The organism is Streptomyces tibetensis (assembly GCF_040647715.1).
Classification (GTDB): domain Bacteria; phylum Actinomycetota; class Actinomycetes; order Streptomycetales; family Streptomycetaceae; genus Streptomyces; species Streptomyces tibetensis_A.
Map to the genome: position 1 here is coordinate 56,842 of NZ_JBEZCR010000012.1, position 56,076 is coordinate 112,917.

General features: G+C 72.0%; 50 protein-coding genes and 3 pseudogenes (2 of these 53 cut by a window edge). 22 read left to right on the forward strand and 31 right to left on the reverse strand.

The genetic code is table 11. The annotated features are described in order from the left end of the window. From AB0B29_RS28990 to AB0B29_RS29000, 3 genes are all read right to left on the reverse strand, one after another. On the reverse strand, positions 1 to 770 hold the beginning of the coding sequence (locus tag AB0B29_RS28990) for an RICIN domain-containing protein (RefSeq protein WP_362244412.1). The gene continues 850 nt to the left of window position 1, outside the view; only the first 770 of its 1,620 coding nucleotides appear in the window; the start codon lies at positions 768 to 770; its stop codon lies off the left edge, out of view. A 330-nt stretch (positions 771 to 1,100) separates the two neighbouring features. Next, the gene (locus AB0B29_RS28995; protein WP_031110699.1) at positions 1,101 to 1,478 is read right to left on the reverse strand and encodes a hypothetical protein; all 378 of its coding nucleotides are present in this window, start codon (positions 1,476 to 1,478) and stop codon (positions 1,101 to 1,103) included. Between the two features lie 3 nt (positions 1,479 to 1,481). Further along, complete coding sequence (locus AB0B29_RS29000) at positions 1,482 to 1,727, reverse strand: hypothetical protein (protein WP_030845137.1); 246 nt, start codon at positions 1,725 to 1,727, stop codon at positions 1,482 to 1,484. Positions 1,728 to 1,902: 175 nt separating this feature from the next. Between AB0B29_RS29000 and AB0B29_RS29005 the strand changes: the two genes are divergently transcribed. Then, positions 1,903 to 2,835: a sigma-70 family RNA polymerase sigma factor gene (locus tag AB0B29_RS29005; protein ID WP_362244413.1), complete on the forward strand. Its 933-nt coding sequence runs from the start codon at positions 1,903 to 1,905 to the stop codon at positions 2,833 to 2,835. A gap of 92 nt (positions 2,836 to 2,927) precedes the next feature. Here the strand turns inward: AB0B29_RS29005 and AB0B29_RS29010 are convergent, their stop codons facing one another. The 3 genes from AB0B29_RS29010 to AB0B29_RS29020 form a co-directional block, all read right to left on the reverse strand. Beyond that, positions 2,928 to 3,719: an alpha/beta fold hydrolase gene (locus AB0B29_RS29010; RefSeq protein WP_362244414.1), complete on the reverse strand. Its 792-nt coding sequence runs from the start codon at positions 3,717 to 3,719 to the stop codon at positions 2,928 to 2,930. A gap of 114 nt (positions 3,720 to 3,833) precedes the next feature. Beyond that, the gene (locus tag AB0B29_RS29015; protein ID WP_362244415.1) at positions 3,834 to 6,077 is read right to left on the reverse strand and encodes a glycoside hydrolase family 9 protein; all 2,244 of its coding nucleotides are present in this window, start codon (positions 6,075 to 6,077) and stop codon (positions 3,834 to 3,836) included. A gap of 151 nt (positions 6,078 to 6,228) precedes the next feature. Beyond that, positions 6,229 to 9,324, reverse strand: a complete 3,096-nt coding sequence (locus AB0B29_RS29020) for a glycoside hydrolase family 2 TIM barrel-domain containing protein (RefSeq protein ID WP_362244416.1) — start codon at positions 9,322 to 9,324, stop codon at positions 6,229 to 6,231. 255 nt (positions 9,325 to 9,579) lie between these two features. On the opposite strand from AB0B29_RS29020, the gene AB0B29_RS29025 reads away from it, so the two are divergent. Beyond that, entirely contained in the window at positions 9,580 to 11,967 is a 2,388-nt protein-coding gene (locus tag AB0B29_RS29025; RefSeq protein ID WP_362244417.1) for a SpoIIE family protein phosphatase, read from the forward strand. A 355-nt stretch (positions 11,968 to 12,322) separates the two neighbouring features. Next, on the forward strand, positions 12,323 to 13,582 hold the full coding sequence (locus AB0B29_RS29030) for an SLC13 family permease (protein WP_362244606.1): 1,260 nt from the start codon (positions 12,323 to 12,325) through the stop codon (positions 13,580 to 13,582). 12 nt (positions 13,583 to 13,594) lie between these two features. Here the strand turns inward: AB0B29_RS29030 and AB0B29_RS29035 are convergent, their stop codons facing one another. After that, positions 13,595 to 15,910: a ricin-type beta-trefoil lectin domain protein gene (locus AB0B29_RS29035; RefSeq protein ID WP_362244418.1), complete on the reverse strand. Its 2,316-nt coding sequence runs from the start codon at positions 15,908 to 15,910 to the stop codon at positions 13,595 to 13,597. Positions 15,911 to 16,282: 372 nt separating this feature from the next. Then, entirely contained in the window at positions 16,283 to 17,248 is a 966-nt protein-coding gene (locus AB0B29_RS29040; protein ID WP_362244419.1) for a helix-turn-helix domain-containing protein, read from the reverse strand. A 63-nt stretch (positions 17,249 to 17,311) separates the two neighbouring features. On the opposite strand from AB0B29_RS29040, the gene AB0B29_RS29045 reads away from it, so the two are divergent. Next, the gene (locus AB0B29_RS29045) at positions 17,312 to 18,154 is read left to right on the forward strand and encodes a phytanoyl-CoA dioxygenase family protein (RefSeq protein ID WP_362244420.1); all 843 of its coding nucleotides are present in this window, start codon (positions 17,312 to 17,314) and stop codon (positions 18,152 to 18,154) included. Between the two features lie 17 nt (positions 18,155 to 18,171). On the opposite strand, the gene AB0B29_RS29050 is transcribed toward AB0B29_RS29045, so the two are convergent. The 4 genes from AB0B29_RS29050 to AB0B29_RS29065 all read right to left on the reverse strand — a co-directional run bounded on the left by AB0B29_RS29050 (position 18,172) and on the right by AB0B29_RS29065 (position 21,377). Beyond that, complete coding sequence (locus tag AB0B29_RS29050) at positions 18,172 to 19,140, reverse strand: aldo/keto reductase (protein WP_362244421.1); 969 nt, start codon at positions 19,138 to 19,140, stop codon at positions 18,172 to 18,174. Between the two features lie 119 nt (positions 19,141 to 19,259). After that, entirely contained in the window at positions 19,260 to 19,796 is a 537-nt protein-coding gene (locus AB0B29_RS29055) for a flavoprotein (RefSeq protein WP_362244422.1), read from the reverse strand. Positions 19,797 to 19,976: 180 nt separating this feature from the next. Then, the gene (locus AB0B29_RS29060) at positions 19,977 to 20,168 is read right to left on the reverse strand and encodes a ferredoxin (protein ID WP_362244423.1); all 192 of its coding nucleotides are present in this window, start codon (positions 20,166 to 20,168) and stop codon (positions 19,977 to 19,979) included. Between the two features lie 12 nt (positions 20,169 to 20,180). Continuing rightward, on the reverse strand, positions 20,181 to 21,377 hold the full coding sequence (locus tag AB0B29_RS29065) for a cytochrome P450 (protein ID WP_362244424.1): 1,197 nt from the start codon (positions 21,375 to 21,377) through the stop codon (positions 20,181 to 20,183). Between the two features lie 348 nt (positions 21,378 to 21,725). Between AB0B29_RS29065 and AB0B29_RS29070 the strand changes: the two genes are divergently transcribed. Together AB0B29_RS29070 and AB0B29_RS29075 are read left to right on the forward strand one after the other, a co-directional pair. Next, a complete protein-coding gene (locus tag AB0B29_RS29070; protein WP_362244425.1) occupies positions 21,726 to 22,358 on the forward strand; it encodes a LysE family transporter in 633 nt (210 codons plus the stop codon). 103 nt (positions 22,359 to 22,461) lie between these two features. Beyond that, positions 22,462 to 22,911: a nitroreductase family deazaflavin-dependent oxidoreductase gene (locus tag AB0B29_RS29075; protein ID WP_362244426.1), complete on the forward strand. Its 450-nt coding sequence runs from the start codon at positions 22,462 to 22,464 to the stop codon at positions 22,909 to 22,911. 188 nt (positions 22,912 to 23,099) lie between these two features. On the opposite strand, the gene AB0B29_RS29080 is transcribed toward AB0B29_RS29075, so the two are convergent. Beyond that, the gene (locus tag AB0B29_RS29080; protein ID WP_436845900.1) at positions 23,100 to 24,161 is read right to left on the reverse strand and encodes a cation diffusion facilitator family transporter; all 1,062 of its coding nucleotides are present in this window, start codon (positions 24,159 to 24,161) and stop codon (positions 23,100 to 23,102) included. Here AB0B29_RS29080 and AB0B29_RS29085 point away from each other — a divergent pair. Both AB0B29_RS29085 and AB0B29_RS29090 read left to right on the forward strand, forming a co-directional pair. Continuing rightward, on the forward strand, positions 24,160 to 25,185 hold the full coding sequence (locus tag AB0B29_RS29085) for a glutathione S-transferase family protein (protein WP_362244428.1): 1,026 nt from the start codon (positions 24,160 to 24,162) through the stop codon (positions 25,183 to 25,185). The genes AB0B29_RS29080 and AB0B29_RS29085 overlap by 2 nt on opposite strands. Before the next feature lie 34 nt (positions 25,186 to 25,219). Then, complete coding sequence (locus AB0B29_RS29090; RefSeq protein ID WP_031108703.1) at positions 25,220 to 25,516, forward strand: DUF4235 domain-containing protein; 297 nt, start codon at positions 25,220 to 25,222, stop codon at positions 25,514 to 25,516. A gap of 84 nt (positions 25,517 to 25,600) precedes the next feature. Here the strand turns inward: AB0B29_RS29090 and AB0B29_RS29095 are convergent, their stop codons facing one another. Continuing rightward, positions 25,601 to 25,993, reverse strand: coding sequence for a VOC family protein (locus AB0B29_RS29095; protein ID WP_344455668.1), 393 nt, complete (start codon positions 25,991 to 25,993; stop codon positions 25,601 to 25,603). A 673-nt stretch (positions 25,994 to 26,666) separates the two neighbouring features. Between AB0B29_RS29095 and AB0B29_RS29100 the strand changes: the two genes are divergently transcribed. Further along, entirely contained in the window at positions 26,667 to 28,349 is a 1,683-nt protein-coding gene (locus tag AB0B29_RS29100; RefSeq protein WP_362244429.1) for a hypothetical protein, read from the forward strand. 167 nt (positions 28,350 to 28,516) lie between these two features. Here AB0B29_RS29100 and AB0B29_RS29105 read toward each other — a convergent pair whose 3' ends face one another. The 6 genes from AB0B29_RS29105 to AB0B29_RS29130 all read right to left on the reverse strand — a co-directional run bounded on the left by AB0B29_RS29105 (position 28,517) and on the right by AB0B29_RS29130 (position 34,107). Beyond that, entirely contained in the window at positions 28,517 to 29,767 is a 1,251-nt protein-coding gene (locus tag AB0B29_RS29105) for a cytochrome P450 (protein ID WP_362244430.1), read from the reverse strand. After that, positions 29,764 to 30,366, reverse strand: coding sequence for a GTP-binding protein (locus AB0B29_RS29110; RefSeq protein ID WP_362244431.1), 603 nt, complete (start codon positions 30,364 to 30,366; stop codon positions 29,764 to 29,766). Before AB0B29_RS29110 ends, AB0B29_RS29105 begins: the two co-directional genes overlap by 4 nt. Next, positions 30,347 to 30,718, reverse strand: coding sequence for a DUF742 domain-containing protein (locus AB0B29_RS29115; RefSeq protein ID WP_104784390.1), 372 nt, complete (start codon positions 30,716 to 30,718; stop codon positions 30,347 to 30,349). The genes AB0B29_RS29110 and AB0B29_RS29115 overlap by 20 nt, the downstream gene beginning before the upstream one ends. Continuing rightward, positions 30,715 to 31,125 (reverse strand): roadblock/LC7 domain-containing protein, encoded by a 411-nt coding sequence (locus AB0B29_RS29120; protein ID WP_003994857.1) that lies wholly within the window; start codon positions 31,123 to 31,125, stop codon positions 30,715 to 30,717. Before AB0B29_RS29120 ends, AB0B29_RS29115 begins: the two co-directional genes overlap by 4 nt. Further along, entirely contained in the window at positions 31,122 to 32,876 is a 1,755-nt protein-coding gene (locus AB0B29_RS29125; RefSeq protein WP_362244432.1) for an ATP-binding protein, read from the reverse strand. The genes AB0B29_RS29120 and AB0B29_RS29125 overlap by 4 nt, the downstream gene beginning before the upstream one ends. A gap of 286 nt (positions 32,877 to 33,162) precedes the next feature. Next, on the reverse strand, positions 33,163 to 34,107 hold the full coding sequence (locus tag AB0B29_RS29130; RefSeq protein ID WP_362244433.1) for a GlxA family transcriptional regulator: 945 nt from the start codon (positions 34,105 to 34,107) through the stop codon (positions 33,163 to 33,165). Between the two features lie 71 nt (positions 34,108 to 34,178). On the opposite strand from AB0B29_RS29130, the gene AB0B29_RS29135 reads away from it, so the two are divergent. Next, positions 34,179 to 35,129, forward strand: a complete 951-nt coding sequence (locus AB0B29_RS29135) for an NADP-dependent oxidoreductase (RefSeq protein WP_362244434.1) — start codon at positions 34,179 to 34,181, stop codon at positions 35,127 to 35,129. Between the two features lie 19 nt (positions 35,130 to 35,148). Here the strand turns inward: AB0B29_RS29135 and AB0B29_RS29140 are convergent, their stop codons facing one another. Further along, on the reverse strand, positions 35,149 to 36,255 hold the full coding sequence (locus AB0B29_RS29140) for an NAD(P)-dependent alcohol dehydrogenase (RefSeq protein WP_362244435.1): 1,107 nt from the start codon (positions 36,253 to 36,255) through the stop codon (positions 35,149 to 35,151). A gap of 22 nt (positions 36,256 to 36,277) precedes the next feature. Continuing rightward, positions 36,278 to 37,732, reverse strand: coding sequence for an aldehyde dehydrogenase family protein (locus tag AB0B29_RS29145; protein WP_362244436.1), 1,455 nt, complete (start codon positions 37,730 to 37,732; stop codon positions 36,278 to 36,280). Between the two features lie 112 nt (positions 37,733 to 37,844). On the opposite strand from AB0B29_RS29145, the gene AB0B29_RS29150 reads away from it, so the two are divergent. From AB0B29_RS29150 to AB0B29_RS29180, 7 genes and pseudogenes are all read left to right on the forward strand, one after another. After that, positions 37,845 to 38,282: a MarR family winged helix-turn-helix transcriptional regulator gene (locus tag AB0B29_RS29150; protein WP_362244437.1), complete on the forward strand. Its 438-nt coding sequence runs from the start codon at positions 37,845 to 37,847 to the stop codon at positions 38,280 to 38,282. Positions 38,283 to 38,531: 249 nt separating this feature from the next. Next, a complete protein-coding gene (locus tag AB0B29_RS29155) occupies positions 38,532 to 38,909 on the forward strand; it encodes an anti-sigma factor antagonist (protein ID WP_362244438.1) in 378 nt (125 codons plus the stop codon). Between the two features lie 105 nt (positions 38,910 to 39,014). Then, complete coding sequence (locus AB0B29_RS29160; RefSeq protein WP_362244439.1) at positions 39,015 to 39,677, forward strand: DUF4230 domain-containing protein; 663 nt, start codon at positions 39,015 to 39,017, stop codon at positions 39,675 to 39,677. Between the two features lie 220 nt (positions 39,678 to 39,897). Beyond that, the gene (locus tag AB0B29_RS29165; protein WP_362244440.1) at positions 39,898 to 40,443 is read left to right on the forward strand and encodes a VanZ family protein; all 546 of its coding nucleotides are present in this window, start codon (positions 39,898 to 39,900) and stop codon (positions 40,441 to 40,443) included. A 164-nt stretch (positions 40,444 to 40,607) separates the two neighbouring features. Further along, positions 40,608 to 40,739 (forward strand): annotated as a pseudogene (locus tag AB0B29_RS29170) (IS256 family transposase); the annotation flags it as partial. A 48-nt stretch (positions 40,740 to 40,787) separates the two neighbouring features. Further along, entirely contained in the window at positions 40,788 to 41,768 is a 981-nt protein-coding gene (locus tag AB0B29_RS29175) for a threonine ammonia-lyase (protein WP_362244607.1), read from the forward strand. A gap of 110 nt (positions 41,769 to 41,878) precedes the next feature. Continuing rightward, entirely contained in the window at positions 41,879 to 42,535 is a 657-nt protein-coding gene (locus tag AB0B29_RS29180; protein ID WP_362244441.1) for a maleylpyruvate isomerase N-terminal domain-containing protein, read from the forward strand. Positions 42,536 to 42,583: 48 nt separating this feature from the next. On the opposite strand, the pseudogene AB0B29_RS29185 reads toward AB0B29_RS29180, so the two are convergent. The 5 genes and pseudogenes from AB0B29_RS29185 to AB0B29_RS29205 all read right to left on the reverse strand — a co-directional run. Beyond that, positions 42,584 to 42,733 (reverse strand): annotated as a pseudogene (locus tag AB0B29_RS29185) (IS630 family transposase); the annotation flags it as partial. A 28-nt stretch (positions 42,734 to 42,761) separates the two neighbouring features. After that, positions 42,762 to 43,049, reverse strand: a pseudogene (locus AB0B29_RS29190) (Tn3 family transposase); the annotation flags it as partial. A 77-nt stretch (positions 43,050 to 43,126) separates the two neighbouring features. Continuing rightward, positions 43,127 to 43,825 carry a DUF4158 domain-containing protein gene (locus AB0B29_RS29195; RefSeq protein ID WP_362244442.1) on the reverse strand — a complete coding sequence of 233 codons (699 nt, stop codon included), beginning with the start codon at positions 43,823 to 43,825 and terminating at the stop codon, positions 43,127 to 43,129. 153 nt (positions 43,826 to 43,978) lie between these two features. Next, on the reverse strand, positions 43,979 to 44,215 hold the full coding sequence (locus tag AB0B29_RS29200; protein ID WP_362244443.1) for a hypothetical protein: 237 nt from the start codon (positions 44,213 to 44,215) through the stop codon (positions 43,979 to 43,981). 66 nt (positions 44,216 to 44,281) lie between these two features. Then, positions 44,282 to 45,091, reverse strand: a complete 810-nt coding sequence (locus tag AB0B29_RS29205; protein WP_362244444.1) for an SDR family oxidoreductase — start codon at positions 45,089 to 45,091, stop codon at positions 44,282 to 44,284. A gap of 167 nt (positions 45,092 to 45,258) precedes the next feature. Here AB0B29_RS29205 and AB0B29_RS29210 point away from each other — a divergent pair, with 167 nt between their 5' ends. The 4 genes from AB0B29_RS29210 to AB0B29_RS29225 all read left to right on the forward strand — a co-directional run bounded on the left by AB0B29_RS29210 (position 45,259) and on the right by AB0B29_RS29225 (position 49,613). After that, entirely contained in the window at positions 45,259 to 46,299 is a 1,041-nt protein-coding gene (locus tag AB0B29_RS29210; protein ID WP_362244445.1) for a PHP domain-containing protein, read from the forward strand. A gap of 39 nt (positions 46,300 to 46,338) precedes the next feature. Beyond that, positions 46,339 to 47,004, forward strand: a complete 666-nt coding sequence (locus AB0B29_RS29215) for an HAD family hydrolase (RefSeq protein ID WP_362244446.1) — start codon at positions 46,339 to 46,341, stop codon at positions 47,002 to 47,004. A gap of 205 nt (positions 47,005 to 47,209) precedes the next feature. Next, positions 47,210 to 48,352 (forward strand): FUSC family protein, encoded by a 1,143-nt coding sequence (locus AB0B29_RS29220; protein WP_362244447.1) that lies wholly within the window; start codon positions 47,210 to 47,212, stop codon positions 48,350 to 48,352. A gap of 232 nt (positions 48,353 to 48,584) precedes the next feature. Beyond that, on the forward strand, positions 48,585 to 49,613 hold the full coding sequence (locus AB0B29_RS29225; protein ID WP_362244448.1) for an SDR family oxidoreductase: 1,029 nt from the start codon (positions 48,585 to 48,587) through the stop codon (positions 49,611 to 49,613). A 278-nt stretch (positions 49,614 to 49,891) separates the two neighbouring features. Here AB0B29_RS29225 and AB0B29_RS29230 read toward each other — a convergent pair whose 3' ends face one another. The 4 genes from AB0B29_RS29230 to AB0B29_RS29245 all read right to left on the reverse strand — a co-directional run bounded on the left by AB0B29_RS29230 (position 49,892) and on the right by AB0B29_RS29245 (position 55,910). Then, positions 49,892 to 50,173, reverse strand: coding sequence for a hypothetical protein (locus AB0B29_RS29230; protein ID WP_362244449.1), 282 nt, complete (start codon positions 50,171 to 50,173; stop codon positions 49,892 to 49,894). A gap of 61 nt (positions 50,174 to 50,234) precedes the next feature. After that, positions 50,235 to 51,524, reverse strand: a complete 1,290-nt coding sequence (locus tag AB0B29_RS29235; RefSeq protein WP_362244450.1) for an ROK family transcriptional regulator — start codon at positions 51,522 to 51,524, stop codon at positions 50,235 to 50,237. 210 nt (positions 51,525 to 51,734) lie between these two features. Then, complete coding sequence (locus tag AB0B29_RS29240; RefSeq protein ID WP_362244451.1) at positions 51,735 to 52,697, reverse strand: phosphotransferase family protein; 963 nt, start codon at positions 52,695 to 52,697, stop codon at positions 51,735 to 51,737. Positions 52,698 to 52,727: 30 nt separating this feature from the next. Next, the gene (locus tag AB0B29_RS29245; RefSeq protein ID WP_362244452.1) at positions 52,728 to 55,910 is read right to left on the reverse strand and encodes a cytochrome P450; all 3,183 of its coding nucleotides are present in this window, start codon (positions 55,908 to 55,910) and stop codon (positions 52,728 to 52,730) included. Between the two features lie 152 nt (positions 55,911 to 56,062). On the opposite strand from AB0B29_RS29245, the gene AB0B29_RS29250 reads away from it, so the two are divergent. After that, a protein-coding gene (locus tag AB0B29_RS29250) for a PAS domain-containing protein (protein WP_362244608.1) crosses the window boundary here: on the forward strand, positions 56,063 to 56,076 show its 5' portion. Its footprint extends 634 nt past the window's final position; the window shows 14 of its 648 coding nt (coding positions 1-14); it begins with the start codon at positions 56,063 to 56,065; its stop codon lies beyond the right edge, outside the window.

Consider the following 56,076-nt stretch of genomic DNA (forward strand, 5'->3'; position numbering starts at 1 on the left):
TGCCCCAGCGTGCCCTCGAAGTGGCTGAGTTGTTCCGCCGCGTTCCGGCAGTAGCGGCACTCGTCCAGATGCTGCTGGACGTCCGGCAGCAGTGCGCCGCCCCGGCGGATCGGCACGTCGAGGAGGCGGTTGTAGAACCGGCAATCCGAGGTCGGCGCGAGTTCGCGGTGTGCGCGTACACAGCCTTCACGGAATGTGTCCCGTGCCTGTTCGAGGGCTGCCGACGCGATGTCGGTGTCCAGGCCCAGCAGTCCGGCCGGGACGCTTAAAGGATCTGCCTCGACCTCGACGTGCCAGAGCAAACAGCGCGAGTCCGCGGGAAGTGCCTGGAATGCCCGCTCCGCGAGGATCCGATTTTCGGGCGTCATGGACGTCGCCGCGCGCAACCCGCGCCCTCCGGCCGGTTTCTGCAAGGCGGGCAGAACGGCCGATATTCGATCGTCGGCGGACCACTCGCGGATCGTGTCGCGCACGGTCACCAGCAGCGCCGGGCGCAGCGCGACGGCGGACTCGCCGAAGGCGAGGCGGTTGAGGGTCCGGTGGAAGGCAGTCCCGGTCACCATCGCGGCGACCTGCGCCGACGAGGCGAGACAGATCACCGCGTAGTCGTGCACCGGCTGGTAGTGCCGCGCCATCAGCAGCGCCACGGAATGGGCGGCGACCTGGCCCTCCGGACTGCCTCTCAGCGGGGCGGCGAGTGATTCATCGGATTCCCCCGGATCCCCGCCGGGCGGGGGATACGGAGGACGAGGGGGGTGGGGGGTGGGCACTGAGATGGTTCCTTCCCACGCATGTGACACACAGAAGTTCTGTCGCCCAAAAAGGAGGCCCGGTTGGTGCGTTCCTCTTTTGGCACAGCGCGGGAGGTGAGAAATCACCGACGGCGAATCGGACGCGGTCCACAAATCACGTGCGACACCCGGCCATTCCCCCCGCACGCGCGTTTCACTCTTGCACAACCCCCACACGGCCAACAAGGCGCCAGGACAACATCCCCACCATTGACAGGAAGTCAGAAACGGGGAACGGATGCGCGCTCCTCGCACCCGTTTTCGACATTTCCCTGCGGCCTGTGTGAATCGGGCATCCGGCCCCGTTCCTCAGATCTGCCAGGAGCGCAGCCGGTCCGCCGCGCCGTAGACGTCGGTGGTGCCGGACAGCAGGTCGCGCGCGAGGTCGACGAGGGCGCCGTAGGGCGGGTCGATGCCGACGCCGCTGACGAACATGTACGCCACGGCGGTCGCGCAGGCGAAGCGGGCGTTGGCCGAGGGCAGCGGCCGGAGCACGGTGATGGTGTGCAGCAGCGCGGCGGCCCGCCAGGCCGGGTCGGAGTTCACCCCGAGGCGCGGCGGGTCGACGCGGTGCCGGGCGACGGCGGCGACCAGTGCGGAGAAGTCGTTGACGGTGGGCTGGTCCGGCAGGACCTCTTCATGGCGCTGAAGCAGCCAGGGCACGTCGATGTGGATCACGGGCGCCATGGGTCAGGCGGCCCGCCCTTCGCCCTTGGCGGGCGGTTCGTCGTCGGGGAAAGCGGCGGCGAACTCGTCGGCGTGGGTGGCGAAGAACCGGCGGAAGGCCTCCGCACCCTCCTGCAGGGCCCGGTGACGGGCTATGTCGGCCGCGGCTGCTTCCCGCACGAGCGCCTTCATGGACGTACCGCGCTCCTTGGCGATCTGCCTGAGGTCCTCAAGTTCGCGGTCGCTGAACTCCACGTTGAGAGCTGGCATGCCATCACGGTACCGCTCGGGTACTGACTCGTAAATACCCGCAGGTCACGGCGACCCTCGCAAGGTACCGGGGAGGGCACCGCCCGAGATGTGGGTCACAACGGGCTCTCGGATGTCACATTCCGGGTCCCTGTCCGGCTCGCAGTGGTGAGCACGTCCAAGGGAGGGCCCGCACATGACCCAGATCTCCGTACCCGGCACCGACGCCCCGCTCGACGCGGCGACCGGGGTGTTCGTCGACCACCGCGAGCTGCTGTTCGGCGTCGTGTACAACGTCCTCGGCAGCGTCGCGGACACCGAGGACGTCCTGCAGGAGACCTGGCTGTCCTGGACGGCCCGCGGCGGGGGTGTCCCCCTGGCCGGCGTCGACAACCCCCGCGCCTATCTCGTCCGGGTGGCCGTCAACCACGCGCTGCGCCGCCGTGCCGTGATCAGCCGCCGGCGGGAGACGTACGTCGGTCCGTGGCTGCCCGAGCCGCTGGTCGCCCCGGAGGACACCGGGAGCGCCGAGACCCCGGCCCTGCGTTCCGAGTCGGTGTCGCTGGCGATGCTGGTGGTCCTGGAGTCGCTGACACCGCTGGAACGGGCCGTGTTCGTCCTGGGCGAGGTGTTCGGCTACCCGCACGCCGAGATCGCGGAGATCATCGACCGCTCCCCCGCCGCCGTACGCCAGTTGGCGCACCGGGCCCGGGAGCACGTGCACGCCCGCCGGCCGCGGTACGAGGCACATCCGCGGGTGCGGCGGGAGGCGACCGAGCGGTTCGTGCGGGCGGCGCTCGGCGGGGACATCGCCGAACTGATGGAGGTGCTGGCGCCGGACGTCACGGCGTGGACCGACGCGGGCGGCAAGCGCCGGCGGGCCGGGCTGCGCCCGGTACACGGCCGGGACAAGGTGGCCCGTCTGCTCACCGCCGGGCGGGGTGGCCCGGACCACCCGGTCTGGCGCCACCGGCGCGTCAACGGCGACGACGCGGCGGTGCTGTTCGACGGTGACGCGCCGTTCGCCGTCCTGGTCCTGGACCTCACCCCCCAGGGCGACCGGGTGCGCGGCATCTACGTCGTGGCCAACCCCGACAAGCTCGCCCACCTGCCGAGGGCGGCCGAGTGAAGCGCCGAGCGGAGGTGTCCGGGTGCCGCCTGCGTCTGCCGGGCCCCGCGGGCGGCCGGCGGCGCGGTCAGGCGGCCGGACCGCGCCGCCGGTCAGGAGTGGGCGCGGCAGAACTCCCGGACGGTCCGGTTGAACGGCTCCGGGGCCTCGAGGTTGCTGAGGTGGCCGATGCCCGGGAGCACGACCAGCGTGGCCCGCGGCACCGCTTCGAGGAACTGGTGGGCCACGGGCTCCACGGGAGAGCGGGTGTCGAGTTCGCCCCACAGCAGGAGCGTCGGTACCGCGATCCGCGGCAGCAGGTCCCGCTGATCGGCCTCGACCATGACGGTGAGCTCGGTCCGTACGCTCTGGGGCCGGGTGTCGGCCGACATCACGGACAGCAGGCGTACGGCTTCGGCGGGCGGCTGCCCGGCGAACAGACCCGGCATGGTCGGTGCGAACGCCTCGGCCGGGACCGCGAGCATCCGCTCCGCCCCCTCGACCCGCGACCGCACCTCCGCCGCCGGCAGCGAGCCCTTCCAGCCCGCATAGGTGTCGACGAGGAGCAGCGTCCGGACGAGTGCGGCGTGCTGCCGATAGAGCTCCAGCACGACGGTCCCGCCCCAGGAGGCACCGAGGACGTGGGCGGGTCCGAGGTCCACGTCCTCGATGACGGCAGCCAGGCAGCGGGCGTAGTCCGCCAGCGTGAAGGCGGGCGGGACGTCGGAGGAGCGGCCCGCGCCCGGCTCGTCCCAGGCGACGACGGTGAACTCGTCGGCCAGGTCCTCGGCCTGGGGGCGGAACAGCCGGGCGTCCGCGGTGGCGCCGTGCGCGAGCACGAGGGGCGGGCCCTGGCCCACCCGGTCGTACGCGACCTCGATGCCGTCGACCCGCACCGCTGGCATGACACCAGGCTACGCGCGCGTGCCGAGGGCGTCCTCCCGGGCGGACTCCCCCGGCACGCGGCACCTGCCCGGCCCCTCCGCCTGGCCCCTGCGCCCGGTCCCTGCTCCTGGCCCCTACCCCTGGTCCGCCACGAAGGAGGCCATGCGGGTCAGGGCGGCGTTCCAGTTGATCGTGTGCTCGTTGGTCGACCAGGACTGGATGTCGTCGATGTAGCAGAACTGGCCGACGCAGCCCTGGAGTTTGCTCTGCGCGTAGGGGTCCTGGATGCCGGAGTTCGGCCCGCCCGCGAGGGTGCCCTTCGGCGGGTTGGGCTGGGCGGGGTCCAGCTGGTGGGCGTACCAGCGGCTGTGCTGGTTCTGCGCGCTGACCTCGCCGTAGCCGGTGACGTAGGAGATGTTCAGGGCGTTGCGGCCAAGGATGTAGTCCATGCTCTGCAGCGCGCCGTCCCGGTACTTGGCTGCGCCGGTGATGTCGTAGGCGGTGGCGAGGACGACGGCGTTGTTGAGGACCTGGTGGTTCGAGCCCCAGTCGTAGGTGTTGCCGTCCGGTGCGTACGGCATGCCGTAGGGATGGGCCTTGAGGGTGGCAAGGTAGCGGTCGGCGCCCTCGACGACGGACCTGCGCACCGCGTCGCGGCCGGGCAGCCGGTTCGGCACCGTCGCGAGGTCGAGCCGCCCCGCCGCGCCGGTGCGGGCCCAGTCGAAGCCGAGCGGCTTGAAGAGGTCGGCCGTGTGGACCGGGGACGTCAGGACGTACTCCTGGTACCGCTTCTCCCCGGTGGTCAGGTACAGCTCGGCCGCCGCCCAGTAGAAGTCGTCCGTGACGTCGCTGTCGGGATAAGCGCCGCCGCCGATGCCGTCGCTCTCCGAGGCGAGGCGGTCGGGGTGGGCGAGCGCCGCCGACCAGGCCTTGCGGGCCGCGGCCAGGGCCTTGCCGGCGAACGTCCGGTCGTAGGGCCGGTAAAGACGGGCGGCCTGTGCGGCCGTGGCGGCCAGGTTGAGGGTGGCGGCGGTGGACGGCGGGTGCAGTTCGCGCTTTTGCGGGTCGTCGCCCGGCATCAGCGGCAGGCCGGTCCACTGCTCGTCGTGCATCTTGTGGTGTGCCATGCCGGCCAGCGGCTTGCCGTCGGGCACCTGCATCCTCAGCAGGAACTCCAGCTCCCAGCGAGCCTCGTCGAGGATGTCCGGGACCTTGTTGCCGCTCTCGGGGATGTCGAGCGTGCCGTCCCGGAGCTTGTCCGCCTGCCCGGTGCGGGCGTGCCGGGCGCGCTCGTAGGTGCTGAGCAGCTCCCAGGTGGAGATGCCGCCGTTGACGACGTACTTGCCGTGGTCGCCGGCGTCGTACCAGCCGCCGCTGACGTCGAGGGTGTAGTCGCAGACACCCGGTTGGCAGGGCACGGCGGTGTCGCCCTTGTTGGGCGCCACGCCCACGTGTCCGGCCGGGCGGCCGTAGCCGGGCCGCAGGTCGTCGCGTATCGCGATGCCGCTGCGCTGGGTGTAGTAGTACTTCGCCGAGTCGAGGCGGAGCCGCTCGTAGGCGCTCGCGTCGATGTCGAAGGGCCGGCTGGTCTCACCGTCGGCCACGAGCGTGAGGCCCGAGCCCTTCGTGCGGTAGGCGCCGAAGTCGATCGAGTGGACGTTCTGCCCGGAGGAGGCGTCGACGCCGCGCGGGAGGGTCGTGCCCCGGGCGACCACCTTTCCGTCGGCGTTCTTGAGCTGCCAGGGCAGCTTCGCCGTGGCGTCGGTGACCAGCGTGGCGTTCTTGGGCCCGGCCGGCAGGTAGCCGACCTGGTTGACGCGGACCCGGGGACCGGTGTCGGGCTCGTACGGATCCGGCGCCACCCCGCCGAGCAGCGACACGTCGTCCATGCAGAAGCGCCAGGGTTCCGCGCTGCCGCCGAGCTGGAAGCCGACCTGGCCCTGTGCGGTGTCGACGGGCGAGGTGAAGGTGTAGGAGTAGGTGTCGCCGGAGACGCTGAGCTGCGGCGACACCTCGTGGTACGTGTCGTACGGCGACACCGACAGGCCCACGATCGCCCGCACCGCGTGCCCGGCGGGTGTGCCGGTCGCGCTGAAGGAGAAGCGGTACGACTCCCCCTTCACGAGGGTGATGTCGTTCTGCCCGACGGCGGCGTCCCAGCGGTTGGTGGTGCCGCCGGGGACGTCGGCACAGAGCCGGCCGTCGAAGACGCCCGCGGTGACGTTGGCGGTCGTCCACCAGGGCGCGGTGTCGGTGTCGAAGGTGCCGTTCCTGACCTGCTCGACCTCGTCGGCCCCGGCGGGCTGCGACGGCAGCGCGGCGAGCGCGGTGGTCAGCAGTGCCGTCAGGGACAGCAGGGCGGTTCTGCGTCGTTTCACGTCTGGGCTCCTCCGGGGGGTGCGGGTGGCGCTCGGCGTGGGAGCGCTCCCAGATGCGGACGCAGAACATGCTTGTGGCAGATGTGACGCCCCGTCAACGGTCCGGACAGCACTGGCTGTCGCCGCCGGTCCGGACCGTTGGCGCCGGGGCTCAGGCGGCCGGGGCGTCCAGCCGGCTGATGCGGATCGCTCCGCTGGGCTCGCCGGGGTGGCGGCTCGTCAGGGTGAGCCGGATCCGGGAGCCGCGGAGGGCCTTGAAGGTGATCACGGTGGGGGTGTCGGTGGCGGCCGCCCAGCCGATCTCGGTGCCCCGCGCCGCCTGCCACGCGCGGCCGTTCCACACCGCCACCTCGATCGTCGCGGGCAGGCTGTGCGCGGCGTCCACGGTGAAGGAGACGTCCACCCGGTCGTAGCCGCGGGTGCGCCCGTGGTCGACCGAGACCCAGTCCTCGGCCCGCGCACCGTCGAAGGCCGGCAACAGGGCCGTGGCCTGCTTGAAGAAGCCGTTGGACCAGCCGGTTGCCGGGTCGCCGTCGAGCATGGCGGCGGGGAGGGTGTCGGGGCGGCCGGAGTAGCTCGCGTCCGCGTGCGGGTGACCGACGGGGGCCGGGTGCTCGGGCCCGAAGGCGGGCGGCGCGGTCTCAGCCCGATCTGCGGCCCGGGTGGCCCGTACGGTCACCGTGCCCGCGCGCAGGCCCTCGGCGCGGGCGGTCACTCTCACCGTTCCGGCCTTCGTGCCGGACCGGACGATGGCGAGGGCCTTGCCGTGGAAAGCGGTCCGGGTGCTCGCCTGGTAGCGCTCGGCGCTCTCCTGCCTGCCGTTGTCGAGTCCGGCGAGGGAGCCTCCCGCCACCGTGAAGGACAGCAGGTGCTCCGCGTCGGGCACGACCACTCCGCGCCGGTCGACGACCTCTGCGGTCACGAAGACCAGGGAGCGGCCGTCGGCGGCGACGGACTCGCGGTCCGCGGTGAGGCGTATCGCGTGCGGGGCTCCCGCGGTGCGCAGCACGTCGGTGGCGACCACCTTGCCGCCCCGCCGTGCGACGGCCTTCAGTTCACCCGGTTCGAAGGGCACCCGCCAGGTCAGGTGGAGTTTCCCGGCACTGCCGTTGGGGCTGGTGTAACTGCCGGGGTAGGGACCGTCGGTGAAGGTCTTGTCGTCGCCGGTCGCCTCGGTCGTCTCCAGGTACGGGCGGCCGTCGACGGTCTTCTTGGTGTCGAACCGCCGTACGCCGAGGGACTTCCCGTTGAGGTACAGCTCGACCGTGTCGACGTTCGCGTACGCCCAGACCTCGACCGTGTCGCCCTTGTCGTGGTTCCAGGTCGTGGGCAGCAGGTGGACCATCGGTTCGCTTGTCCACTGGCTCCGGAAGAGGTGGTACATGTCCTTCGGGAAGCCCGCCGTGTCCACCGCCCCGAAGAAGGACGCCTTGACGGGGAAGACGTCGTAGGGCGTGGGTTCGCCGATGTAGTCGATGCCGGACCAGAGGAACTGCCCGGCGAACCACTTGCGGTCCCGGTCCTTCTTGTGGCCGTACTCGCCGCTCATGGTCCAGGAGGCGAGGTTGTTGTCGTAGGAGGAGGTCGCGCGTCTGCCCGGGGTGTGGTTCTCGCCGGTGTTGAGGTGCTCGGGCTCCTGATACGTGCCGCGGGTGGAGGTCTCCGATGAGGACTCGGACTCGAAGAGGAACAGGTGCGGGTAGGCCGCGTGCAGCTGGTCGACCGACTTCGCGGTGTTGTAGTTCAGGCCGAGGCCGTCCAGCTTGGCCAGCATCAGGTCGGCGGCGGAGCCCTTGGCGGGCAGGCGGCGGTACTTGTCGGAGCCGATGACCAGCGGGCGGGTGTCGTCGGCGGCCCTGATCGCCCCGATGATCCGGTCGGCCATGGCGAGACCGGCGGTGGAGGTGGAGTCGGGGACCTCGTTGCCGATGGACCAGCTCAGCACGGCGGGCGAGTTGCGGGCCGCCAGCACCATCTCGGTGGCGTCCTTCTCGCACCACTCGTCGAAGAAGCGGCCGTAGTCGTACGGGTTCTTGCCGGTGCGCCAGCAGTCGAACGCCTCCACCAGCATGACGATGCCGAGCTCCTCGCAGACCTGGACCACCTCGGGTGCGGGCGGGTTGTGGGAGGTGCGCAGGGCGTTGACACCCATGGAGCGCATGATCTCCAGCTGCCGCCGGACGGCGTCGATGCTCACGGCGGCGCCGAGTGCGCCCAGGTCGTGGTGGAGGTCGACGCCCTTGATCTTGTGGTGGGTGCCGTTGAGGGAGAAGCCCTCGTCCGGGTCGAAGCGGAAGGTGCGGAAGCCGAAGACCGTGCGGTAGGTGTCGGTGGTTCGGCCGCCGACGCGCAGTTCGGTGTGCAGGGTGTAGCGGTGGGGTGTGGCCAAGTCCCACAACTGCGGATTCCTGACCGTCAGTTCGTGGTTCTCGGTGTGCTCACCGGTGACGGCAGCGGTGGTGGAGGTACGGGCGACCGTCCGTCCCCTGCGGTCGACGATCCGGGAGACGACCTCGACGTCCGCGCCCTCGCCGGAGGCGTTGACGACGGAGGTGGCCACCCGTACGACGGCCCGCTCGGCGGAGACCTCCGGTGTGGTGACGCGGGTGCCCCAGCGGGCCACGTGCACCGGCTCGGTGATCACCAGGCGGGCCTCGCGGTAGATGCCGCTGCCCGAGTACCAGCGGCTGCTGGGGAGCCGGTTGCGGACCTCGACGGCGATCACGTTCTCGGTGGTGCCGTCGGTGTGCACCAGGTCGGTGAGGTCGAGGGCGAAGCCGGTGTAGCCGTAGGGATGGCGGCCGGCCTCCGTGCCGTTGCAGTAGACGGTGGAGTCCATGTAGACGCCGTCGAACTCCACCGAGACGCGCTTGCCGGCGAGGGCGGGCGGCAGGGTGAAGGCCAGGCGGTACCAGCCCAGGCCGCCGGGCAGGAAGCCGGTGCCGCTGGTGGTGCCGTGTTCGGTGGTGGGGGTCTGCTCGATGCTCCAGTCGTGCGGGACGGCCGTCTCGCGCCATCCGGAGTCGTCGTAGCCGGGACGGTGGGCGTCGGCGTAGGCGCCGGTCGGGTCGGTGATGCCGCCCGGGTTCACCAGCGCGAAGCGCCAGCCGTCGCGCAGCGCCACCGTCCGGCGGCCGGGCGCGCCGCGGACTTCCCCGGCGGCCCATGCCTCCGGGGCACCGGGCAGCGCTCCGGCCGCGGGCGTGGCAGCGGTGGCGAGCAGGACCGATCTACGCGTGACCGACATGGAACTCTCCCTCACAAGGGCCCAGAAGTACTCACAACTGATCGTGACCAAACAGATTCTGTCGAGGCGTCATACCCGGACGTCAAGGGTGCGGCGGGTTCCTTCTGCCCTGGCGATCACTTCGGCCGGATGTGCGCCTCGCCCCGTGCCGGGAAGGCGGCACGGGGTTACCGATCCACGCCGGGCGCCTACGGACTACGCTGGAACTCAACTGACTTCCCTGTTCACTGTGAGTGTCCGTATGGAGTCGCGACGATGAGTCCGGACGAGCCGTTCGACGATGGCGTGGCCGCCCGCGCCGTCATCGCCGTCGACGGCACGCTCACCGAGTGGAGCGAGGGCGCCCGCCGTCTGCTGGGACATACGGCCGACGAGGTCGTGGGCCGCCCGGCCGCCGCGCTGCTGGCCGACGGCGCGGACCCGCCGTCCGTGCGGGACGGCTCTCGCTGGAGCGGCACACTCACTCTGCGTCATCGCGACGGCCACCCGGTGTCCCTGTGGGTGCTCGCCCACCGCAGGCCGCCCGACGGAGCCGAGGCGACCGACTGGCTGGCGGTGTCCCCGCCGGAGGTCGCCGACCAGGGGCTTCCCGACGACCCGCTGGTGCGCATGGCGCTGACGCAGTCGCCCTGCGCCACGATGATCTTCGACGAGCGGCTGCGGCTGCGCGGCGTCAACGAGGCCATGGCGGACCTTCTGGGACTGCCCGCCGGGCGGTTGCTGGGCCTGAAGCCCACCGACATCGGCAGCCGGCCGCAGAACGCCGAGTTCGAGGAGTATCTGCGCCGGGTACTCGACACCGGTGGGCGGCAGGAGATGCAGACCTACATGAAGGCGACCGGTGAGAGCCGGGGGGCCCACGCCTGGCTGGCCAGGCTGGCCCCGCTCACCGACGGCACCAGCCGGGTGCGCGGTGTGTGCGTGACGGCCCACGACTTCTCCGACCAGTACCGCTCGCGGGAGCGGCTGCTGCTGGTCAACGAGGCGAGCGTGCGCATCGGCACCACCCTCGACGTCACCCGAACGGCCCAGGAGCTGGCGGACGTGTGCGTTCCGGCGCTCGCCGACTTCGTCAGCGTCGACCTGCTCGACCCGCGGGAGCTCGCCGGCGAACCCGCCGGGCCGCCCATCCCGCCCCTGAGTCTGCGCCGGTCCGCCCACCGGTCGGTCAACAAGGGCAGCCCGGAGGCCGTGGCCAAGCCGGGGCAGGTGGACGTCTACCCGGAGAACTCCCCGCAGGCCGCCTCCCTGATGGCCGGGCACACGGTCGTGGCCTCGGGCGCGTCGGGCGACCTCGAGCGGTGGCTGTCCTGGGACCCGGCGCGATTCCAGCGGATACAGGAGTACGGCATCCACTCCACGATGTCCGTCCCGCTCCAGGCCCGGGGCGCGACCCTCGGCGTGGCGGTCTTCACCCGTTTCCGGCGCCCCGAGGCCTTCACCCCCGACGACGTGCTGCTGGCCGAGGAGGTCACGGCCCGGGCCGCCGTCTGCATCGACAACGCACGCCGCTACTCCCGTGAGCGTGAGACGACCCTCACGCTCCAGCGCAGCCTGCTGCCCCGCACCCTGCCGCGCACGGCGGCGGTGGAGGCCGCCTCCCGCTACCTGCCGGCCACCCGCTCCGGCGTGGGCGGCGACTGGTTCGACGTGATTCCGCTGTCGGGGATGCGGGTCGCCATGATCGTGGGCGACGTCGTCGGCCACGGCATCCAGGCGTCGGCCACGATGGGCCGGCTGCGCACCGCCGTCCGTACGCTCGCCGACATCGACCTGGCGCCGGACGAACTGCTCACACACCTCGACGACCTCGTCGTCCGGCTGTCGGAGGAGTCCGGTGGGGGCGACGGCACCGGAGAGGTGGGCGCGACCTGCCTGTACGCGGTGTACGACCCCGTGTCACGGCGCTGCACCCTGGCCCGGGCCGGGCATCCCCTGCCCCTGCTGGTGCCGCCGGGCGGCCCGGCCCACCAGCTTGATCTGCCCTCGGGGCCACCGCTGGGAGTCGGGGGGCTGCCGTTCGAGTCCGCCGAGGTGGAGCTGCGCGAGGGCAGTGTGCTGGCCTTCCACACGGACGGGCTGCTCGTGAGCCGCGAGCGGGACGTCGACACGAGCGGCCGGATGCTCCGTGAGGCCCTGTCGGCTTCCTCCGGCTCCCTGGACGAGACCTGCGACCGCGTGCTGAACACCCTCCTCCCGCCGGGCGGTTCCACCGACGACGTGGCCCTGCTGCTGGCCCGCACCCGCGGCCTGCCGACCGCCCAGGTCGCCACCTGGGACATCCCCGCCGACCCGGCACTGGTGGCCCCCATCCGCAAGCAGGTCGTCGACCAGTTGGAACGCTGGGGGCTGCTCGAAGCCACGTTCACCGTCGAGCTGGTGGTCAGTGAGCTGGTCACCAACGCCATCCGCTACGGCGCCCCGCCCATCCGGCTGCGGCTGATCCATGACGCGGCCACGCTGATCTGCGAGGTGTCCGACACCAACCACACGGCACCGCACCTGCGCAGGGCGAAGACCTGGGACGAGGGCGGCCGCGGTCTGCTCCTGGTCGCCCAGCTCACCCAGCGGTGGGGCAGCAGGCACACCGGCGAGGGCAAGACGATCTGGGCGGAGCTGGCCCTGCTCGGCGACGAGCTCTGAGCACCCGCCCGGCGCCCACGGACGATCCGGAGGGAGCGGCCTGCTCGACGCCGAGCGAAGCGCCCGGTCGCGAGCCGGCGGACGATCCCGACGGGAGCCGGTCTGCTCGACGGCCAAAAGCCTGGTGCACGGTCACAGGTCGCGGACCGTCCCGGCAGGAGCCGGTCTGCCCGACGGCCGGATGTGAGCGCGCGCTCCGCGCCGGCCCAGGCGGGCGGCCCGCGTCGGTCGGTGCCCCCGACGGCGTCCGTGACCAGGTCCGGCCCCTACCCGGTGCGGGGCTCGCGAAGGTTCTCTTACCAGCGCCTGGTTTCATGGGCGGGCACGCCCAGCTCACGCTCCGGAGGACCCCGCCCTGAACGCCCCGCTCGCCGAAGTCCTGTCCGTGACGCTGCTGGCCGCCGTGCTCGTCTGGGCCGTCGCCCGCCCGAAGGGCCTGCCCGAGGCCGTGCTGGCCGTGCCCGCCGCCGGGCTGGCCGTCGCCCTCGGGGTGATCTCACCGGAGCACGCCTGGGAGGAGATCCAGCGGCTCGGGCCCGTGGTCGGCTTCCTCGCCGCCGTGCTGGTGCTCGCCCACTTCTGTGACGTCGAAGGGCTCTTCACCGCCTGCGGGGCGTGGATGGCCCGCTGGGCGGCGGGGCGCCCGACCCGGCTGCTGACCGCGGTATTCGCGCTGGCGTCCGTCATCACGGCCGTCCTCAGTCTGGACGCCACGGTCGTCCTGCTGACTCCGGTGGTGCTCGCCACCGCCACCCGCATGGGCGTGCAGGCGCGGCCGCACCTGTACGCGTGCGCCCATCTGTCGAACACCGCCTCGCTGCTGCTGCCGGTGTCCAATCTCACCAATCTGCTGGCCTTCACCGCGAGCGGGCTGACCTTCACCCGCTTCGCGGCCTTGATGACATTGCCCTGGCTGGTCGCCATCGCCGCCGAGTACCTGGTGTTCCGCCGTTTCTTCGACGACGAACTCGCGGCGCCCGAGCCCACCGCCGACCCCGCCCCGCGTCCCGAACCGCTCCCGCTGTTCGCCCTCGTCACCGTCGGCTGCACGCTCGCCGGGTTCGTCGTCGCCTCCGCCGTGGGGATCGCCCCGGCCTGGGCGGCGACGGCCGGTGCGCTGGTGCTGGCCGGGCGGGCGCTGGTGCGGCGCCGGGCCACGCCGCTCACGGTGGTCAGGTCGGCGCAACCGGCGTTCCTGGCGTTCGTGCTCGCGCTCGGCGTCGTCGTGCGCGCGGTCGTCGACCACGGGCTCGCCGACGCGCTCCGGCACGTCCTGCCCGACGGCTCGGGGCTGCTGACACTGCTGGGCGTGGCCGCGCTGGCTGCCGTCCTGGCGAACCTGATCAACAACCTGCCCGCGGTGCTGGTGCTGCTGCCCCTGACCGCCGGGTCCGGTCCCGGTGTCGTGCTGGCGGTGCTGCTCGGTGTGAACATCGGCCCCAACCTGACCTACGCCGGATCGCTGGCGACCCTGCTGTGGCGGCGGATCGTCCAGCAGGGCGGGCACCGGGTCGGGCTCGGCGAGTTCACACGGCTCGGGTTGCTCGCCGTACCGGCCGCGCTGGTGTCGGCCGTGGCCGCCCTGTGGCTGTCGCTGACCGTCGTCGGCACCTGAGCCCACGCCCGGTCAGCGGCGGCCGTATCCGTGGCCGGGATAGCCGTAGCCGGGGTTGCCGTACCGGCCGTCGGAGTCGCAGTAGTAGCCGTAGCGGTAGCAGGACGAGTCGGTGGCGGCGGGGCTGCTCGGCGTCGGCTCAGGAGCCGAGGAGGCCGGGGGCGGGGTCGGGGTGGGCTCGGGCGTCTTGGACGGTGTGGGAGCCGGGGCCGGTGCGGGCGCCGAGCGGGGTGCCGGAACGGTGGCGTTCCAGTTGACGGCCTGCATCTTGAGGTCGGCCTTGGAGGTGTCGATCACCCACCCCTGGACCTCGTCGTCCGTCCGGGCCTTGAGGACCAGCGATCCGGAGCCGTCGGTCGCCGCCGGGGCCAGGGCGAGGTCCTGGTCCCACCGTGGCACGAGGGCGCCCTGCAGGGTGAAGTCGTAGCGGATGTTCTTCGGGTCCGGCCGGGAGGTGCCCGCGCAGGGGGCAAGCCGGACCGAGTAGCCGAGCTGCGAGTCCAGGCACAGGTCCGGCGCTGCGCCGTTGCGCAGCAGTCCGTCGGTCTCGTACGTCCACTGCTGGGCGGCGTCCGCGGAGCAGGTCGTCAGCTCGGCCTCGCCGCCCTCGACGGCCTTCTTGCCGTCGATGCCGACGCACAGGTCCGAGGCCACGTTGTGCAGCCGGCCGCGCAGGGCTCCCTGCCGTGCGTCGCCCGTGCCGGTCCGGGAGGGGTCGGTGTTCCCGTCGCCGGCGTCCGGGCCGGGTGCCTCCCCGGCGGGTCGGTCCGCGCCGGCCGGGGCGTTGTCACCGGAGTCGCCGGTGGACCACAGGACCAGCGGCAGGACGACGAGGCCGCCGACGGTCAGGATGCCCGCGGTGAGGTTGCGCCGCCGGGCGAGACGGCGGGCCGCCTTGTGAGCGGACCTGGCCGACCTCCGGGCGGCGGTGCGGGAGCCTTCGGGCCGCTGGGCCGGGGTCAGGGTCTTGGTCGGCAGGGTGCGGCCCGCGTCGGCCGCACCCCGTGCCGTGTCCCAGGCCGGGTCGCCGCTCTCGGCCCTGGGAACGGGCGGGGGTACGGCCCCGGGGCCCCCCGGCTCGGTGAACGACTCCCCGACCGCACCGGCGAGCGCGACCGGGTCCGGGAACACCTCACGCCCTTGGCCGTCCGGCCCTGGAGAAACCTCACGCGCTGCATGCGGCGGTGCGGGGAACACCTGACCCGCAGTGCGAGCCGGGGCGACAGGACCCATTCGCACCACGCCGGCCGGATCCGCAAGGCCCTCGCGCGCCCCGAGGGCGGAATCCGTCACGCCCTCGCGCGCCGCACCGACCGGGTCCGGAATGATCTCGTACGCCATACCGGCCGGCTCCGGGAAGACCTCACGCGCCAGGGCCACCGGATCCGGGAACAGCTCGCGCGCCGCGGCGGCCGGGGCCCCGGCCGCGGCCGCACCGGCCACTCCCCCGAGCCGCTCGCGCGCCGCGGTGCGCCCACCCCCGGCGTGATCCCCCGCCTCGCTGATCCGGCTCTCCGCATAATCCCGCCCGCCCCAGCCCAGCACCCCTTCCGACAGGGCGACGCCGAGGGCGTGGTTGAACTGGTCGAGCTGGTCCGCTGCGACACTGCAGTGCCCGCAGCCCTCGATATGCGCGCGTAGATCGGGATCGATGTCGAGGCCCCCACGCCGGTACGTCACGTCGAGCAGGCGCAGATAGCGCCGGCACTCCTCGTCGGGGGCCAGTTCACGGTGGAGCTGGAGGCACTCCTCACGCAGCCGGTCCCGGGCCCGGTCCAGTTCGACGCGCGCGCCCTCCTCGTCCAGGCCGAGCAACGCGGCCGGGGACTCGAGCGGTTCGGCCTCGACCTCGACGTGCCACAGCAGGCAGCGGGCGGACTGGGGCAGCCGCTGGAAGGCCCCGGACAGCAGGCGCCGGTGCCGCGACGGCAGCAGACGGGAAGCGGGCCGTTCCCCCTCGCCGGTGCCGGCCAGCAGCTCCGGGTGGAGCATGTCGCACCGGTGGTCGCCCGCCCACTCGGCCGCGATCCGCCGCACGGTGACGAGCAGATGGGACCGCCACGCCGAGGTCGGGCCGTTCTGCCGGATGGTTTCCCCGAAGAGCCGGGTGAAAGCCGCGGTGGTGAGCATGCCCGCGGAGCGCGGACCGTCGGTGCACAGCCGGGCGTAGGCGAAGGCCGCCTCCCAGTGCCGGTCCAGCAGTTCGCCGACGGGGTGGAGCGCCGGCGTCGCCCCGGTCCACTTCCTGAGCTCCGCGCTCAGTTGCTCGTCCGTCGCGCCGAACCCGCCGGGCGAGGCCGGGAAATTCGACGGGCCTGCGTCTTTCACGGCTGCATTCCTCTCAAGGACATGCGGAATAAAGTCCGTACCAAGGGGTATGCCGACCGGCGGCCGCGCGCATACGAAAGAAAGACGTGTGGGGGCACGCCGACAAGGCACACCTTTGCACAGGTCAGGGGACGGGAACAAGAGATCTTGCGGTTTCGCGCATTGCGTGGACCGGCGGCGCCTTTTGACAAGAAGTCAGCCAGTGGCGTGAAAGGCATTTCCGTGCAGCCTCCCCCTTTCTTTACGGCTGACATTTACCCGCCCCGCCGGTCGCCCGGGAACCATTGAGTCACCCCCTGAGCACCAGCTCACACGGTCGGCGGCGTTTGGGCACCGGCCCTTTCGGGTCTGCGGCGGAACCAATGGCGGTGCTCAGCCGGGCCGACCGCCGTGTGTCGTGCGGTACTCCCCGGGCGGTGCCCCGTAGCGCTCGCGAAAGGCGCGGTTGAAGTGGAACGGGCTGATGAAACCCGAGGCCAGCGCGACGCGTTCCACCGGCAGGTCGGTGCTCTCCAGCAGCCGGGCGGCATGGCGCAGCCGCGCCTCACGCAGGGCACGCATGGGCGAGCGGCCGAGCTGGCTGCTGAACAGGTGGGCGAAGCGGGACGGCGACAGCGCGACGCCCTCGGCGAGCGAGCGGACGGTGTGCGGGGCGCCCGGGTCGGCGTCGATCAGATCCTGTGCGCGACGGATCCGTGCGTCGAGGCCGGGCCGGGGAGCCGTCGGCCGGGCGGCGGCGGTGGTGAGGAGGACGATCTCCTCCAGTGCGCACAGGGCGAGTTCGCGGGCAGCGCTGCCGTGGGCCACGGCGACCTGTCCCGCCGGGGGCGGCCCGCCGGGCGGTGCTTCGGTGCCGGTCCAGCGGGCGTCGGCGTGCATCCGCCGGAACGCCGTCCCGATGCGACCGTGCACCCCGGCCGGAGCGGAGGTGACCACGTACATCCCGTGACCGGTGTCGTACGGCCGCAGCCAGGCGGCCCAGGACGGGCGGGCCTGGCAGTGCGCCCACCAGAAGCGCCAGTGCCGGGCGCCGGGCTCGACGCCGTAGCCGTGCGGGACGCCCGGGGCGAGCACGACCAGTGCGCCCGCGCCGGCCGAGGTGTGCGCACCGCCCTGCCAGAGCCGGCCCCGGCCTCCGGTGGTCCAGGTGAAGAGCCAGCTCGCGGAACCCTGCGGGCGGTTGACACCGTACCCGGGCGGTTGGTCGAAGTGGCCCAGCACGACCAGCCCGGCCGGCGGCGCGGGATCCCCGGCGGTCGCTGTGTTCACGGGCTCCCCGGCGCTGCCGGTGTGTCCCGTCGCAGCAGTCGGGGGCAATCGGTCAGCACGCACGGGCATCCTCCTCGGTGGCCTCACGGCCTAGCGTTTGCGACCGAGGACACCCGACCGAGGAGTACGTTCATGACAGTCACGGGCAAGGGCGCCGTCGGCGCATCCATCGTGGACCCCGAAGCGCTCCGGCGGTACCGGGAGGAGTTCGAGAGCCACGGTTTCACGGTGGTGCGGGGGCTCTTCGGGGCCGACGAGATCGACCGGCTGTGCGGGGAGTTCGCGGCACTGCGGGCGGCCGGTCCGGTGCCCGGGCACTTCGAGCCGCGCGCGGTGGACGGGCCCGAGGTGGACCCCCTGCACGTGTGGCCCCGGGTGATGCACCCGCACGAGATCAACGGCCTCGCACGCGGGGTCCTGCTCGACGCCCGGCTGCGGACGGTTCTGGAGGCGCTGCTCGGGGAGGAGGTGCTGGCCGCGCAGAGCATGTTCTACTTCAAGCCGCCGGGGGCCCGGGGCCAGGCGCTGCACCAGGACAACTTCTACCTCAGGGTGGAGCCGGGCACCTGTGTCGCGGCGTGGGTGGCCTGCGACGTGATCGACCGGGAGAACGGCGGGCTGGAGGTCGTGCCGGGCACACATCGCATGGACCTGTTCTGCCCTGAGCAGGCCGACGCGGACGTGTCCTTCGCCCGGGAGTACGTTCCGCCGCCGGCGGGGCTGGCGCCGGTGCCGGTGGACATGGCGCCGGGCGACGTCCTGTTCTTCAACGGGAGCCTGGTGCACGGATCGCAGCCGAACCGTGCGGCCGAGCGGTTCCGGCGGTCGTTCATCGGGCATTACGTGGGCCGGTCGGCGGAGCGGATCGGGCGGTTCTACCGGACGCTGGCGATGAGCGGGGCGAGGGTGGAGCTGGCGGAGAGCGAGGGGGCGGGCCCCTGCGGAACGGAGTTCGCGCCGCAGGGGCCCCACTGACCTTCGGGACGTCGCGTTCAGTGCCCGGCGATGGGGTGGGGGCCGTACGGGCTCTGGAGTTCCTCCAGCTCCTTGTCGCTCAGCCGGATCTCCACCGCGGCCACCGCGTCCTCCAGATGACCGGGCTTGGACGCGCCGATGATCGGGGCGGTCACCGTGGGCTGGTGGAGCAGCCAGGCGAGGGCGACCTGCGCGCGGGAGACGCCCCGCTCACCTGCGATGCGGGTGACCGCCTCGACGATGGTGCGGTCGCCCTCCTGGTACAGGCTGCTGCCGAAGGGGTCGGTCTCGCTGCGCTGGGTCGTGGTGTCCCAGTCGCGGGTGAGGCGGCCGCGGGCGAGCGGGCTCCAGGGCAGGACGCCCACGCCCTGGTCCGCGCACAGGGGGAGCATCTCGCGCTCCTCCTCGCGGTAGATCAGGTTGTAGTGGTTCTGCATGGAGACGAAGGGGGTCCAGCCGTTCAGACGGGCGGTGTACTGCATCTTGGAGAACTGCCAGGCGTACATCGAACTGGCGCCGATGTAGCGGACCTTGCCCGCCTTGACGACGTCGTGCAGGGCCTCCATCGTCTCCTCGACCGGGGTGTGCGGGTCGAAGCGGTGGATCTGGTAGAGGTCGACGTAGTCGGTGCCGAGGCGGGTGAGGCTCTGGTCCAGCTCGGTCATGATCGCCTTGCGGGACAGTCCGCCGCCGTTCGGCCCGGGCCGCATGCGGCCGTGCACCTTGGTCGCGAGGACGATGTCGTCGCGGTGGGCGAAGTCGCGCAGGGCTCGGCCGACGATCTCCTCGCTGGTGCCGTCGGAGTAGACGTTGGCCGTGTCGAAGAAGTTGACGCCCGCGTCGAGGGCCTGGCGGATCAGTGGGCGCGAGGCCTCCTCGTCTAGGGTCCATTCGTGGGTGCCGCGGTCGGGCAGCCCGTAGGTCATGCACCCCAGACAGATCCGTGAGACGTCCAGGCCCGTCGAACCGAGCTTCACGTACTGCATCGTTGTTGCTCCTGCCTGTGGGAAGGTTCCACGGGGAGCGTACGTCTTCGTGTGCGCTCGAAGGCGAGTCCGGGTTGGCCTGCTGACGGACCGTCCGCGTGCGGTGCGGGACCGGTCCGTCAGCGGTGTTCGACCAGGTCCAGGGCTCGCTTCCACCCGAACTCCGGCCGCCCGCCGTCCTGTCCCCCCTCTCCCGCGTACGGCTCTGCGAACCGCACGCCCATCCCCCGCAGCCGTTCGAGGCTGTCCCCGTAGGCAGGGTGGGCGGCGAGGGCGTCCGCCACGCACGGCAGAACGGCGATCGGCACCCCGAGCCCCACGGCCTCGCACAGGGTGCCCAGGGCGAGGGTGTCGGCGATGCCGGCCGCCCACTTGTTGACGGTGTTGAAGGTGGCGGGGGCGACCACCACGGCATCGGGCGCCGGGAACGGGCGGGGCTCGCCTGGCGTGCGCCAGGCGGAGCGTATGGGGCGGCCCGTTCGGGCCTCGACGGCGGCGGTGTCGAAGAAGCCGTTCATGGCGACGGGCGACGCTATGACGCCCACCTCCCAGTCCCGTTCCTGCGCGGCGGCGATCAGTTCGCCGACGTCCGCGGCGATGCCGGCGGCGCAGACGACGACGTAGAGGAAGGGCTTGCGGGTGGCCTGTTCGGTCATCCCGGAAACCCTAGCGACTCCCCCGGGCCATCGGACGGGAAAGATGTCTTCGCGTTCCGACTCCGGCCGGGACCGAAGAAGCGGCGCTCGTCCTCGATCGGCACGTCGTCGATGCCCCGCGGCCGGGCCGCGGGAGGCGGCCCGGCGACTCCTGGACGCCGGGCGAGATCCGGGGTCAGCTCACGGTCCCGACACGGTGATGGCACCGACCGGGCAGGCGCGGGCCGCTTCCCTCAGCAGCGGGCTGCCGCTGTCCTCGCCGCCGGGCAGCAGGGTGCTGTATCCCTCGTCGTCCTGGGTGAAGACGTCCGGGGCGGTCAGGGCACACTGGCCCGCGCCGATGCAGACGTCCTTGTCGATGTCGATGTGCATGTGGACGGGCCCTTACCAGGTCACGGGGAGTTCCAGCATCCCCTGGATGGTGTCGCCCGGCTTGAAGGGGATCTCCTCGGCCGGGGCGGCCAGGCGCAGGCCTGGCAGCCGGTCGAAGAGGCTGTGCAGGGCGATCTCCAGCTCGGCGCGGGCGAGGTTCTGGCCGAGGCACTGGTGGATGCCGAAGCCGAACGCGACGTGATGACGGGCCGGGCGGCTCCAGTCCAGCCTGTCCGGTTCGGGGTAGACGGTCTCGTCGCGGTTGATGACGGAGGTCGCGAAGACCACGCCCTCGCCCTTGCGGATCGTCGTCCCCGCCACCTCGATGTCCTCGACGGCCAGGCGCAGCATGCCGTCGGCGATCGACAGCATCCGCATCAGCTCCTCGACCGCGGCCGGCAGCAGCCGCGGATCCGCACGCAGTTCGGCGAGCCGCTCGGGGTGCTGGAGCAGGGTGAAGGTGCCGAGCGAGATCATGTTCGCGGTCGTCTCGTGGCCCGCGACCAGCAGGATGAGGGCCATGGCGGTCAGACCCTCGCGGTCGAGGTCGCCCTCGCGCAGCTGCCGGTGCACCAGGTCGTCCAGCAGGCCGGTGCCCGGGTCCCGCTGTTTGCGGTCGATCAGTTCGCCGAAGTACGTCTCCAGCCGGTGGCGGGCGTCGAGTACGTCGGCGGTCTCCGGGCCGCGCAGCAGCCGTCGCGACTGGGCCTCGAAGAAGTCGTGGTCGGTGTAGGGGACGCCGAGCAGGGCGCAGATCACCATGGACGGCACGGGCAGCGCGAAGGCGCTCACCAGATCCGCGGGCGGACCCTGGGCGATCATCGCGTCGAGCCGCTCGTCCACGATCTGCTGGATGCGTGGCCGGAGTTCGACGGCCCGCTTGAGAGTGAAGTCCCCGACGACCATGCGCCGCTGGGCTCGATGCTCGGGGTCGTCGACGCCCAGCAGGGCCGTTCTGCGGTTGCGGATCCCGGCGAAGCGCTTGGTGGGGGCGGGGAAGCCGGGCCGGTCGCGATTGGACGACAGGCGCGGGTCGGCCAGCAGGGCACGGGCGATTGCGTGCCCGCTGACGAGCCAGGCCTCGCGGCCGTCGAAGAGGGTGATCCGGGTCAGGGGGCGTTCCGTGCGCAGCGCGTCGTAGGCGGCGGGCGGGTGGTAGGGGCAGGTCCGGCTCTGGGGGAACGCGACGGGTGCGGTCGTGTCCGTCATGAAGACCTCGCAGACGAGTAGTGCGTCATGCCGATCTTCATTAGATGCCTCAGGCACCTATGGTGCGACGCGAAGTTCGGCCAGATCGCCGACGCCGGCAACATGGCCGGAGAATGCCGTCCTCCCGTTCGACCGACGGGCGGGAGGAGGGTGACCCTGGATCGGCGCCCCTCCCGGAGCCCGGGCGCGGGGCGCCCGATGCGAAAACCGGTTGTCGGCACGGCGGGGCAAGCCGCAGGATCCGGCCATGCCTACGTTCACTGTTCGCCTGCCGCTGTCCGCCGCCGCCTCTGCCGCGCGCCGACAGCAGCAGTCCGGCCGCCGCGGAGGACCGACGCCGCCCCGGTCATGACGGCCGCGCTGGTCGCGGGGCTCCTCGCCGGGTACGGCATCGCCGTACCGGTAGGGGCCGTCGGGACCTACCTCGTCTCCCTCACCGCCCGCACCACCTTGCGCACCGGCGTCTGCGCCGCCCTGGGCGTCGCCACCGCCGACGGGCTCTACGCCCTCGCGGCCACCCTGGGGGGCACGGCCCTGGCCGCCGCGCTGCGGCCCGTGCTCGGGCCGCTGCGATGGGTCTGCGTGCTGGTGCTGCTCGTACTGGCGGCACGGGGCGCGGTGGCCGCGGTACGCGAGTACCGCGGCCACCGGCCCGCCACCCGGTCGGCCCCGGTTCCCCCGAGCCCCGCGCGGGCCTATCTGGGTCTGCTGGGCATCACCCTGCTGAACCCCACCACCGTCGTCTACTTCGCCGCCCTCGTGCTCGGTTCCCGGGCCACGGGCCCGGCCGGCCCCGTGGAGCAGGGCGTGTTCGTGGTGGCCGCCTTCGCCGCCTCCGCGAGCTGGCAGGTGCTGCTCGCCGGGAGCGGGGCACTGCTGGGCCGGGCGCTGACCGGCCGCCGGGGGCGGCTGGCGACGGCGTGGGTGGCGAGCGGGGTGATGACAGCGCTGGCCGTACGGATGGCGCTCGCACCGGGATGAGGTCCGCGTCCGGCCGGATCCCGCGGGTGCGGATGATTCCCCGGGGCACCGGTGTTGATGGCAGGTGGCGATGAGCCACGGACGCGACGATGGGACGGATGCCATGCCTCTCGAAGGCGAGTACGAACCCAGCCCGACACAGTGGGTGCGCAACCAGGTGGAACTGTACGAGAGCTCCGGTGGTACCGAAGGGACGACGCTGCAGGGCTCGAAGATGCCGGTCGTCGTCCTGACCACACGAGGTGCCAGGAGCGGGAAACTGCGCAAGACACCGGTGATGAGGGTCGAGCACGAGGGGCGCTACGCCGCGGTGGCCTCCCTCGGCGGGGCGCCCAAGCACCCCGTCTGGTACTTCAACATCCTCGCCCACCCGCACGTGGAGCTCCAGGACGGGCCGGTGAAGCAGGACATGACCGCACGTGAGGTCACCGGCGAGGAGAAGGCGGCCTGGTGGGAGCGGGCCGTCGCGGCGTACCCGGCGTACGCCGACTACCAGAAGAAGACGGACCGTGAGATACCGGTCTTCGTCCTGGAGCCGACCGAGGGCGGCTGACAGCGGGCCGGCTGCCCTGCGCGGGCAGCCGGCGGACCGTACCTGCAGTCGACGCAGGTGCGGACAGCCGGGCCGTGCGAGCAGGCGGCGGAACGCCTGCCGGCAGCCGACGGACCGTGCGTGACGGCAGTCGGCGAAAAATCTTTCGCCCCGGGTGTGTGAACCGGCCGCGTCGGGGCACGCGAGGTTCAGGCCCCGCCGCGCTCCCCCGTCGCGGCGGGGCTTTCCGCTGCCTCGCGGGCGGGACGGTCGGTCACGTCGAGGAAGATCTCGTCGGCCTCGGGCACCGTGGAGGCGATGGATCGCTTGATGCGCACGGCGACCTCCTCGACGCGCTCGCTGTCCAGGCCGGGCACCAGGTCGATGCGGGCGGCCACCAGGGCCGTGTCCAGTCCGGTCTTCATCGTGAACAACGCCTCCACGCTGTCGATCTCCGGCTGTGCCCGCAGCAGCGCGCAGATCCGCCCGCTGGACTCGGGGTCGGCCGCCTCGCCGATCAGCTGGTCGCGGGCGTCGCTGCCCAGCCGGAAGGCCACGAAGACCAGCAGCACCCCGATCGCGATCGAGGCCGACGCCTCCCACACCGCCTGGCCGGTAACCATGTGCAGCGCCATGCCGACCATGGCCAGGGTGACGCCGAGCACGGCGGTGCCGTCCTCGGCGACGACCGTCCGCAGGGCCGGATCGCGCAGCCCGGCACCCGCACCGCCCTGCCGTCGCACCTGGTAGAGGGCCCTCAGCAGCGAGCCGCCCTCCGCGAGGAGGGCGACGCCGAGCACGATCAGACCGGCCACATAGCCGCTGAGCTTCTCCTCCGTCTCGCTCGTCAGGGCCTCGAAGCCCTGGAAGAACGAGAAGCAGCCGCCCATGACGAAGATCCCGACGGCCGCGAGGAGCGACCAGAAGAACCGCTCCTTGCCGTACCCGAAGGGATGACGCCGGTCGGCGGGGCGGCGGCTGCGGCGCAGGGCCGCGAGCAGGAACACCTCGTTCAGGCTGTCGGCCACCGAGTGGGCCGCTTCGGACAGCAGGGCCGGTGACCCCGCCGCCAGGCCGCCGATGGCCTTGGCCACGGCGATCACCAGATTGGCCGCGAGCGCCACCAGCACCGTGACGCGCGTCTTGTGATCACTTCCTTCATCAGTCACCCACGCCGATTGCCCCGGTCGGGGGTACTCACACCGTGCCGTCCACGGAAAACGGGGAACGCGTTCACCAGGGTCCCCGTAAGGCAAGGAGGTCACCCCCATGAGCCGCGACGACGGCGACGACGGCAACACCGGCTACGGCAGGAGGGCGTTCAAACGGTCCAAGGCACACTTCGCGGACCGGATCACCGCGGACGGCCGGGACGGCTGGCCGGCGGAGGCCGGGCGCTACCGTCTGGTCGTCAGCCGTGCCTGCCCGTGGGCGAGCCGGTCCCTGGTGTCCCGGCGGCTGCTCGGCCTGGAGGACGCCCTGTCCCTGGCCGTCGCCGACCCGATCCAGGACGACCGCAGTTGGCGTTTCACCCTCGACGAGGAGGGCCGCGACCCGGTTCTCGGCATCCGCTACCTGAGTGAGGCCTACGACCGCCGGGAGAGCGACTACCCGGGCGGCGTCAGCGTGCCGGCGATCGTGGACGTGCCCAGTGGGCAGCTGGTGACCAACGACTACCAGCAGCTCACCCTCGACCTGGCGACCGAGTGGACGGCCCTGCACCGGGAGGGCGCGCCCGATCTGTACCCGGACAAGCTGCGCGACGAGATCGACGAGGTGATGGCGGACGTCTACGAGGACGTCAACAACGGCGTCTACCGGGCAGGGTTCGCCACCGGGCAGGAGGAGTACGAGGCCGCCTGCACCGGGGTGTTCCGGCGGCTGGAGCGGCTCGCGGGGCGGCTGGAGCGGCAGCGGTACCTCGTCGGCGACACGATCACCGAGGCGGACATCCGGCTGTTCACCACACTGGTCCGCTTCGACGCGGTCTATCACGGCCACTTCAAGTGCAACCGCTGGAAGCTGACGGAGAACCAGGTGCTGTGGGGTTACGTCCGCGACCTGTACCAGACGCCCGGGTTCGGCGACACCGTCGACTTCGACCACATCAAACGCCACTACTACCAGGTGCACACGGGCATCAATCCGACCCGCATCGTGCCGCTCGGCCCGGACCTGTCCGGCTGGCTGACCCCGCACCACCGCGAGGAGCTGGGCGGCCGGCCGTTCGGTGACGGCACACCCCCCGGGCCGGTCCGCGCCGAGGAGCGGATCCCGGCGGCGCACACCCCCTGACCATCCTCACCCCCTCGGCTACCAAGGAGTTCCCGTGGCAAAGAAGAAGAAGATGTCCCTCGCGTACCAGCCCCTCGGGTTCGTGCTCGGCTGGTCGGGCGGCTGGCTCGCCGGGCTCGCCTTCCGCAAGACGTGGATGGCGATCCGGCACGAGGAGGACGCGCCGGACGCGCTGGACAAGGACCGCGGCTGGGGCGAGGTCCTGCTGGCCGCCGCGATCCAGGGCGCGATCTTCGCGGTGGTACGCAGTGCCGTGGACCGCGCGGGCGCCAAGGCCATCGAGCGCTCGACCGGCACCTGGCCGGTCGGCGAGAAGGGCGGCCGGGACTGACGACGACACGGCCCCGCCCGGCTCCTGCCGGGCGGGGCCGTCCTGTGCGCGCTGCCGCCCTCCGCTGTCCGTCGGGCGCCCGGCTCAGCCCTGCTTGGGTGCCGTCGGCGCGGTGCGCCGCAGGATGAAGGAGTGGCCGGCCGGGTCGGCGTAGCCGCGCTCCTCCAGAGGGCCCGAGGGCTCCTTGGCCTCCAGGGGGCGGCCGCCGAGGCTGATGACGCGGCGTTCCACCGCGTCGAGGTCGTCGACCACGAACTCCAGGTGGGCCTGGAGGGAGTTCTCAGGACGTGGCCAGCTGGGCGGGGTCGCGTTGACGTCCCGGCGCAGGGCGATCCGGAACCCGTCGGCGCTCTTGATCTCCACCCGGTTGGCGGTGGCGTCCGACTCCTCCCCCTCCAGCAGTTCCTTGTAGAACACGGCGAGTTTCTCGGGCTCGGCGCAGTCGAGCACGAGGACCCCCGCTTTCACCAGTGCCATGTCTCCTCCGCAGGATTCCGGCCGCGGGGCGGTCGTGCGCCGCGGACCCGTACTTTGCGGATATCCCGGACCGGAGGATTCAGTCGGTCTTCAACCACTGTCCGTCGCGCATGAGTTCACGGCCGTCGCTCCGGTGTGACGGCCTCTCCCCCGCGCCGCCCGACCGGGGATTCCGGTTGGCCGAGGGAGGTGGGAGTGTACGCAGCTCACGAGGTTTCGGCAGTAACCGAGATCACGGTCCGGTCACGAATGGCTCATTAGCGCCTTGGGCAGCCTCGTACCGCTTCTCGCTTCAACTTTCGAGCCGAGACAGCAAGTTCGAGTGTGCGGGCGGTCCCGGTGACCGTCCGCTCGCAGGGGTGGGGGGACTCCGAGTTCCGTCTCCCGAAAGGAAACGCATGCGTCAGAACGTCCGGTTCGACCTGCCCTTCGGCACCCCTGTCAGCCACCCACACGCCTCGGGCGAAGCAGCGCATCCCGGATCCGGTGGTCGCGCACCGGTCGCGTGAGTCCGGCTGTCCGGCGAGGCCGTCGCGGAACGCACAGAAGATTCCCGGACACGGCCGGTCAACGACCACGGTCCATCGATTCCGTTGCCAGAACCACAGCTCATGGGGAGACCGGTGTGAAATCTCGAGTCGCAGGTGCTGTTCCGAAGGCGTCCGCCGACAGCTTGATTCCAGCGCAGCCAGGCGCCCAGCTCCAGCCCACGGAGGCGGGAACCGCACTGGCCCGCCTGCTGGTGGAACGTGTGGGCGGGAGCACGGAGGAGTACCGCAGATGCCAGGACGCCGCCCAGCAGCGGCTGGACGCATGGGGATCCGCCGAATCCGGCACCGCGCTACGCGTGGAGGGTGCCCTGCATCTGGCGCGGCCCGCGTTCCTCCCGCCCGACGAGCAGGGCTACGCCAGGTTGAGGCGTCTGGACGCCGGCCTGCGCGTGATAGAAGAGGCCTTCCCGCAGGTCGGCACCGATATCGAGGTCTGCAGACTGACCTGCACGATGCTGGAGGGGGCCTGGAGGACCCGGGCACTCGCCCCGCCGCGCGAGCAGGAGCAGACAGCCGCCTGCACCTGCCCGCTGTGCCGCCGCCTGCCGACTCCGCCCGCACGCACGCTGGACGACTACCGCTGGCGGCACAGCGCCGGACGCCCCCTCGCCGTCAAGAACTGGCCGTACCGGCGGGAACTCGACAGTGTCCTCACCGGTGGCTGGTCCTGGACCCGGCAGATGAACGACCTCGAGCGAGACCTCGGTCACCGCCACCGCTTCGAGGACGACATCCTCGTCTTCCACGAATACAAACGCGTGATCGACACCATCGACACGACCCGCCTCACCCAGCACGTCGAAGAGCGCCTGGCCGAGAACTTCAGCACCAACAGCGCACGGGCCCTGGTCTCCGGCCTCTTCGCGGCCCACAAGCGGTCCGTCGACGAGTACTGGCTCCAGCAGCACGAGGCCGGCAACGTCGTACTCCCCCAGACCAACCCCCTCACCCAGAGCACCTACTCGATCCTGCAGATGCTGGACTGCCTGTTCTGGCACGTCGCGCCCGACACCGAACTCTGGCAGGAGGAGAACCTCGCCTCCCTGCTGCTGTGCCGCGCCATCGACGACATGGCCGACGTCCGGGCCGACGCCCTCACCGGCGAGATCAGCAACTTCTGGCTCGCCGACATGCCCACCCACACCAAGGCCCTCTACGCCGCCTGCGCCATAGCCATCGTCAAGTACGGCTGCATGCCCGAGGCGCACGACCCGATGTGGAACACCTGGCTGATGACCACCACCGTCGTCTGGATGGGGCTCACGGGCCGCCACGCCCTGTGGTTCGACGGCATCACCCAGGGCCTTCCCCCAGCCGAGGACTGCCCGCTGTGCGACCTGCAGCCCAACTCGTGCAGCGGCATCCTCACCCACGGCACCACCCTCACCATCGCCCCGCGGCGCACCGCAGCGGGCCTGAGCCCCCGGGCCGCCGAGCTGTCCGCGCGCTGCCGGGTCCAACACCCGCAGGTCTGGAACCTGTTCGACGCCGAGCTGCATGCCTTCGAGGCACTGCACGGCCCCTGGCACGGCAACACCGACAGCGCGTGGGAGATCCTGCGCCGCACCTACATCGCCGCCGTGGAGGCGTCCAGCACCGAACCGTCCCTGGAGCGCGCCCGTCAGATCCAGGAGGACGCCGGGGTGGTGGGTTCCGAGAAGTTCCACACCCTGCACGACCCTCGGACCGGCAGGGAGGACACCGCCCTGCTCGCCTACATGTTCGGCGGCGCCCACCCGCATTTCCTGTGGAACGCCACGGGATACCGTCCCACGGGCGTCGCAGGCGACTGGCTGGACGGCTGACGCCTCGATCCCGAAGGCCGGGGCCGCTGCTCGCACCCGTCAGGTGGTGGTGACGGCCCGGCCTCTGCCCGGCCCCACCGCGGACGCGAAAGCACCGCCGGGGACCTGCACCCACGCACGGCGTCGCCCGGCCGGACACCGGCCGGGCAACGGTCTGCCGGCGTCGTCTAGACGGCGAACTCGACCGGCAGGCTGTCCAGCCGGAACTCCCACGTGGAGGCGGTCGAGCTGAGTTCTTCCGGCGGTACGGTCAGGCGCAGGTCCGGCAGCCGGTGCAGCAGGACGTCCACGCCGATCTCGATGATGGACTGGCCGATGTTCTGCCCCGGGCACTCGTGCGGGCCGGAGCTGAACGCCAGGTGCGACTGGTTGCCCTGCACGGCGACGGCCGAGTCGGGCCTCACCTCCGGGTCGAGGTTGCCGGCGGCCAGGCCCAGGATGAGCAGTTCTCCCTCCTGGAGGTGGTGGCCTCCGAGCTCCAGGTCGGCGGTCGCGAACCGGCCCGGCAGCACGGACAGCGGCGGGGCGTCCCACATGACCTCTTCCACCACCGAGGAGACGTTCAGCTCTCCGCTGACCAGACCGGACAGCCGGCCGGCGTCGGTGAGGACCCGTTGCAGGACCCGGGCCAGCAGATTGCTGGTGGTGGTGTGCGCGGCGATCAGCACCAGGCGCAGATGGCTGACGACCTCGTCGTGGTCGAGGCCGGCCGGGTGCTCCAGCAGGGCCGTGGCGAAGTCGGAGCCCGGCTCGGCCCGCTTGCGCTCGGCGAGTTCCGCGAGGATCTCCATGATCCGGTCGTTGTGCTCGAGGGCGCCCTCACCGCCCTTGAAGACCTGGGCGCACGACTCGATCAGACGCAGTCCGTCCGCCGCGGGAAGGCCCAGCATCCTGGTGAGCACGAGCATCGGCAGTTGCTCGGCGTAGTCGGCCACGAGGTCGGCGCGCCCGGTGTCGGCGAACGCGTCGATCTGCTTGTTGGCGAAGTACGTGACGTGCCGCCGGATGCCCCGGGCGGCCGCCGCCTGCAACCCGTCGGTGACGGCGCCGCGCAGCCTGCGGTGCGGTTCGCCGTCCTGGGACACACAGTCGGGGCGCCAGCCGACCATCGGCATGATCGGCGAGGTCTCCTCGATCCGGCCCTCCCGCCAGTCCCGCCAGATCCGTGCGTCCCGGCTGAACTGGCGGGGGTTGTCGAGCACCCGGCGGTTGTCGCGGTAGCCGAGGACCAGCCAGGCGGGCACGTCGCCCTCGAGCAGGACCGGCGCGACCGAGCCGTGCTCCTTGCGCAGCCGCTCGTAGATGCCCTCCGGGTCGGTCGCGGCGTCCGGTCCGTACAGCCGGGTCAGGTCCGCTCCGTGATGGGCGACGGGGCAACCGCGCACGGCCTGGAGGCTGGATTCGGTCGAGTCGTTCATCGGGGCTCCAGGGTTACGGCGGAGCGTTCCTTCAGATGGTGGATCAGGGCGACGAGGACGTCCCGGCTGGAGGCACGGTCGCGGGCGTCGAAGGCCACGACCGGGGTCCGCTCGGGGATGTCCAGGGCGTCCCGGATCTCCTCGACGGGGTAGTTCCGGGAGTCGGGGAAGACGTTCAGCGCGACGACGAAGGGTACTTCCTGCCGCTCCATCTCCTCGATCGCCCGGAAACTGGACTCCAGCCGGCGCGTGTCCACCAGGACGATCGCCCCGAGCGCGCCCTTGAACAGGCCGTTCCACAGGAACCAGAACCGCTCCTGTCCGGGCGTGCCGAACAGGTACAGCACCAGGCTCTCGTTGATGCCGATCTTGCCGAAGTCCAGGCTGACGGTGGTCTGCGTCTTGTCGGCGACGCCGATGAGATGGTCGACGTCGGCACTGGCCTGGGTGAGGGTCTCCTCGGTGGTGAGCGGCTTGATGTCGCTGACCGACCGGACCATGGTGGTCTTCCCGGTGCCGAACCCGCCGGCGATCATCACCTTCACCGAGCGGGTGTCGCCCGCCGAGCCTCCGGGTTGGTCAAAGCCTTTCAAGTCCACTGAGTACCTCCTCAAGGAGCGCGAGGTCGGGCCCGCGGCCGGCTTCGTGTGCCGGGATGGGGTTACGGGCTTCGACGCGACCTGCGTCCAGCAGGTCCGACAGCAGCACCGCGAGAATGTTGAAGGGGAGCCCGAGGTGAGCGCCGAGTTCGGCGACCGACAGCGGGTCGCGGCAGCGGCGGAGGATCTCCTCGTGCTCGTGCTGCATGCCCGGTAACGGGGCGGCGCGGGCGACGACCAGGGTCGCCACGTCGAGGCTCGACGCCGAACCGCCCGGTCCGCTGCGCCCTCCGGTGAGGACGTAGTAGCGCTCGAGACCGGACGGGTCCGACGGTCTGCGGGGAGCACTCATCCAGAGTGCTCCTCCAGGCGCGGAGTGGTGCCGAGGAGCTCACCCATCCTGCGGGCCAGGTCCCTCATCTGGTGCCCGAGCAGGCCCTGGTCGAGGCCTTCCCTGGCGAGGACACCGAGGTACGTCTCCACACCGGCGCGCACGACGAACAGGTGCCCGCCGTCCACTTCGATCATCGCAAGGCGCAACTGCCCGGCGTACTTGGGGAACTGCTCGGCGACCGGCTGGGCCAGCGCCTGCAGGCCGGCCACCACGGCGGCGAAGCGGTCGACGTCGTCGGGGTCTTCGGCGCCGTAGGAGGTGATGGCCTTGCCGTCGCTGGAGGCCACGAGGGCGAAACGGATCTCCTGGATGCTCTCGACGAGATCGCGGAGCGCCCAGCTCACGTCTGTTCCTTGTTGCGTCATGAGGAGTGGTCGCTCTCTTCGGTGCGGTGCTCGGTGTACTCGCGGCCGGCGAGGGTGTCGCGGTCGTCGGCCGGCTCGGAGGCCTCCGCCGCCTCGCGTCCGGCGGTGGCGAAGGCGGCGAGTCCCGAGAAGGACGCGTCCGGGGGGACGGCGGCGACGGTGACCCGCTCGCTTCGCTCGGCCGGTTGGGGCGCCTCCGTCTCGTTGCGCTTGCTGCGGCGCCTGGGCAGCCCGCCGGGTGTGGTCTGCCCGGTGGCGGCCTCGTCGGCCCGTGGTGCGGGCGCGGGGGCCGTCTCGCGGGCCGGTGCGGCCGTGGCGGTGCGGGCCTCCGGGGCGGGTGCGGCCGTGGGCAGCGGGCTGAAGTACTTGTGCGGGACGACGACCACCACCGAGGTGCCGAGCCAGGGGGAGTCCGCGAAGGTGACGCGGATGCCGTAGCGGCGGGCGAGGGCGCCGACGACGCGCAGGCCGATGTTGGCGTCCTCGGTGATGCCGCCGATGCCGGCGCCGGGCGCGGTGCCCGCCAGGGCGTGCTCGGCCTCGCGCTTCTTCTCCTCGCTGAGGCCCTTGCCGGAGTCCTGGATCTCGATGCCGACGCCGTTGGGCACCTCCTTGCCGGAGATGAGCACCGGCTCGGTGGGCGGCGAATAGCGGGCCGCGTTGTCCAGGAGGTGGGCCAGGATCAGCGTGAGGTGGTCGACGAGGCCTCCGTCGACGCCCAGTTCGGGCAGGTGGCGCACCTGGATCCGGTGGAAGTCCTTGATGCGGCCGATGCCGCCGCGCACCACGCTCAGCAGCCGTTGCGGCTCCTGCCACTGCCGGCCGGGCCGGTCCGAGCCGCCGAGCACGGCGATGCTCGCGGCGAGCGAGTCGGCGGGGCCGAGTTCCTGGTCGAGTTCCATCAGGCCCCGGGCGACGGCAGGCAGCCGGCCGTGCTCACCCTGCATCTCGTGCAGCCGGCCGCGGAGCTTGCTGGTCAGGACGTGGATGCGGTTGCCGATGCTGATCACGGCCTGCTCGGCGGAGGTGGAGCGGTCGAACTCCGCCTCCAGGCCGATCAGGGAGGTGCGCAGCAGCTTGCGCAGCTCGGCCTGGAGTTCCGAACTGACCTTGGCGCACTGGTTGACGGTGGGCAGCAGGTCGTCGATGGCGTCGCCGGCGCGCAGCTTGGCCATCGCGTCGGGCAGCTGCTCGTCGGCGAGCCGGGCGACCGCGGCGAGCTGGTGGGAGAGCTGCTCCTGCCAGACCTCGGCCTGGTCGGCGAGCTGGGCCTCGTACGAGGTGGCCTGCTCGGTCAGCCGTTCCTCATAGGCCCTGGAGCGGTCGGCGAGCTGCGCTTCGTACGTGGCGCTCTGCTCGGCGAGCTGTGACTCGTAGCCGGCGCTCTGGTCGGCCAGGCGCCGCTCGTAGGCCGCGTTCTGCTCGTTGAGCTGGGATTCCAGGGCGGTGCGATCGGCGGAGAACTTGCGTTCCAGGCCCGCCACGTGCTGCTGCCACTGCATGGTGTGCTCGGCCTGCGTGGCGCGGAAGGAGCCTTCCGCCCGGTGCAGTTGGGCCCGGGTGCGCAGCAGCAGCCGTACGCACACGGCACCGGCCGCCGTCGCCGCGATTCCGGCGACGGCCGTGATTATTCGCTCCGAGCTCATGAACGTGGCGGCGACGGTCCCGCCTCCCAGGCCCAGCGGCATCAACCACCAGCTGTACCAGGCGACAGGGGCCCGCGCCGCCGGTGGCGGAGTGGCGAGTTCCATCTGCATCCTTCGAAGCAACACGAACGAACAGGGGGGTGTGTGGACCGCACTCATGAGTACGCACCGCGGGTCGACTGGACGCGATCGCGTCAACTCGCAGCGCCGATCGGAACCTTATCGGGTTTGGACCCGAAAGGATCAATCTCGACCCCCCGGGCGGACGTGAGGGTTCCGTCACGCTCCGACAGAAGACAACAGGTCGACAAATGGCTTTGCAGTCAGCGGACTTGGGCGGATGCCGGGCCACATGTCGGCCGCGCACCACACCGGGCGGCTGCCGTGCTGGTCAGCGGGCGGTCTGGAACGTGCGGCGGTAGGCCTGCGGGGAGACCCCGATCGCCGCGTTCAGGTGCTGACGCAGGGAGGCACCGGTCGCGAAGCCGACCCGGCCCGCGATCTGATCCACTGTCAGGTCGCTGGATTCCAGCAGATGCCGGGCCCGGACCACGCGCTGCTGGATCAGCCAGCGGCCGGGGCTGAGGCCCACCTCGCCCTGGAAGCGGCGGGCGAAGGTGCGCTGGCTCATCCGCGCGTGGCCGGACAGATCGGCCAGGGTCAGCGGTTCGTCGAGGCGCTCCAGGGCCCAGGCACGGGTGGCCGCGGTGCTCGCGGCGCCCTGCTCGGGGACCGGCTGCTCGATGTACTGGGCCTGGCCGCCGTCCCGGAAGGGAGGGACGACACAGCGACGGGCAACGCTGTTGGCCAGCCGGCTGCCGTGGTCCTTGCGGACGAGGTGCAGGCAGATGTCCACGCCGGAGGCGGCCCCGGCGGACGTCAGGAACGGATGGTCGTCCACGAACAGCACGTCCGGGTCGAGGTCGACACGCGGGAACATGCGCCGGAACTGGTCGGCGACCTGCCAGTGGGTGGTCGCCCGGCGCCCGTCGAGGAGGCCTGCGGCGGCGAGGACGAAGGCGCCGGTGCAGATGGAGACGATGCGGGTGCCCGGGCGGATGAGCGCGAGCGCGGCCAGGACGTCGCCGGACACCTCGTCGGCCAGATGGCCGGGGGCGGCAGGCGCGATCACGACCGTGTCCGCCGTGGCCAGGACCTCGGGGCCGTGCTCGACGGTGACACCGAAGTCCGCGTTGGTGCGCACCGCACGGCCGTCGACCGAGCAGGTGAGGACTTCGTAGCGGCCGTCGGCCGCACCGAGGATCCGGCTGGGGATGCCCAGCTCGAAGGGGTACACCCCGTCCAGGGCCAGGACCACCACTCGTTCACGTCGCATGGCACGATCGTATCGAATGTTGGCAATCTTGCCATTGGCGCGGGGTCCGCCGACCGGCACGCTGGTTGACCATGAGCACACAGAACACGATGCGAGCCATCAGCCAGGACGTCCTCGGCGGCCCCGAGGTCCTGAAGGAAGTGGCGATCGAGCGCCCGGTACCGAAGCCCAACGAGGTGCTGGTCCGGGTGCGGGCCGCCGGGGTCAACCCGACCGACTGGAAGCACCGCGCCACCGGTGGATTCCTGGGCGAACCGCCCTTCGTCCTCGGCTGGGACGTCTCCGGGGTGGTGGAGGCGGTCGGCATCGGCGTCGTGGCGTTCGCGCCCGGTGACGAGGTCTTCGGCATGCTGCCCTACCCGTACGGGCACGGCTCGCACGCCGAGTACGTCATCGCCCCGGTCCGCGCCCTCACTCGCAAGCCGGCCGGCGTCGACCACACCCAGGCGGGCGCGCTCCCGCTGGTCTCGCTCACCGCCTGGCAGGCGCTGACCGAACACGCGGACCTCCGGCCCGGGCAGCGGGTGCTGGTCCATGCCGCGGCCGGCGGGGTCGGGCACGTGGCGGTGCAGATCGCCAAGGCGCGCGGCGCCTACGTGATCGGCACGGCGAGCGCGGGCAAGCACGAGTTCCTGCGCGGCATCGGCGTCGACGAGACGATCGACTACCGCGAGACGGACTTCACCGAGGCCGTGAAGGACGCCGACGTCGTCCTGGACACGATCGGCGGCGACAACGCCCTGCGCTCGCTGCGCGTGCTGCGCCCCGGCGGTGTCCTGGTCTCGATCCTCCCGGGCGGCTCGGACGAGCTCTACGAGGAGGCCGAGCGGCTCGGCGTGCGGGCGCTGCGGATGCTGGTGGACGCCGACCGCGGCGGCATGGAGGCGATCGCGGAACTCGTGGAGGCAGGGAAGCTGCGCGCCACGATCGCCGGGACCTTCCCGCTGGCCGGGGCCGCCGAGGCGCACACCCTCGGCGACACCGGTCGTACGACGGGAAAGCTGGTGCTGCTGAACGACTGAGCCGGCGTCGCGGGCGGTGTCAGAACGTCAGGACCGGCTTGATCGTCTTGCCGGACCTCATGTCCTGGACCGCCCGGTCGATGTCCTCGAAGGGGTAGGTGCCGATCAGGCGGTGCAGCGGAAGCCGCCCGTCCTTCACCAGGGCGACCAGGGCGGGGATCATGGTCTGCGTCTCGCTGTCGCCGAGGGTGAGGCCGACGACGCGCTTGCCGCCGAGGAGGCCGTTGACGTCGAGGGCGACCTCGGTTCCGAAGGGCGGGGCGCCGACCACGACCAGGGTGCCGCGGGCGGCGAGCGCGTCGACGCCCTGGCGCAGGACGCCCACATTGCCGGTGGTCTCCACGATGCCGTCCGCGCCCTGGCCCGCGGTGATCTCGGCGAGGGCCGGGGCGAGGTCCGTCCCGCTCGTGTCGACGGTGTGGGTGGCGCCCAGCTCCCGCGCCAGGGTCAGGCGTTCGGCGACCCGGTCGACGGCGACGATCCTGGTGGCCGGGGTGAGCGCCGCCGCCATCACGGCCGACAGGCCGACCGCTCCGGCGCCCAGGACGACGACTGTGGTGCCGGTCTGCGGCTTCAGGACGTTCCACACGGCCCCGACACCGGTCTGGACGCCGCAGCCCAGCGGGGCGATCGACTCCAGCGGCACGTCCGGGTCGACCTTGACCAGGCTGCGCTCGTCGGCCAGCGCCAGCTCCGCGAAGGAGGACTGGCCGAAGAAGTGGCCGCCCAGCGCCTCGCCGCCCCGGCTGATGGTGCTGGTGCCGTCGGCCCGGCTGCCGCCGATCAGGTTCAGCGGCAGCCAGGTCGCGCAGTACGCCGGGTGCCCGCCGCGGCAGTTGCGGCAGTCGCCGCAGGAGGTGAAGGAGAGCAGGACGTGGTCGCCCGGCGCGACGCCGGTGACGGCGGGGCCGACGGCCTCGACTACGCCCGCGCCCTCGTGGCCGAGGACGCCGGGCAGCGGGAAGGGCAGCCCGCCGCTCGCCACCCCGAGATCGGTGTGGCACAGGCCGGTTGCGGCCATGCGGACCAGCGCCTCGTGCGGGCCGGGCGCGTCGAGGACGACGTCACAGAGGGTGAAGGGCGCGCCGCCGGACTCGACGACCGCGGCACGGGTGGTGTGGGACATCGCGATGACTCCTTGACGGTGTCTAGTCGAGCGAGACGACGACGGACTTGACCTTGGTGTAACCGGCGAGGGCCTCGGGCCCGTACTCGCGGCCGTAGCCGGAGTCCTTCACCCCGCCGAAGGGCACCGCCGGGTCGAGCATCGCCCAGTCGTTGACCCAGACGATGCCCGCCTGGAGCCGGCCGGCGACCCGGTGCGCACGGGCGAGGTTGCTGGTCTGGACACCCGAGGCCAGGCCGTAGGGCGTGGAGTTGGCGAGGGCGACGGCCTCGTCCTCGTCGTCGAAGGGCTGCACGGTGAGGACCGGGCCGAAGATCTCCTCCTGGATCACGCGGGAGTCGTTCGCCAGGTCGGCGATGACGGTGGGCTTGTAGTAGTAGCCGCCGTCGAGGTCGAGCCGTTCGCCGCCGCAGACGATGCGGGCGCCCTCCTTGCGGGCCAGGGCGACGTACTCCTCGACCTTCCTCAGGTGCTTCCCGGCCGCCATCGGGCCGACGACCGTGGCCGGGTCGCGTGGGTCGCCGACCGGTACACCGGGCACGGCCTCGGCGAGGATGCCGAGCAGTGCCGGGTACACCGAGCGGGCCACCAACAGGCGCGGGCCGCCCATGCAGAACTGGCCGGTGTTGAAGACGAATCCCTTGATGACGGCGCCGACCGCCTTCTCGAGGTCGGCGTCCTCGAAGACGATGTGGGCCGCGTTCCCGCCGAGTTCCATGGTGACGGGCTTGAGCGCTTCGCCGGCGACGCCGGCCACGTGCCGGCCGATGGCGGTGGAGCCGGTGAAGGCGACCTTGTCGACACCGCGGTGCCGCAACAGCGCCTCGCCCGCCACCGGGCCGCTGCCGGTCACGACGTTGACGACGCCGTCGGGGACACCCGCCTCCTGGAGGAGCCGGGCCATGTACAGGGCGCTGAGGGGGGTCTCGTCGGCGGGCTTGTGGACGACGGTGTTGCCGGCGGCCAGCGCCGGGGCCAGCTTGGAACCGGCCAGGATCAGGGGGAAGTTGAACGGGGTGATCGCGGCGACCACGCCGAGGGGCTCGCGCCTGGTGTAGGCGAGGGCGTTCATGGGGAGGTCGCGCAGGGCGCCGTCCTGGCTCTGGGCGAGGTGGGCGTAGTACTCGTAGTCGTTGGCCGCGTTGGTGACGTCGACCGCGCCGCACAGCGTGATCGGCTTGCCGACGTCCAGACTCTCCAGCGCGGCGAGCTCGTCGGCGTTCTCCCGGATCAGCTGGGCGACGCGCTGCAGCACCCGGCCCCGCTCGCGGCCGCTGAGACCCGGCCAGGCACCGTCGTCGAAGGCCTCACGGGCGGCGCGGACGGCCGCGTCGACATCGGCGGGGCCCGCCTCGGCGACGGTGGTGACGGCCGTGCCCCGGGACGGGTCGATCACCTCGGTGCGCGCCCCGTCGGCGGCTTCGCGCCATCGGCCCCCGATGAACAGTCGACCGGGTGTGCTCTCGAAGGGGGTCATCGCCGCTCCTCAGCCTCGTCGCCACATTGCGCCAAGTTTCAATAAACAGGATTCCTGTCTGTGCGCAGTCTCATGAGAGACAGGAATCCTGTCAATGCTCTAGCCTGTCTCCATGCTGGACGCACAGGCTTCCAAGGCGCCCCCCTCCCTGCTCTACATGGTCAAACAGGTGGAGCTCGTCGTGCGCTCCCATCTGGACGAGCTGGTCCGGCCCTCCGGGATCACCGCGCTTCAGTACACGGCGCTGACCGTGCTGGAGCGGCACGACGGACTGTCCGCGGCCCAGCTGGCGCGCGACTCCTTCGTCACCGCCCAGTCCGTCGCGGACGTGGTCCGCTCCCTGGAAGGCCGCGGACTGGTGCGCCGGGAGCGCAACCCCCGCAACCGCCGGGAGCTGCTGATCCTGCTCACCGACTCCGGCCGCGAGTTGCTCGCCGAGTACTCCGGGCCGGTCAGGGCCCTGGAGGAGCGGATGGTGCGCGACCTCACCACCCGTCAGACCGAGCAGTTCCGCAAGGCACTCACCCAGGCCTGGCACGCCCTGTCATGACCCGCCGGGACTTCGGAACGCGCCCCGGAACCACGCCCGCGCACGCCTCGGAACCACGCCCGCGCACGCCTCGGAACCACGCCCGCGCACGCCCCGGCGCGAACCTCGGCCAACTCGGCAGGAATTCAAAGACATATGTCAATCGAACATGCTCAAATTCACTCGTTGGAGGGTAACTTGCAGGGCGGGGACCGGCATTGAGGCCGTAGCCCCTCCCCACGCACGGAGCAGGCTGGAGGCGATCTCGTCGTGCGGCAGGAACCTGCACCGCTCACCCGGCATCTGCGCGTGCGCCGGGAACCGGGACACACGGTGCTGGAGTTCCGCGGCGAGATCGATCTCGCCGCGGCCTCGGAGATCGCACCGCACCTGGACCGGGAGACGGACCGCCCGGCCGCCCGGATCGTCATCGACCTCAGCGGGATCGACTTCTTCGACTGTTCCGGACTGCGGCTGCTGTACCGAGCCCGCAGCCGGGTGCTCGAGCGGCGGGGCCAGGTGCTCCTCGTCTGCGCGCACCCGCTGACGCTGCGCGTCCTGCGGATCACCGGCCTGTCCCGGCTGCTGCCTCCACAGCCGACGCTGGACGCGGCGCTGGAGCAGCCTGAGGCGACGCCCCGCCCCTGACGGCTATGCGCCCCGCATGCTTCCGCCGGAGTCGCCCCATCCCGAACTCGGCGGTCTGGCAGGGGGTGTGGCGGGCATCCGGTCAGTAGGAAGGAGGGCCGTCGCATGACGACTCCCGTCAAGCGCCTCCCCGGGCGCATGCCCGGCTGGGCGAAGGTGGTGACCGCGCTCGTGCTGCTGCTCGTCGTGTTCTTCGCCGGACTCCGGCTGAGCGTGATCCCGGGCCTGAAGGACCTGTTCGGCACCGAGACCCAGGACCGGTCCGGCCCCGCGCTGCTGAAGTCCATCCAGGACATCAGCCGCTATGACGCCGCGTCCGGCAACTTCCAGGTCGTCGTGGACCTGGAGAAGGACGCCAAGCTCCTGCCCGACGCGATCCGCGGCACCCGCACCCTGTACGTCGGCGCGGGCACCGTCGACGCCTACGTCGACCTGGGCAAGGTCGGCGAGAACGACGTGCGGGTCAACGCCGACCGCACGTCCGCCACACTCCGGCTGCCCCACGCGCAACTGGGCAGGCCCGCCCTCGACCCCGATCGCTCCTACGCGGTCTCCAAGCAACGCGGTCTCTTCGACCGGCTCGGCGACCTCTTCTCGGACAACCCCAACGGAGAGCAGGCCGTGCAGAAGCTCGCGGTGCGGCACATCGGCGACGCGGCGAAGGAGAGCGAGCTGACCGCACGCGCCGAGTCGAACACCACCGGCATGCTCGAAGGCCTGCTGCGCTCGCTGGGGTTCAAGGAGGTGCGCGTCTCGTACGGGAGCTGACCGGCTTCCGGGGCGCCGCAGGGCCCGTGCGCCCTGCGGCGTCGTGCTCATCGGGAGTCACACCGTCCGGGAGTGCCGGGGCGGAACGCGGGGCAACCGAGGGTGGGAACGGTCCCGGGCGACACCGCCCGGGACCGTGGCCCGCCCCCCACGGCATCGTCGGTGTGTCCGGGGGTAACCGCCCTGTCACGCAGGGAAATTGAAGAGTGGAGGACCCCCCATGGCCAGTGCTGCCTCACGTTCCCGGACCACCGGGCACGGGAGCGAGCGACGCCCGCTCCCGTGGCCCGTCCGGCTGCTGGCGATGCTGTGCGCGTTCCTGTTCATGGTCGCCTTCGCGGTGGTGCTGGCCCGGCTGACCCTGCAGCCCTCGCCGGCCTCGGAGGCGCTGACCCACAGCAATCTGCAACCGGGCAGTTCCCTGAAGGCCTATCTCGACCAGCCCGAACTTCGGGACGCGTACAAGCAGATCGGCGGAAACATCCTGCTCGGCATTCCCTTCGGTGTCCTGGTGCCCGTGGTCGCCCCCCGCACCCGCGGCATCCTGCGCGTGCTGCTCCTGACCGCGATCGTGATGCTCCTGGTGGAGTTCGCCCAAGGGGCTCTCGTCACCGGCCGCGCCTTCGACATCGACGACGTCATCCTCAACACCACGGGCGCGCTCATCGGTTACCTGCTGCTGGGGCGCCGCCTCAGCAGGGCCGTCCACGCACGCAAACCCCGCCCGGCCCGGGCGGAGCAGAAGCCGTCAGCGGGCAAGGTCTAGGCCCGGTTCTCGTATAGCTGCGGCCAGGACGCGTGTACCCCTGCGTAACACTCAGGTCTGCGGTCTGCGGTCTGCGGTCTGCGGTCGGTGCGAGGGTCGGCGGACAGCGGTAGCAGTCGATTCCGGAGCAAGCAATCGTCCGCGAGGGCGGGAGGCGGATGCTGGCCGCCGCCCTGGAGATGGTGTTCAAAGTTGTCGAGTCCGCCCAGGCGCGCTGGCGTGCGGTCACCGCACCCCACCTCGTCGCCCTCGTCCGGGCCGACGCCCGCTTCGAGCATGGTCACCTCGTCGAACGCTCCGAGTTGCTCATGGAACCAGCGCTGGTGGCGTTACGCTGCTGTGTCGTGCAGGAGACGCGCCTCGATACTGCTCGGATCCGGGCGGCTCGCCGGGTAATCGACCCAGTGTTTCTCGACACTCCGCTTTACCGCTGCGAGGCGCTGGAGCCCGGCCTCGGGTGCGCGGTGAGCATCAAACTCGAAACGGCGAACCCGGTCCGCAGCTTCAAGGCCCGCGGCACCGAGGTCGTCGCGAGCCTGCTGGCCGACAATGCCTCGCGAGCCGCGGTGTGCGCCAGCGCGGGCAACCTTGGCCAAGCCCTCGCGTGGTCCGGTCGCGGCCGAGGGCTCGATGTCACCGTCGTGGCATCCCGCTTCGCGACTGCGGCCAAGCTTGATCGCATCCGCGCGCTGGGCGCCAGGTTGGAGCTGGTGGACGGCGACCACGAGATGGCTCGCGAGCGGGCGGTGGCCATCGCGCGGTACGACGGCATCCGGCTGGTCGAAGACAGCCTGGACATCGAGACCTGCGAGGGCGCGGCGACCATCGGCCTGGAACTGGTGGACACCGTGCCGTCGTTCGACACTGTCCTGATCGCTCTCGGCGGTGGGGCGCTGGCCACCGGCGTGGGCCATGTGGTGAAGGCATTGGCACCCGAGGTCGAGGTGATCTGCGTCCAGCCGCTGGGCGCACCAGCGCTGACATACTCGTGGCGCCAACGACGTGTCGTCACCACCGACTCGACCAACACCATCGCTGACGGCGTCGCCGGCCGACTTCCCATCCCGGCCGTCCTGGACGACCTCCTTCTGGTCGCTGACGACGCCGTCCTGGTCCAAGAGGCGTCGATCATCGCCGGCATGCGGATGCTGCTTGACCACGCTGGCCTCGTCGTCGAACCGTCGGCAGCGCTCGGCATCGCGGCGATCCTCGAAGACCGTGACCGCTTCGCTGGCCGACACGTCGTCACCATCGTGTGTGGTAGCAACGTCGACGTAGACGCCTATCACCGCTGGGTCAGCGCGGCTCCCATCCACAGGTCTTGACAGCTACTCGTCGTTCCGCTTCCAGTGCTGTGACCGCATACGTTCGCCGGGTTGGTGGACTGGTGATTAATGGGAGGGGTGGCTCCTTCCGGTCGCGGTACGGTCCTGCCATGTCCCGATCAGCCGATGTTGGCCTCTCCCAGCCCCCCGTCACCGCGGATGACCTCGACCTTGCCGTGCAGCTCGCTGTGGCAGTCCTTCGCGAGGCGCCCCCAGCTGCTTGGGAAGGCAAGGCCGGTTCGCTGGAATGGGACTGCTGGGAAACCGTCGAGCACCTCAGCGACGACCTCTTCGCCTACGCTGCGCAACTGGGTCCCAAAACACCGCCCCTGGACGGCGAGGTGCCCTTCGTATGGGAGAGCCGACGGCCTGGCGGCCCAGCGAACGCCATTCACGCGAACCGCAAGGCGGGGCCCGCCGGCTTGCTGCAGGTGCTGGAAGCGAGCGGCGCGCTGCTGGTCGCCATGGTGCGCACGACGCCTCCGCAGACTCGCGCTCACCACGTCTTCGGCGTCTCGGACGCCGAGGGCTTCGCGGCGATGGGGATCGTGGAGACCCTGGTGCACACGCACGACCTGGCACAAGGACTCGATCTCGCATGGAGCCCGCCTGCCGATCTGTGCTCTCGGGTGCTCGCCCGGCTGTTTCCGAACGCACCGTTGTCCACGGATACCTGGCCCACCCTCTTGTGGGCCACCGGACGCGCCGAACTACCCGGGCACCCTCGTCTCACCGCATGGCGCTGGGACGGTACACCCCGGGCATAGGCTCAGGCGTTTCCGCCACAGAGGAGAGGTTCGGCCGCGGTTGGCTGGTCAGGCTGCTGCGGAGAGCGGTCGGCCACCCCGGCGGATGCCCTTCTCGCTTCGGATGCGGGCGCGTTCTTTGCGCTCGGCGGCCAGGACGTCGCGGTGGCAGGAGTTGGCATTGCGCCAGCTCAGGTAGGCGTGCAGGGCCCGAGCTCTCGCCGTGCTTGCCGGTCACCGCGACGCGTTTGATGCCCATGTTGGTGCCCAGCCCGAACAGCACGAGTAGCAGTCGGCGCCGCAGCACGTCCTTGGACAGGTTCTCGCGGGTGGCCACCGAGGTGAACTCGGCGGTGAAGCCGGTGTCGAACTCGGCGTACTTCAGGATGTCCAGCAGGTCGATCGTCCCCCAACGCCGTTCGATCTCGCCCTTGATGGCGACCAGGGACTCCGGTTCCTCCTGCTTGCCGCGCGGGGATACCCTGATCCACGGCTCGCCGTGCTTCTTGACGATCGCAACCCCGCCCGTGGACACCCTCCAGCGATACCGTCTCCGCCGGGTCGAAGAACGCGCCTTCCCTCAGCGGCTGCTCCAGGTACCGCTACAGCAGGTCAATCGCGTCCATCACCGGCCGGTATGCGGTGTTGTTGCACTTCAGCTCCAGCGCTTTCAGCAGCGGCGAGAGCCTCCGCCGCCAGTGCGCTGTTCAGCTCCTTGTCGACCTTCCGCTCCGCGCGGGTGTTGATCTTCAGTACGAGTTGGATGAACAGGTCCACCAACGAGTCAGTGATCTCCGTCTGCCGAACGTGGCACAGCGTGGCAACCAGCGTCAGGCGCCGGGGCGGCTTCATTCGCTCCAAGTTCGCCGGATACTCCTTCGACGCCCGTGCCCGCCAGGCGTCCACCAGCTTCTCCGACACGTCCGCGAACACGTCGGCGGGCAGCTCCAGCCGCCTCACCCGCTCCAGCTTGTTCACCTCCGCCAGCAAACTCTCCAGGCCCGGGGCGCACACAGCTCGGTGGCCAGCCACCCGGCCAGCCGCTCCTGGTCCTCCTCGGTGTTCGCCCGGAACCCGTGCGCCGCGGGCCCACGCCTCGGTCGGCACCTTCACCTGTCGGGCCACGTACTCGATCGCGGCGGCCGGAACCTCCTTGGGCGACTCCGGGAACCGAGCCTCCACCTCGAAAAACTTCAGTAGCAGCGCGAACCCGAGCCGGGTTGGCCCGGACTTGTTCCGCACCCTCTTCATGTCGTCTTCGACTAGCGTCCAGACGTCGATCAGGTCCTCCGGCTCCCAGTCCTGCCGCACCGTACCCTCCGCCCACCCACGATCACTCGTTCAGCTCAACAAGGCGGCCGGCGAGGGGAAACGACGGCCCGGGACCGTCACTCAGCGCTACACACCACCTGGCCGTAGCTATACGAGAACAGGGCCGTCTGGCGGCACACGCCGCGTGCGGCGCTAATGCAAGGTCCAGGTGAACTTGTCTCCGCCGACCCAGCGGACCACGTCCGGATCGTCCATGTCGTGCACGGGGATGCCGAACGCGGCCGCGGCCGCCAGCACGTCGGTGACGGCCCGGGCCTCCCCGACCACCTGGCCGTCGATCTGCACGATCCGGAACGGCGGTGTGCCCGGCTGTACCCCGAGCACCAGGATCCGCGGGTGCGGTATGTACGGGCTCGCGCTTTCGGTCATGCATCGAGCCTAGAACGCAACCGGCGCCGACGCGGGTCCAGGGCTCCCGCCGGGCCGGCCGGCCGCTCAGGGGCGGCGCCAGTCGTGGCCGGTCAGGTGGGACCCGGCCTGCGGGCCCATGCGCAGCATGCCACCGTCGACGCTCCAGGAGGCGCCGGTGACGTACGAGGCGTCCGGACCGGCGAGGAAGGCGATGACCGCGGCGACCTCCCGGGCGTCTCCGGGCCGGCCGAGCGGGATGCCCGGGCGGCTCTCGGTGTGCGGGTCGGTGTCCTCCTGGCCGGTCATGGGCGTGGAGACCTCACCGGGGGCGACGGCGTTGACGGTGATGCGGTGCTCGGCCAGTTCGAGCGCCATGACCTGGGTGAGCAGCCCGAGGCCGCCCTTGGCCGCGCAGTAGGGGGCGGCACCCACCCGCGGCTGGTGCTCGTGGACGGACGTGACATTGATGATGCGGCCGCCCTCGCCGTGCCCGATCATGTGCCGGGCCGCCTTCTGCCCGCACAGGAAGGGCCCCACGAGATCCACGTCGAGCACCTCGCGCACGTCCGCCAGCTCCAGGTCGAGGAAGGGCGTCATGGTGCCGGTGCCGGCGTTGTTGACCAGCACGTCGATGCGGCCCAGCCGCTCGCACAGCTCGTCGACGGTGTCGGCGGCGTCGGGCAGCCGGGTGAGGTCCATCCGGGCGACCTCGGCCCGCTGCCCGTGCGCACGCACCTCCTCGGCCGTCTCCTGCGCCCCCTTCCGGTCGGAGTGATAGGTGATGCCGACGTCCATTCCCGCCCGCGCCAGGTGGACCGCGGTGGCGCGGCCGATGCCGGAGTCGGCGCCGGTGATCACGGCGACTTTGCTGGTGGGCGCGGTGGTTGCGGACATGGCAGGTCTCCTCGTCGAGGGGTGGGGGCGAGGCATCGCAGTACCCGGGGGCACACCGGGCAAACCGGGCCGCCCGTCGTGCGGCCGACGGGGCCGCCGGTGTGCCCGGTCGGCCGCCCGCCGTGCGGCCCGCCGGGCGCTGGGCAACGCTTGAGGTGGAGGTGACGATGGATCCCGTCGAGGCACTGGACCGGATCGCCTTCCTGCTGGAGCGGTCCCTGGCACCGACCTACCGCGTGCGCGCCTTCCGTACGGCGGCCCGCGTACTGAAGGACCTGGGCGGGGACGAGACGCGCCTGCGGGCGGCGGACGGCTCGCTGGAGAAGCTCAAGGGCGTCGGCCCCAAGACCGCCCAGGTGGTGCGGGAGGCGCTGGCCGGCGAGGTCCCCGGCTATCTGGACAAGCTGGAGCGCGAGGCGGGGGAACAGCCCGCCGTGCGGGGCGGGGAGCAGCTGCGGGCCCTGCTGCGCGGTGACTGCCATCTGCACTCCGACTGGTCGGACGGCGGCAGCCCGATCGAGGAGATGGGCCGGGCCGCCGCCGGGCTGGGCCATGAGTGGGCGGCGCTGACCGATCACTCGCCGCGGCTGACGGTGGCTCGCGGGCTGTCGCCCGAGCGGCTGCGGGAGCAGCTGGACGTGGTGGCGGGGCTCAACGAGACCTGGGCACCCTTCCGCCTGTTGACCGGCATCGAGTGCGACATCCTCGAGGACGGCACGCTCGACCAGGAGCCGGAGCTGCTGGACCGGCTCGACGTGGTGGTGGTGTCGGTGCACTCCAAACTGCGCATGGACGCCCGGTCGATGACCCGGCGGATGGTGGCCGCCGTGCGCGATCCGCACTCGGACGTCCTCGGGCACTGCACGGGGCGGCTGGTGACCGGGCGGGGACGGCCGGAGTCGGAGTTCGACGCGGACGAGGTGTTCGCCGCGCTCGCGGAGACGGGCACGGCCCTGGAGATCAACAGCAGGCCGGAGCGGCTGGACCCGCCACGGCGGCTGCTCCGTCGGGCCGTGGACGCCGGGGTGCTGTTCTCGATCGACACCGACGCGCACGCGCCGGGGCAGCTGGACTGGCAGATCAACGGGTGCGCACGGGCGGAGGAGTGCGCAGTGCCGCCCGAGCGGGTGGTGACCACGTGGTCCCTCGACGAACTGCTGGCCTGGACCCGTGAAGGTCGGATTCCGTCCGGCGTGGCGGGCGGCTGACGTGGTACCCGCCTGACCCGAGAGAAAGGGAACGCACCTATGGGAAGCGCGGGACGGGCGGCCGTGTTCGACGTCGACGGCACTCTGGTCGACACCAACCATCTGCATGTCGTGACCTGGTGGGAGGCGTTCCGGCAGGCGGGCCACCACGTGCCGATGCACGCCATCCACCGGGCCGTGGGCCTGCCGTCGACCGACCTGGTCGCCCATCTGCTGGGCGATGACCGGGACACCGGCCAGGACGCCGACATCAGCGCCGGTCACAAGGCGCTGTACGGGCAGTACTTCGACCGGCTGCCCGCACTGCCGGAGGCCGGAGCGCTGCTGCGGCGGCTGCACCGGGACGGCTGGACGGTGGTGCTGGCCACCTCGGCGGGCGGGGCGGAGCTGAGCGCGCTGCGCCGGGCGATCGACGCTGACGAGGCCATCGCCGCCACGGCGAGCGCCGACGACGTCAACGAGGGCAAACCCGCCCCCGAGCCGGTGGAGCACGCCCTGGAGCTGGCGGGGGTGCCGGCGGAGCGTGCGGTGTTCGTCGGCGACACCGTGTGGGACATGCGGGCGGGCAGCAGGGCCGGGGTCCGCTGTGTGGGCGTCCTGTGCGGCGGCATTCCGCGCGCCGACCTCGCGGAGTCCGGTGCGGACGCGGTCTACGCCGACCCGGCGCACCTGCTGTCCGCCCTCGGCGACAGCCCGCTGGCATGAACGGACGTGAAACCGCCGGTCAGGTGGATACCCACAGCGCATGACGCGTGTGACCAGTGCGGTACGGCGGAGGGCGGGAGCCCTCCGCGGGCGGAGGGACATGAACGGAGACACGGGGGCGGCCTCGGACGCATCGCCCCAAGGAGCATCCACGGCTCGGGGGCGGATGGACCATCTGCAGCAGAGAACGCGGAGCGTGCGGCCGATGGATGCCGTGCGGCGGGATTCGCGGTCGGCCTGGGAGGCCGTGCGGGCGGCCTGGCGCGGGCCCGGGCGGGAGCGGGACCTGGTCGTCCAGTCGCTGAAGGCCGCCGGGGCGGCCGTGCTCGCCTGGGTGGTGGGCGGCGTCTGGATGGGCGACCCGCTGGCGCTGATGGCGCCCTGGGTGGCGCTGGTGCTGGTGCAGGCCACCGTCTTCAGCTCCCTGGTGCAAGGGGCGCGGCAGTTCGGGGCCATCTGCGTCGGCACGCTGGTGGCCTCGGCGGCGCAGGCGATCACCGACGACACGCTCGGCGCGATCGCCCTGTCCGTACCGGTGCTGATGCTGCTCGCGAACTGGCCCCGCTTCGGCGACCAGGGCATCTACGCGGCGACCACGGCGCTGTTCACCATCTCCTCGGGCATGGTGAGTCTGTCCGCCGTCGGGCATCGGGTGGAGCAGGCGGCGATCGGCGCCGTCATCGGCGTCGCCGTCAACGCGTTCGTCCTGCCGCCGATCCACCTGCGGGACGTACGGACGAACCTGGCGGCGCTCGCCCGGGAGACGGGGGACGTGCTGCACCTCATCGCCGGCGACCTGCGCGAGGGCGAGTGGGACGCGCAGACCGCGGCCGGCTGGGTCAGCGCCTCGAACCGGCTGGACCACCGCCTGAAGGCGCTTCGCTCGGCACGCCGGTGGAGTCAGGAGAGCCTGCGCCTGACCTATGCCCCACTGCGCGCACTGCACCGGGTGCCGCACGACGGTGTCCTGCCGGCGGTGGAGGAGGACGAGCGGCTCAGCAGGGTCACCGGGCACGTCGCCACGCTGACCCGGGCGCTCGCGGTGTCCGTGGACGACAAGCGCACTCCCGCCCCGCCCGAGGGCCCGGCCCTGCGCTCGTACGCCCGCCTGCTGGAGCTGATCGGGGACGCCCTGTGCGCGGAGGCCGACAGTCTGTGCGACGGCAGTGTGACCGCCCGGCCGGGTGAGGAGACCGAGAAGGCCATGCAGGAGCTGCACGAGGAGTTGCAGGACGGACTGCGCCGGCACGCCGGGGAGGGGGCGGCCCACACCGCTGTCCTGGGCACGCTGCTGCTCCAGGCGGAGAACCTCTGGGCCGAGACCGTGCCGGGCGACCAGGAGCAGTGACACACCGCACCGGGCCTGGTGCCGGGTGCCGGGTGCCGGGTGCCGGGTGCGGAACAGCCGCAGATGGTCGTCCGTCGCACAAGGCCTGGGTCCGGACCGGACCCGGGCCCCTGAGCCGCCCCGGCCGCGATTCCGCCGTCCGGCCGGGGCGGTCCTCTCCCCCACATGCAATCCGTGCGTCCCGGGTACTCGGTCACCTCTCATGGAACCGGGCAGCCGGGAGGAGCACGACGTGAGCAGCGGAACGGGCATGAGGGTCGTCGTCACCGGCGCCACCGGCAACGTCGGCACGAGCGTGGTGCGGCTGCTGTCGGAGGATCCGGAGGTCGCCTCGGTGCTGGGTCTGGCCCGGCGGATCCCCGACTGGTCGCCGCCGAGGACGGACTGGGCCGCCGTCGATCTGGCCTCCGAGCGGTCCGACCTCGTGGAGCGGTTCTCGGACGCCGACGCGGTGGTCCATCTGGCCTGGGCGTTCCAGCCGACGCACGACCCGGCGACGACCTGGCGCACGAACGTGCTCGGCAGCATGCGGGTCTTCGAGGCGGTGGCCGGGGCGGGCGTCCCGGCTCTGGTGCACGCCTCCTCGGTCGGCGCGTACTCGCCCGGACCGAAGGACGAGACGGTGGACGAGTCGTGGCCGACACACGGCTGGCCCGACGCCGCGTACTGCCGGGAGAAGGCCTACCTCGAACGGGCGCTGGACACCTTCGAGCGCGACCACCCCGAGACGCGGGTGGTGCGGATGCGGCCCGCCTTCCTCTTCCAGCGGGAGTCCGCGAGCGAGCAGCGCCGCATCTTCGGCGGCCGGTTCCTGCCCGGCCCGCCGGTCCGCCCGGAGCTGCTGCCGTTCCTGCCGGACATCCCGGGGCTGCGGATGCAGGCGCTGCACACGGACGACGCGGCGAACGCGTACCGCCTGGCGCTGCGCGCCGACGTCCGCGGCGCCTTCAACCTGGCGGCCGACCCGCCGGTGGACGCGCGGCTGCTGGGCGAGATGTTCGACGCACGTCCGGTGCGGCTGCCGCGCGGCGTGGCGCGGTCGGCGATCGCCGCCGCCTGGGGTCTGCATCTGCTGCCCGCCTCCCCGCACCTGTTCGACGCGGTGCTGCGGCTGCCGCTCATGGACTGCACGCGTGCGCGTACGGAACTCGGCTGGCGGCCGGAGCACACGGCTCCCGAGGTGCTGGAGGAGTTCCTGCTGGGCCTCCAGCAAGGCGCGGGGGCGCCGACGGAACCGCTGCGGGGACGCAAGGTGGGCTGAGCCCCGCTGAGCCCCGCGAGCAGCGGACGAGCCATGCACCACCGGGCGACCGGCGCAGGGCATCGCGGCCGGGCGGTGCACGAGGCGAGCGGCCGTGGGCGTCCCGATCCGCTCACCACCGGGCGAGCGGCTCTGCCATCCGGACCCGCGCAGGACCGGTTGAGCGGCTCCTGACATGTTCGAGGGACATGTTCGAGCCGGGCATGTCCGAGGGGGACATGCCCGAGGGCCGCAGCCGACCCCCACAGTCGGCTGCGGCCCTCGGTGGGATGCCCTCCTCAGGCGGAGGGCTCGTCCGGCACCGGATGCTCGGGGTGAACCGTTCCCGAGTGCGGTGCTCCCTGCCGACCCGTCCCCGCTTCGTCCGTGTCGGGGACGTCGCCGGTGGGCTCGTCGGTCTCGTCGCCGCTTCGGCGCTCGGTCTTCTCGCCCTCGCCCGTGCCTGTGAAGCGCGGGGCGACCTCCCACGGGTCCTCGCCGACGTCTGCCTGCTGGTCCGGCATGTCCCGCGGGATGGGCTCACCGTTCTCGCCGGGTCCTTCGAGGCGGTGGTCGGTCACGGCGTGCTCCCTTCTGTGGTCCGGGCGCCACGCGAGTACCTCCGCGGTGATCGGCGAAACCTCAGCTCGGGGTCCGCTCCTGAAGTGCCGTGCGCCACGCGGGGAGCGGGTACTCCGGTGCCGGGTCGGGGCGCCGGCCGCCGCGGGCGAAGAAGTCGGCGAGCGGCAGGATCGCGGCGCCGACCGTGACCGCGTCGGGCCCGAGCCGGCCGAGGTCGACGGTCACCCTTCGGGCCGGGTGGCGCAGCGCGTACGACACGGCGTGCCGGCGTACGGCGGGCAGGAAGCGCGAGCCGAGCGCCAGGCCGGCCCAGCCGCCGATGAGGATGCGCTCGGGCTGGAAGAGGTTGATCAGGTCGGACAGGCCCGCCCCCAGGTACTCGGCGGTCTCCTCCAGGACGGCCAGCGCGACGGGGTCGGCCGCGCCGCCCTCGGGCGGGTGGGCCGCTGCGAGCATCGCCATGAGGGCGGTCTCCTCGTCGGCGCCGTCCTGGACCCGGCCGCCCTCCTCCCGCCAGCGGGCCAGCAGCGACTCGGCCCCCGCGTACGCCTCCAGACAGCCGAGCGCCCCGCACCGGCAGCGGCGGCCCCGCACCCGTACGGTCAGGTGCCCCCACTCGACCGCGCGGCCCTGCTCCACGTCCGGGGTGACGAGGCTCGCGCCGACGCCGGAGCCGAACAGCACCACGACGGCGTTGCGGGCGCCGCGTCCGGCGCCGAACCACATCTCGGCCTGGCCCAGTGTCTTGGCGCCGTTGTCGATGAAGTACGGGACGGTGTCCGGCAGCGGGGAACCGGCGCGGAGCAGCGCCTCCAGGGGGACGGCGTCCCAGCCGATGGTCTGCCCGTGCACGAGCGCGCCACGGTCCGCGGTGCGCTCGACGATGCCGGGGACCCCGATCCCGACGCCGAGGAGCAGCTCGGGCGCGAGGCCGGCGGTGTCCAGCACCTCGGCGATGCCCTGACGGATGTGGCCGACGATGGCCTCGACCTCGTAGCGCTGGGGTGCCAGCGGGTGCTCGGCACGGGCGAGTTCGGTGAGGGTCAGGTCGAAGAGTTCGACCCGGACCCGGGTCTCGCCGACGTCGACCCCGATCATGTGGCCGCTGCCGGGTGCGACGCGCAGCAGGGTGCGGGGGCGGCCGCCGTCGGAGTCGACGGTGCCGGCTTCCTCGACCAGTCCGTCGGCGACCAGGTCGGCGACGACGTTGCTGACGGAGCCGGAGCTCAGGCCGGTCGCCGGGCCGAGTTCGAAGCGGCTGAGCGGGCCGTCGAAGTAGAGCCTCTGCAGCACGGCCGTGCGGTTGGCCCGCCTGAGATCGCGTACCGTGCGCCCGTTCCGCGCAGCCATGTGGCTCCCCTCGCGTCCCCTGTCCGACCTGCAACATACCGGCGGTGCCGACCCGGGCGCGAGATTCCTCCACTCCTTATTTCACGAGGTGAGCTAACCGGTGTCCGATCGGCTGGCTCAGGGATACACCGGTGTCCGGTCCATGGGCTCAGGAGGTCACCGGTGTCCGGTGGGCGCGCTCAGCAGGTCACCGGTGTCCGGTCGGCGGGCTCAGGAGGTCTGCTCGATCTCGTCCAGGGCCGCGACGAGTTCGGGGGCGACCGTCTCCTGCACCCAGCGCTGCTGCTCCACCCCGGCCTCGCGGGGCACCGTTTCGGTCAGCATGATCAGGTACAGGTACACCCGGTACAGGGCCAGTCGCTGACGGGCCGGGGCGTCGAAGCGGGCCCGGCCGCCGGCCTCGCGGTAGCCCCCGAGGAAGTCCTCGTCCTTCCTGATGTCTCCGAGCAGCGCCAGGGAGACGAAGTCGGCCAGGGGGTCGCCCCAGAACATGCGCTCCCCGTCGATGAGGCCGCCGATGCGGGCCCGGCCGTCCACGCGGTCGACGAGAATGTTGCCCCGCCACAGGTCGAAGTGGACGAGGCAGGGCCGGGTCACCTCGTCGAGGGAGCCGTACGCGGACGCGGCGGTACGGGCCACGGCGTCGGGGGGCAGGGGCAGCCGGGCGCCGTAGCGCCGGGCGTCGTCGAGGACGGCGTCGAGCATGGCCGTGAACGCCGTTCGCCAGTCGGGGGCGAGCGGGCCGAGGGCGCCGGAGGGATAGCCGTAGCCGGGGCCGGTCACCTCGTGCAGCCGGGCCACCTGGCGTCCCAGGTCCGTGCGCAGGGCGGTCTGTTCCGGGTCGGTGAGGGTGCCGTCCCACGGTTCGCCGGGCAGGGCCGTCATCAGCAGGAAGTCGTCCCCCGCCGACACCGTCCGCGGCGCGGGGACCCCGACGCGGGCGGCCGAGCGGTAGAACTCGGCCTCGGAGACGAGCAGCCGCTTCTCGTGCCGCAGACCGGGGACGGCGGGGGCGGGCGGGATCTTCAGCACGTAGCGGCTGCCGCCGGTCAGGCGGAGTTCCTCGACGGTGTTGTAGGTGCCGCCGGTCAGCGGGGTGAGGTGGGCGAGGCGGCCGGGGTCCAGGCCCGCCGCCTGAAGGATGTGCCGGGCCCGTTCCCAGGAGTCCACCACCGTGTGCCCACCCCTCCCCTGCCGCATCGGTCAGCCGGCCGCGTACACGTCCTCGACGTAACGCCCGTCCGCGATCATTCCGTCGAGCCACTGCTCGGCGGCCGTCTCGTCGGCGCCCGGCGTGTGCTTCCGGAACAGGGTACGGAACGCCTCCCGTACCCCGGGCGCCATTCGGGAACCGTCACCGCAGACGTACACCCGCGCCCCGGAGTCCAGCAGCCCCCAGACCTCCTCGGCCTCGGCGGCGATCCGGTGCTGCACGAACCGCACCTCACCCTCGGGCGTCCGGCTGAAGGCGGGTCGCAGCAGGACGGCGCCGGCGGTCTCGGCGGCGCGCAGTTCCTCGGCGTGCAGGAAGTCCGCGTCGGGGGCGTCACAGCCGAAGTAGCACAGGGCCGGGGCGAGTTCGGTGCCGCTCGCGAGGGCGGCCGTACGGTCGGCGATGGTGCCGCGGAACGGGGCGAGGCCGGTGCCCGCAGCGACCATGACGACCGGTGCCGAGTCGCCGGTGACGTCGATGCGGAAGGCCTCCCGGCAGGGCTGCACACGCGCGTACACCGTGTCGCCGGGCTCGACGGTGGTGAGGTGGCCGGAGCCGGTACCGCGGTAGACGCCCTTGCCGGAGCGGGCGGGCGCTTCCAGCAGCGAGACCATCAGGTCCACGTGGCCGGGGTCGACGGCAGGCGAGGACGAGATCGAGTAGTGGCGCGGGCGCAGCGGGGTGAAGAGGTCGAGGAGCCGGGGCCAGTCCAGGGCGCCGCGCAGGGCCGGGTGGTCCTCCAGGATCTCCACCAGGGTGCGCGGGTCGTCGGTGAGGGCGGCCAGGGCCATGCGCTCCGGCGGGCACGGGTTGGCGGCGGCGAGCGCGGCCAGCTGCCCGGCGCTCGGGCGCTCCTGCAGCTCCACGTGGTGGGTGAGGAGCTGCCGTACCGTCACGGGGCGGTCCACGGCGATGCCGTCGCGGCGCGGGCGGGTGGCGCGGATGTCCAGGACGGTGTCCAGGTCGGCGCCGAGCGCGGCGGCGGCGCGGGCGACGAGGCCGGGGGCGTTGGCGGGGAGCACGGTGAGGTGGTCGGCGGTGCGGTAGGTGACGCCGTCCGGCAGGGCGACGCGCAGGAACCGCTTGCGCCGGGCGTAGCCGGGGGCGGTGAGGTCGCGCGCCTCGGTGACGCGCATGGGGACGAGGCCGTGCCGTTCGGCGAGGACGTCCAGTGGTCCGCCGGTCAGGGTGCGCACCTCGTAGGCGGAGGCGGGCTCGGGGTCCGGGGTCGTGGCGTCCGGGTCGCCGTGGCGCTCCAGGAGTGCTGTGCGCAGGGACGCGGTGAAGGCGCGGACGGTGCCGGTGAGGTCGCCGGAGGCGTCGGCGGCGGCGCGCTCCACCAGCCGGGCGGCGCCGGACTCGGCGAGCCGCTCGTCGATGCGGGTGGGGACGTGCTGGTAGGTGGCGGCCCAGTTGCGGTCGCCGATCCCGAGGACGGCGTAGGTCACGCCCGACAAGTCGTGGGTCTCCTCGAGCCGGGCGGCGAAGGCCGTGGCGTCGTCGGTGGGGCGGCCGTTGTAGGAGGCGGCGGTGATGACGACGGGCCGGTCGGTGGGCAGGCCGCCCGCGTAGGCGTCGAGAGGGGCCACTTCGGTCGTGCAGCCGATGGCGGCGGCCTCGTCGGCGAGCTGGGCCGCGAATTCACGGCAGGTGCCGTAGTTGCTGCCGTGCAGGAAGAGGGCGGCGGTGCCGGGGCGGACGCGGGCGGGCAGGTCGTGCGGCTCGTCCGAGGCGGTGTCCTGGGCCGGGACCGCTCCGGGCAGCGGGCTGTGGACGCGGTCGGCGGAGGTGCGGGGCGTCAGGGCGAGGGTGAAGCCCTCGGGCTTGAGGGTGAGGGTCTCCTTGACGTCGAGCCGGTAGCCGGCGTGGTCGCCCACCCGGTAGCGGTGGACGAGCATGGCCAGCAGCATGGTCGCCTCGTGCAGCGCGAACTGCCGCCCGATGCAGGCCCGCTCGCCGGTGCCGAACGGCTTGAAGGCGTGCACCGGCCGCTCGGCCTCCGCCTCGGCCGTGAAGCGGGAGGGGTCGAACAGCTCCGGGTTGTCACCCCATACGGGCTGCCGGTGCAGCATCGGCGAGAGGACCAGGACGCCCTGCCCGGCGCGCAGCGGGATGCGGCCGCCGAGCAGGGTGTCCTCGCGGGCCTCACGGGAGAACACGGCGGCGGTGGGCCACAACCGGAGCGCCTCGTTGAGGACCTGACGGGTGTAGGTCAGCCGGCCGACCTCGTCGAACGTCGGCTCGACGTCGGCCCGGTCGCCCCACAAAGCGTCGACCTCGCGCTGCACCAGCTGAAGTACGGCGGGGTGCTTGGCCAGGTAGTACAGCGCGAAGGACATTGCGCCGGAGGTGGTCTCGTGACCGGCGATCAGGAACGTGATGACCTGGTTGCGGATGTTGGCGGTGTCGAGCGTGGTGCCGTCGGCCGGGTGCCGGGCGGTGAGCATCAGGCCGAGGAGGTCGTCGGAGTCGCTCTGGTCGGTGCCGGTGCGCGCGGCGATGACCTCGTCGACGACCCGCGCGAGGTAGGCGGAGTCCTCCCGGAAGGCCGCGTCCTGTGCCGTGTAGTCCTGGCCGGGGACGCGTGCCAGGCGGGTCATGCTCCACTCCAGGCAGCGGACCATCGACTGGACGAAGGGGTGCGGCTCGGCCCGTTCGAAGGAACCGAAGTCGTAGCCGAAGCCGGCCAGTCCGATGGTGTCGAGCGTCATGCGGGTCATGTCGTCGGGCACGTTCACCGGCCGCCCGGCGCGGGCGTCGCGGTCCCAGGACGCAATGAGCCGGCGGGCCACCTCCAGCATCACGGGGTGGTAGGTGCGCATCGAGCCGAGCGCGAAGGCGGGCATGAGGATGTCGTGCGCCTTGGCCCAGTTGGGCTCGTCGTTGTACGCGGTGAACAAACCGTCGGCGGCGAACTCGCGGACGTTGCCCAGGCCGGGACCGATGTGCTTGGCGAACCGCTGCTCGTCGGCGAGTTCGGCCACGAGGTCCAGGTCGCTCACGAACAGGGTGTCCCGCCCGTACAGCCGCCGCACGAGGACCGGCCCGTGCTCGCGCATCAGGTCCATGACCTGCTGGATGGGCGCACCGCCGGGTCCGGTGGCGGAGATGTCGGCGACGGGGACGCCGGGGAGGTCGTCGGCGGTCAGGGGAGTCTGTCCGGTGGGGGGCATGACGCGGCAACTGCCTTTCACGGTACGGAAGTACTGCGATCCAGCGTGATCCACAGGGCCCGGGCGGCGACGCCGCTGCCCTACATGATTGTGTAGTGCGAGCAGATGCGCCGCTCTTGCGCGGGAGCGGCCCGGCGTGGCAGGAGAAGTCCGTGGACCTGGCCCG

Coding starts and splice junctions, on each gene's coding strand:
- AB0B29_RS28995 (WP_031110699.1), bottom strand. CDS start 1,478: ATGGCGCCCGTGATCCACATCGACGTGCCCTGGCTGCTTCAGCGCCAT.
- AB0B29_RS29000 (WP_030845137.1), bottom strand. CDS start 1,727: ATGCCAGCTCTCAACGTGGAGTTCAGCGACCGCGAACTTGAGGACCTC.
- AB0B29_RS29005 (WP_362244413.1), top strand. CDS start 1,903: ATGACCCAGATCTCCGTACCCGGCACCGACGCCCCGCTCGACGCGGCG.
- AB0B29_RS29010 (WP_362244414.1), bottom strand. CDS start 3,719: ATGCCAGCGGTGCGGGTCGACGGCATCGAGGTCGCGTACGACCGGGTG.
- AB0B29_RS29020 (WP_362244416.1), bottom strand. CDS start 9,324: ATGTCGGTCACGCGTAGATCGGTCCTGCTCGCCACCGCTGCCACGCCC.
- AB0B29_RS29025 (WP_362244417.1), top strand. CDS start 9,580: ATGAGTCCGGACGAGCCGTTCGACGATGGCGTGGCCGCCCGCGCCGTC.
- AB0B29_RS29040 (WP_362244419.1), bottom strand. CDS start 17,248: ATGCCCGTGCGTGCTGACCGATTGCCCCCGACTGCTGCGACGGGACAC.
- AB0B29_RS29045 (WP_362244420.1), top strand. CDS start 17,312: ATGACAGTCACGGGCAAGGGCGCCGTCGGCGCATCCATCGTGGACCCC.
- AB0B29_RS29050 (WP_362244421.1), bottom strand. CDS start 19,140: ATGCAGTACGTGAAGCTCGGTTCGACGGGCCTGGACGTCTCACGGATC.
- AB0B29_RS29055 (WP_362244422.1), bottom strand. CDS start 19,796: ATGACCGAACAGGCCACCCGCAAGCCCTTCCTCTACGTCGTCGTCTGC.
- AB0B29_RS29060 (WP_362244423.1), bottom strand. CDS start 20,168: ATGCACATCGACATCGACAAGGACGTCTGCATCGGCGCGGGCCAGTGT.
- AB0B29_RS29065 (WP_362244424.1), bottom strand. CDS start 21,377: ATGACGGACACGACCGCACCCGTCGCGTTCCCCCAGAGCCGGACCTGC.
- AB0B29_RS29070 (WP_362244425.1), top strand. CDS start 21,726: ATGACGGCCGCGCTGGTCGCGGGGCTCCTCGCCGGGTACGGCATCGCC.
- AB0B29_RS29075 (WP_362244426.1), top strand. CDS start 22,462: ATGCCTCTCGAAGGCGAGTACGAACCCAGCCCGACACAGTGGGTGCGC.
- AB0B29_RS29085 (WP_362244428.1), top strand. CDS start 24,160: ATGAGCCGCGACGACGGCGACGACGGCAACACCGGCTACGGCAGGAGG.
- AB0B29_RS29080 (WP_436845900.1), bottom strand. CDS start 24,161: ATGGGGGTGACCTCCTTGCCTTACGGGGACCCTGGTGAACGCGTTCCC.
- AB0B29_RS29095 (WP_344455668.1), bottom strand. CDS start 25,993: ATGGCACTGGTGAAAGCGGGGGTCCTCGTGCTCGACTGCGCCGAGCCC.
- AB0B29_RS29105 (WP_362244430.1), bottom strand. CDS start 29,767: ATGAACGACTCGACCGAATCCAGCCTCCAGGCCGTGCGCGGTTGCCCC.
- AB0B29_RS29115 (WP_104784390.1), bottom strand. CDS start 30,718: ATGAGTGCTCCCCGCAGACCGTCGGACCCGTCCGGTCTCGAGCGCTAC.
- AB0B29_RS29120 (WP_003994857.1), bottom strand. CDS start 31,125: ATGACGCAACAAGGAACAGACGTGAGCTGGGCGCTCCGCGATCTCGTC.
- AB0B29_RS29125 (WP_362244432.1), bottom strand. CDS start 32,876: ATGGAACTCGCCACTCCGCCACCGGCGGCGCGGGCCCCTGTCGCCTGG.
- AB0B29_RS29130 (WP_362244433.1), bottom strand. CDS start 34,107: ATGCGACGTGAACGAGTGGTGGTCCTGGCCCTGGACGGGGTGTACCCC.
- AB0B29_RS29135 (WP_362244434.1), top strand. CDS start 34,179: ATGAGCACACAGAACACGATGCGAGCCATCAGCCAGGACGTCCTCGGC.
- AB0B29_RS29140 (WP_362244435.1), bottom strand. CDS start 36,255: ATGTCCCACACCACCCGTGCCGCGGTCGTCGAGTCCGGCGGCGCGCCC.
- AB0B29_RS29145 (WP_362244436.1), bottom strand. CDS start 37,732: ATGACCCCCTTCGAGAGCACACCCGGTCGACTGTTCATCGGGGGCCGA.
- AB0B29_RS29150 (WP_362244437.1), top strand. CDS start 37,845: ATGCTGGACGCACAGGCTTCCAAGGCGCCCCCCTCCCTGCTCTACATG.
- AB0B29_RS29160 (WP_362244439.1), top strand. CDS start 39,015: ATGACGACTCCCGTCAAGCGCCTCCCCGGGCGCATGCCCGGCTGGGCG.
- AB0B29_RS29165 (WP_362244440.1), top strand. CDS start 39,898: ATGGCCAGTGCTGCCTCACGTTCCCGGACCACCGGGCACGGGAGCGAG.
- AB0B29_RS29180 (WP_362244441.1), top strand. CDS start 41,879: ATGTCCCGATCAGCCGATGTTGGCCTCTCCCAGCCCCCCGTCACCGCG.
- AB0B29_RS29200 (WP_362244443.1), bottom strand. CDS start 44,215: ATGACCGAAAGCGCGAGCCCGTACATACCGCACCCGCGGATCCTGGTG.
- AB0B29_RS29205 (WP_362244444.1), bottom strand. CDS start 45,091: ATGTCCGCAACCACCGCGCCCACCAGCAAAGTCGCCGTGATCACCGGC.
- AB0B29_RS29210 (WP_362244445.1), top strand. CDS start 45,259: ATGGATCCCGTCGAGGCACTGGACCGGATCGCCTTCCTGCTGGAGCGG.
- AB0B29_RS29215 (WP_362244446.1), top strand. CDS start 46,339: ATGGGAAGCGCGGGACGGGCGGCCGTGTTCGACGTCGACGGCACTCTG.
- AB0B29_RS29220 (WP_362244447.1), top strand. CDS start 47,210: ATGGATGCCGTGCGGCGGGATTCGCGGTCGGCCTGGGAGGCCGTGCGG.
- AB0B29_RS29235 (WP_362244450.1), bottom strand. CDS start 51,524: ATGGCTGCGCGGAACGGGCGCACGGTACGCGATCTCAGGCGGGCCAAC.
- AB0B29_RS29245 (WP_362244452.1), bottom strand. CDS start 55,910: ATGCCCCCCACCGGACAGACTCCCCTGACCGCCGACGACCTCCCCGGC.